The 45,438-nt window shown below is 70.1% G+C and carries 46 protein-coding genes; 13 read left to right on the forward strand and 33 right to left on the reverse strand.

The genetic code is table 11. From position 1 onward, the window contains the following. Positions 1 to 67 precede the first annotated feature (67 nt). Both GAS53_RS44700 and GAS53_RS44705 read right to left on the reverse strand, forming a co-directional pair. Positions 68 to 1,318: a sensor histidine kinase gene (locus GAS53_RS44700; RefSeq protein ID WP_225859488.1), complete on the reverse strand. Its 1,251-nt coding sequence runs from the start codon at positions 1,316 to 1,318 to the stop codon at positions 68 to 70. A 2-nt stretch (positions 1,319 to 1,320) separates the two neighbouring features. Next, positions 1,321 to 1,974, reverse strand: coding sequence for a response regulator transcription factor (locus GAS53_RS44705; RefSeq protein ID WP_151483525.1), 654 nt, complete (start codon positions 1,972 to 1,974; stop codon positions 1,321 to 1,323). Positions 1,975 to 2,133: 159 nt separating this feature from the next. Between GAS53_RS44705 and GAS53_RS44710 the strand changes: the two genes are divergently transcribed. After that, a complete protein-coding gene (locus tag GAS53_RS44710; protein WP_151483526.1) occupies positions 2,134 to 2,655 on the forward strand; it encodes a hypothetical protein in 522 nt (173 codons plus the stop codon). 121 nt (positions 2,656 to 2,776) lie between these two features. Here the strand turns inward: GAS53_RS44710 and GAS53_RS44715 are convergent, their stop codons facing one another. Then, positions 2,777 to 4,216, reverse strand: a complete 1,440-nt coding sequence (locus GAS53_RS44715; RefSeq protein WP_151483527.1) for a gamma-aminobutyraldehyde dehydrogenase — start codon at positions 4,214 to 4,216, stop codon at positions 2,777 to 2,779. 163 nt (positions 4,217 to 4,379) lie between these two features. Between GAS53_RS44715 and GAS53_RS44720 the strand changes: the two genes are divergently transcribed. The 7 genes from GAS53_RS44720 (at position 4,380) to GAS53_RS44755 (ending at position 11,500) form a co-directional block, all read left to right on the forward strand. After that, positions 4,380 to 4,901, forward strand: coding sequence for an Lrp/AsnC family transcriptional regulator (locus tag GAS53_RS44720; protein ID WP_151483528.1), 522 nt, complete (start codon positions 4,380 to 4,382; stop codon positions 4,899 to 4,901). Continuing rightward, positions 4,886 to 6,274 (forward strand): aspartate aminotransferase family protein, encoded by a 1,389-nt coding sequence (locus tag GAS53_RS44725; RefSeq protein WP_151483529.1) that lies wholly within the window; start codon positions 4,886 to 4,888, stop codon positions 6,272 to 6,274. The genes GAS53_RS44720 and GAS53_RS44725 overlap by 16 nt, the downstream gene beginning before the upstream one ends. Before the next feature lie 225 nt (positions 6,275 to 6,499). Further along, positions 6,500 to 7,237, forward strand: coding sequence for an ABC transporter ATP-binding protein (locus GAS53_RS44730; RefSeq protein ID WP_151483530.1), 738 nt, complete (start codon positions 6,500 to 6,502; stop codon positions 7,235 to 7,237). After that, positions 7,219 to 8,982 carry a hypothetical protein gene (locus tag GAS53_RS57150; RefSeq protein ID WP_225859489.1) on the forward strand — a complete coding sequence of 588 codons (1,764 nt, stop codon included), beginning with the start codon at positions 7,219 to 7,221 and terminating at the stop codon, positions 8,980 to 8,982. The genes GAS53_RS44730 and GAS53_RS57150 overlap by 19 nt, the downstream gene beginning before the upstream one ends. 132 nt (positions 8,983 to 9,114) lie before the next feature. Continuing rightward, positions 9,115 to 9,522, forward strand: a complete 408-nt coding sequence (locus GAS53_RS44745) for a VOC family protein (RefSeq protein ID WP_151483531.1) — start codon at positions 9,115 to 9,117, stop codon at positions 9,520 to 9,522. A 23-nt stretch (positions 9,523 to 9,545) separates the two neighbouring features. Next, positions 9,546 to 10,679, forward strand: coding sequence for an LOG family protein (locus tag GAS53_RS44750; RefSeq protein ID WP_151483532.1), 1,134 nt, complete (start codon positions 9,546 to 9,548; stop codon positions 10,677 to 10,679). A 167-nt stretch (positions 10,680 to 10,846) separates the two neighbouring features. Then, entirely contained in the window at positions 10,847 to 11,500 is a 654-nt protein-coding gene (locus tag GAS53_RS44755; RefSeq protein ID WP_225859490.1) for an LAETG motif-containing sortase-dependent surface protein, read from the forward strand. A 157-nt stretch (positions 11,501 to 11,657) separates the two neighbouring features. Here the strand turns inward: GAS53_RS44755 and GAS53_RS44760 are convergent, their stop codons facing one another. The 5 genes from GAS53_RS44760 to rlmN form a co-directional block, all read right to left on the reverse strand. Further along, the gene (locus tag GAS53_RS44760; RefSeq protein ID WP_151483534.1) at positions 11,658 to 12,449 is read right to left on the reverse strand and encodes a maleylpyruvate isomerase family mycothiol-dependent enzyme; all 792 of its coding nucleotides are present in this window, start codon (positions 12,447 to 12,449) and stop codon (positions 11,658 to 11,660) included. Between the two features lie 10 nt (positions 12,450 to 12,459). After that, the gene (locus GAS53_RS44765; protein WP_151483561.1) at positions 12,460 to 13,491 is read right to left on the reverse strand and encodes an ABC transporter ATP-binding protein; all 1,032 of its coding nucleotides are present in this window, start codon (positions 13,489 to 13,491) and stop codon (positions 12,460 to 12,462) included. Positions 13,492 to 13,571: 80 nt separating this feature from the next. Then, complete coding sequence (locus tag GAS53_RS44770; RefSeq protein ID WP_151483562.1) at positions 13,572 to 15,173, reverse strand: ABC transporter permease; 1,602 nt, start codon at positions 15,171 to 15,173, stop codon at positions 13,572 to 13,574. A gap of 95 nt (positions 15,174 to 15,268) precedes the next feature. After that, complete coding sequence (locus GAS53_RS44775) at positions 15,269 to 16,354, reverse strand: thiamine ABC transporter substrate-binding protein (protein ID WP_151483535.1); 1,086 nt, start codon at positions 16,352 to 16,354, stop codon at positions 15,269 to 15,271. A 207-nt stretch (positions 16,355 to 16,561) separates the two neighbouring features. Continuing rightward, on the reverse strand, positions 16,562 to 17,668 hold the full coding sequence (gene rlmN / locus GAS53_RS44780) for a 23S rRNA (adenine(2503)-C(2))-methyltransferase RlmN (protein WP_151483536.1): 1,107 nt from the start codon (positions 17,666 to 17,668) through the stop codon (positions 16,562 to 16,564). A 251-nt stretch (positions 17,669 to 17,919) separates the two neighbouring features. On the opposite strand from rlmN, the gene GAS53_RS44785 reads away from it, so the two are divergent. The 3 genes from GAS53_RS44785 (at position 17,920) to GAS53_RS44795 (ending at position 18,948) form a co-directional block, all read left to right on the forward strand. After that, a complete protein-coding gene (locus GAS53_RS44785) occupies positions 17,920 to 18,150 on the forward strand; it encodes a hypothetical protein (protein WP_151483537.1) in 231 nt (76 codons plus the stop codon). A 217-nt stretch (positions 18,151 to 18,367) separates the two neighbouring features. Next, on the forward strand, positions 18,368 to 18,709 hold the full coding sequence (locus GAS53_RS44790) for a DUF6233 domain-containing protein (protein ID WP_151483538.1): 342 nt from the start codon (positions 18,368 to 18,370) through the stop codon (positions 18,707 to 18,709). Continuing rightward, positions 18,706 to 18,948: a hypothetical protein gene (locus GAS53_RS44795; protein ID WP_151483539.1), complete on the forward strand. Its 243-nt coding sequence runs from the start codon at positions 18,706 to 18,708 to the stop codon at positions 18,946 to 18,948. Before GAS53_RS44790 ends, GAS53_RS44795 begins: the two co-directional genes overlap by 4 nt. Positions 18,949 to 19,217: 269 nt before the next feature. Here the strand turns inward: GAS53_RS44795 and GAS53_RS44800 are convergent, their stop codons facing one another. From GAS53_RS44800 to rpsB, 5 genes are all read right to left on the reverse strand, one after another. Continuing rightward, the gene (locus GAS53_RS44800; RefSeq protein WP_151483540.1) at positions 19,218 to 20,360 is read right to left on the reverse strand and encodes a phosphatidate cytidylyltransferase; all 1,143 of its coding nucleotides are present in this window, start codon (positions 20,358 to 20,360) and stop codon (positions 19,218 to 19,220) included. Then, complete coding sequence (frr, locus tag GAS53_RS44805; RefSeq protein ID WP_030824850.1) at positions 20,360 to 20,917, reverse strand: ribosome recycling factor; 558 nt, start codon at positions 20,915 to 20,917, stop codon at positions 20,360 to 20,362. Before frr ends, GAS53_RS44800 begins: the two co-directional genes overlap by 1 nt. Positions 20,918 to 21,037: 120 nt before the next feature. Next, entirely contained in the window at positions 21,038 to 21,808 is a 771-nt protein-coding gene (gene pyrH / locus GAS53_RS44810) for a UMP kinase (RefSeq protein WP_151483541.1), read from the reverse strand. A gap of 189 nt (positions 21,809 to 21,997) precedes the next feature. Then, positions 21,998 to 22,834, reverse strand: a complete 837-nt coding sequence (gene tsf, locus GAS53_RS44815; RefSeq protein WP_151483542.1) for a translation elongation factor Ts — start codon at positions 22,832 to 22,834, stop codon at positions 21,998 to 22,000. Between the two features lie 151 nt (positions 22,835 to 22,985). Further along, the gene (gene rpsB / locus GAS53_RS44820) at positions 22,986 to 23,936 is read right to left on the reverse strand and encodes a 30S ribosomal protein S2 (protein WP_151483543.1); all 951 of its coding nucleotides are present in this window, start codon (positions 23,934 to 23,936) and stop codon (positions 22,986 to 22,988) included. A gap of 281 nt (positions 23,937 to 24,217) precedes the next feature. Between rpsB and GAS53_RS44825 the strand changes: the two genes are divergently transcribed. Next, a complete protein-coding gene (locus tag GAS53_RS44825; RefSeq protein WP_151483544.1) occupies positions 24,218 to 24,820 on the forward strand; it encodes a murein hydrolase activator EnvC family protein in 603 nt (200 codons plus the stop codon). 285 nt (positions 24,821 to 25,105) lie between these two features. Here GAS53_RS44825 and GAS53_RS44830 read toward each other — a convergent pair whose 3' ends face one another. The 18 genes from GAS53_RS44830 to proS form a co-directional block, all read right to left on the reverse strand. Next, positions 25,106 to 25,663 (reverse strand): TetR/AcrR family transcriptional regulator, encoded by a 558-nt coding sequence (locus GAS53_RS44830; RefSeq protein WP_151483563.1) that lies wholly within the window; start codon positions 25,661 to 25,663, stop codon positions 25,106 to 25,108. 206 nt (positions 25,664 to 25,869) lie between these two features. Then, on the reverse strand, positions 25,870 to 26,706 hold the full coding sequence (gene whiG, locus GAS53_RS44835; RefSeq protein ID WP_151483545.1) for an RNA polymerase sigma factor WhiG: 837 nt from the start codon (positions 26,704 to 26,706) through the stop codon (positions 25,870 to 25,872). A gap of 272 nt (positions 26,707 to 26,978) precedes the next feature. Further along, complete coding sequence (gene dprA, locus GAS53_RS44840; RefSeq protein WP_151483546.1) at positions 26,979 to 28,127, reverse strand: DNA-processing protein DprA; 1,149 nt, start codon at positions 28,125 to 28,127, stop codon at positions 26,979 to 26,981. Further along, positions 28,124 to 29,749: a YifB family Mg chelatase-like AAA ATPase gene (locus GAS53_RS44845; RefSeq protein WP_151483547.1), complete on the reverse strand. Its 1,626-nt coding sequence runs from the start codon at positions 29,747 to 29,749 to the stop codon at positions 28,124 to 28,126. Before GAS53_RS44845 ends, dprA begins: the two co-directional genes overlap by 4 nt. Next, on the reverse strand, positions 29,749 to 30,120 hold the full coding sequence (locus GAS53_RS44850) for a YraN family protein (protein ID WP_151483548.1): 372 nt from the start codon (positions 30,118 to 30,120) through the stop codon (positions 29,749 to 29,751). The genes GAS53_RS44845 and GAS53_RS44850 overlap by 1 nt, the downstream gene beginning before the upstream one ends. A 118-nt stretch (positions 30,121 to 30,238) precedes the next feature. Next, positions 30,239 to 30,547: a DUF2469 domain-containing protein gene (locus GAS53_RS44855; protein WP_055510545.1), complete on the reverse strand. Its 309-nt coding sequence runs from the start codon at positions 30,545 to 30,547 to the stop codon at positions 30,239 to 30,241. Positions 30,548 to 30,602: 55 nt separating this feature from the next. Continuing rightward, the gene (locus GAS53_RS44860) at positions 30,603 to 31,079 is read right to left on the reverse strand and encodes an NUDIX hydrolase (protein ID WP_151483564.1); all 477 of its coding nucleotides are present in this window, start codon (positions 31,077 to 31,079) and stop codon (positions 30,603 to 30,605) included. A 76-nt stretch (positions 31,080 to 31,155) separates the two neighbouring features. Further along, the gene (gene lepB / locus GAS53_RS44865; RefSeq protein WP_151483549.1) at positions 31,156 to 31,902 is read right to left on the reverse strand and encodes a signal peptidase I; all 747 of its coding nucleotides are present in this window, start codon (positions 31,900 to 31,902) and stop codon (positions 31,156 to 31,158) included. A gap of 79 nt (positions 31,903 to 31,981) precedes the next feature. Further along, positions 31,982 to 32,935: a signal peptidase I gene (gene lepB / locus GAS53_RS44870; protein ID WP_225859492.1), complete on the reverse strand. Its 954-nt coding sequence runs from the start codon at positions 32,933 to 32,935 to the stop codon at positions 31,982 to 31,984. After that, positions 32,817 to 33,917, reverse strand: coding sequence for a signal peptidase I (gene lepB, locus GAS53_RS44875; RefSeq protein ID WP_225859491.1), 1,101 nt, complete (start codon positions 33,915 to 33,917; stop codon positions 32,817 to 32,819). Before lepB (GAS53_RS44875) ends, lepB (GAS53_RS44870) begins: the two co-directional genes overlap by 119 nt. After that, a complete protein-coding gene (gene lepB / locus GAS53_RS44880; RefSeq protein ID WP_151483551.1) occupies positions 33,910 to 34,680 on the reverse strand; it encodes a signal peptidase I in 771 nt (256 codons plus the stop codon). Before lepB (GAS53_RS44880) ends, lepB (GAS53_RS44875) begins: the two co-directional genes overlap by 8 nt. 44 nt (positions 34,681 to 34,724) lie before the next feature. Next, positions 34,725 to 35,075 carry a 50S ribosomal protein L19 gene (rplS, locus tag GAS53_RS44885; protein ID WP_151483552.1) on the reverse strand — a complete coding sequence of 117 codons (351 nt, stop codon included), beginning with the start codon at positions 35,073 to 35,075 and terminating at the stop codon, positions 34,725 to 34,727. Between the two features lie 135 nt (positions 35,076 to 35,210). Beyond that, positions 35,211 to 36,032: a tRNA (guanosine(37)-N1)-methyltransferase TrmD gene (gene trmD, locus GAS53_RS44890; protein WP_151483553.1), complete on the reverse strand. Its 822-nt coding sequence runs from the start codon at positions 36,030 to 36,032 to the stop codon at positions 35,211 to 35,213. After that, the gene (rimM, locus tag GAS53_RS44895) at positions 36,032 to 36,604 is read right to left on the reverse strand and encodes a ribosome maturation factor RimM (protein WP_151483554.1); all 573 of its coding nucleotides are present in this window, start codon (positions 36,602 to 36,604) and stop codon (positions 36,032 to 36,034) included. Before rimM ends, trmD begins: the two co-directional genes overlap by 1 nt. A gap of 81 nt (positions 36,605 to 36,685) precedes the next feature. Then, complete coding sequence (locus tag GAS53_RS44900; protein ID WP_003973401.1) at positions 36,686 to 36,925, reverse strand: RNA-binding protein; 240 nt, start codon at positions 36,923 to 36,925, stop codon at positions 36,686 to 36,688. 2 nt (positions 36,926 to 36,927) lie between these two features. Next, on the reverse strand, positions 36,928 to 37,347 hold the full coding sequence (rpsP, locus tag GAS53_RS44905) for a 30S ribosomal protein S16 (protein ID WP_151483555.1): 420 nt from the start codon (positions 37,345 to 37,347) through the stop codon (positions 36,928 to 36,930). A 344-nt stretch (positions 37,348 to 37,691) separates the two neighbouring features. Then, a complete protein-coding gene (locus tag GAS53_RS44910; RefSeq protein ID WP_107021810.1) occupies positions 37,692 to 38,288 on the reverse strand; it encodes a hypothetical protein in 597 nt (198 codons plus the stop codon). Positions 38,289 to 38,548: 260 nt separating this feature from the next. Next, positions 38,549 to 39,964 (reverse strand): proline--tRNA ligase, encoded by a 1,416-nt coding sequence (proS, locus tag GAS53_RS44915; protein ID WP_151483556.1) that lies wholly within the window; start codon positions 39,962 to 39,964, stop codon positions 38,549 to 38,551. Between the two features lie 198 nt (positions 39,965 to 40,162). Between proS and GAS53_RS44920 the strand changes: the two genes are divergently transcribed. Further along, positions 40,163 to 41,020, forward strand: coding sequence for a type 1 periplasmic-binding domain-containing protein (locus GAS53_RS44920; protein ID WP_151483557.1), 858 nt, complete (start codon positions 40,163 to 40,165; stop codon positions 41,018 to 41,020). A gap of 252 nt (positions 41,021 to 41,272) precedes the next feature. On the opposite strand, the gene ffh is transcribed toward GAS53_RS44920, so the two are convergent. Together ffh and GAS53_RS44930 are read right to left on the reverse strand one after the other, a co-directional pair. After that, positions 41,273 to 42,826 carry a signal recognition particle protein gene (gene ffh, locus GAS53_RS44925; protein ID WP_151483558.1) on the reverse strand — a complete coding sequence of 518 codons (1,554 nt, stop codon included), beginning with the start codon at positions 42,824 to 42,826 and terminating at the stop codon, positions 41,273 to 41,275. A 275-nt stretch (positions 42,827 to 43,101) separates the two neighbouring features. Next, positions 43,102 to 45,438, reverse strand: a 2,337-nt coding sequence (locus GAS53_RS44930; RefSeq protein ID WP_151483559.1) for a [protein-PII] uridylyltransferase, incomplete at its 5' end; no start/stop codon positions are given.

Here is a 45,438-nt window from a genome sequence, read left to right on the forward strand (position 1 = left end):
ACCCGTCCCATCCTTCTGGGGCTCCGCCCCAGACCCCGTCGGGGGCCAGCCCCCGAACCCCCGCTCCTCAAACGCCGGAGGGGCTGATTTTCAGCGGGGGCGCAGCCCCCAGGGATGGGACGGGTAGGGGCGGCGGGGGCGGAAACACCACCTCCACCCACAGCCCGCCCTCCACCCGGGCCCGAGCCTCCACCACTCCCCCATGCGCCGCGGCGATCGCGGCCACGATCGAGAGACCCAACCCCGCCCCCTCCCGAGACCGCACCCGCTCGGCCCCCAACCGCCGGAAGGGCTCGAACAGGGCCCCGATCTGATCCCCCGGCACCACAGGCCCGCTGTTCGCGACCCGCAAGGAGGCCCGCCCCTCGACGACCCCGGTCCAGACGGTGACCCAACCCCCCTCCCCCTCGGGCAAGTTGTGCCGCACGGCATTCTCGGCGAGGTTGCTCACCAGCCGCCCGATCAGCTGAGGATCCCCGAGCAGCGGCGCGGGCATGAGCTCGGCGGACACCCGGGGCCCGGACCCGCCGTCGGGCAACAGCTCACGCACGAGAGCGGCGAGATCCACGCACTCCCGCTCCCGCACCCCCCGCTGACTACGCGCCAGCGTCAACAACGCCTCGATCAACCGCTCCTGCTCCTGCCCCGCGGCCCGCACCCGCAGACAGGCCGACCGCAGAGCGGCGACATCGGCGTCGGGATCGGCGAGCGCGACATCGACGATGGCCTGCTGAAGGGTGAGCGGCGTACGCAACTCGTGCGACGCGTTCGCGACGAACCGCCGCTGCGCCTCGAAGGCACCCTCGAGCCGAGCGAGCAGATCGTCGAACGTATCGGCGAGATCCTTGAGTTCGTCGTCCGGCCCGGCCACGGCGAGCCGCCGGTGGAGATCGTCCGCGGAGATCCGCCGAGCCGTGGCGGTCATCGTGCGCAACGGCGCGAGCACCCGCCCGGCGACCAGCCACCCGAGCGCGAGCGAGGCAACCGCCATGACGCCGAGCGCGACCCCCGACTCGACGAAGAGCTGATGCAACTGGTCGCTGCGCTGGACGGCCAGCTGCTCGCGTACGTATCCCTCGACGGCGGGCGCCCCCGCCCCCAAATCCCCGGAAGGCACATCGGGCCTGCTCACCGCGATCTGGTCGCCCCGATCGGCCACGAGCGCGTACGTGAGCGCCAGCAGCACCGCTCCCGCCGCCACGAAGAGCCCGCTGTACAACAAGGTCAGCCGCCACCGGATGCTCTGCGGCCCACGCAACCGCAGGTTCTGCGGCCCACGCAGCCGTATGTTCCGCGGTCCGCGCATCGCGAGGCGCATGGTCACACCCGGTATCCGGCCTGCGCCACCGTCTCGATCAACGGCGGCTCCCCGAGCTTGCGCCGCAACCGGCTGACCGTGACCTTCACGGTCTGGGTGAACGGATCGGCCGCCTCGTCCCAGGCCCGCTCCAACAGTTCCTCGGCGGACACGACGGCACCGCGAGCACCCATCAGCAACTCCAGAACGGCGAACTCCTTTGGGCTGAGCGGCAGTTGGCGGCCATCGCGCGACGCCACCCGCCGAGCGGGGTCGAGCCGCAGATCGCCGTGGACCAGAACCGGCGGCAACGCGGGCTGCGCACGCCGCCCCAACGCCCGTATCCGCGCGACCAGTTCGGTGAACGCGAACGGCTTCGGCAGATAGTCGTCGGCGCCCATCCCGAGCCCCGCGACCCGGTCGGCGACCGTGCCGGACGCGGTCAGCATCAGTACCCGCGCCCGGCTGCCCCCCTCGGCCAGGGCCCGGCAGACCCGGTCTCCGTGCAGCCCGGGCAGATCACGGTCGAGTACGACGACGTCGTAGCCGTTGACCGTGGCCCGCTCCAGCGCCGCATGGCCGTCCAGCGCGGTGTCGACGGCCATCCCCTCTCTGCGCAGTCCCGCCGCGACCGTCTCGGCGAGCTCCTCGTGGTCCTCGACCACCAATACGCGCATCGGCATCTCCGGCTGCGTCTCCGGCTGCTGCGAACCCTGCGGCCAGACTGCCCGCCCGGCGGTAACAGGGTGGTAAGGGCGCCCGTTCCCGTGCCGTAACCGCCTGAGAGATGAGGTGGCTTGAGGACTCGTATCCGAAGCACACCCAGGAGGAACCTCATGCCAAGTACGACGAAACGGCACCGTCGGCTGACCGTGGCCTGCGCCCTGATCTCGGCCCTCACGCTCGGCGGGGTGTACGCGGGGCAGTCCATCGCGGCGGACTCGCCCTCGGGCGGCGAGTCGTCGACGAACCCCCCGAAGGACGACTCGACCGACTCGACCGACTGGGAACGCCAGGACGACGCGTCCCGCGAGTACGCGGAGTGCATGCGCGACAACGGTCTGGAGGACTTCCCCGACATCGTCATCTACACGGCGAAGGACGGCCGCGGCGTGAAAGTGAAGATGGACGGGGGCAAGGGCAAGCACCCCGCCCCGATCTCGAAGGAGTACCGGAAGGCCGCGCAGGCCTGCCGTCACGTCCTGGAGGACATCGGCGTGGATCTTCCGGTGCCGCCCGACGAGCCGCCCAACTGGAAGGACCGCCCCTCGCCGCCGGACTGCGGCCAGCGCGAAGGCTCCGACGAGCGGAGCGCCGGACTCGTCCAGAGCAGTTCCGGACTCGTCCACAACAGCTGACGCACCGCGGCCCCGGACGGATCAACTCCCGTCCGGGACCGCGCCGTTCACACCGTCAGCCGCACACCGCCGCACATCGTCGGCGGCACGCCATCAGCAGCACGCCGTCGGCCGCACGCGATCAGCCCTCGATGGACGTCATCACATGCTTGATCCGCGTGTAGTCGTCGAACCCGTACGACGACAGGTCCTTGCCGTAGCCCGACTTCTTGAAGCCGCCGTGCGGCATCTCCGCGACCAGCGGGATGTGCGTGTTGATCCACACGCAGCCGAAGTCGAGGACCTTGGACATGCGCATCGCGCGCGCGTGGTCCTTCGTCCAGACGGAGGAGGCGAGGGCGTACTCGACGCCGTTCGCGTACTCGACGGCCTGGGCCTCGTCCGAGAAGGACTGCACGGTGATGACCGGGCCGAAGACCTCGTTCTGGATGATCTCGTCGTCCTGCTTGACGCCGGAGACGACGGTCGGGGCGTAGAAGAAGCCCTTCTCGCCGACCCGGTGGCCGCCGGCCTCGACCTTGGCGTGGGCGGGCAGGCGCTCGATGAAGCCGGTGACCTGCTTGAGCTGGTTCGGGTTGTTGAGCGGCCCGTACAGCACGTCCTCGTCGTCCGGCTGCCCGGTCTTCGTATCGGCGGCGGCCTTGGCGAGCGCGGCCACGAACTCGTCGTGGATCGACTCCTGGACGAGGACGCGGGTGGCGGCCGTACAGTCCTGCCCGGCGTTGAAGTAGCCGGCCACCGAGATGTCCTCGACGGCCTTGGCGATGTCGGTGTCCTCGAAGACGACGACAGGTGCCTTGCCGCCCAGCTCCAGGTGGACCCGCTTGACGTCCTTCGCGGCGGACTCGGCGACGGACATGCCCGCGCGTACGGAACCGGTGATGGAGGCCATCGCCGGCGTCGGGTGCTCGACCATCAGCCGGCCGGTGTCGCGGTCGCCGCAGATGACGTTGAAGACGCCCTTGGGGACGATCGAGCCGATGATTTCGGCGATCAGGACCGTGGAGGCGGGAGTCGTGTCCGACGGCTTGAGGACGACCGTGTTCCCGGCCGCGAGCGCCGGGGCGAACTTCCACACGGCCATCATCATCGGGTAGTTCCACGGCGCGACCTGCGCGCAGACGCCGACCGGCTCACGGCGGACGATCGAGGTCAGGCCCTCCATGTACTCGCCGGCCGCGCGGCCCTCCAGCATGCGCGCCGCGCCCGCGAAGAAGCGGATCTGGTCGACCATGGGCGGGATTTCCTCGGACCGGGTGAGGCCCGTGGGCTTGCCCGTGTTCTCCACCTCGGCCGCGATCAGCTCCTCGGCCCGCTCCTCGAAAGCGTCGGCGATCTTGAGGAGGGCCTTCTGCCGCTCGGCGGGGGTCTGGTCGCGCCAGGCCGGGAAGGCCGCGGCCGCGGCCGCCATCGCGGCGTCGACGTCGGCCTGGCCGGACAGCGGCGCGGTGGCATAGGCCTCGCCCGTCGCGGGGTTGACCACGTCCGTGGTCCGTCCATCGGCGGCATCGCGGAACTCTCCGTCGATGTAGTTGCGCAGACGACGCAGCTCGGTGCTCACTGCCGGCCCTCCTGTCAGGTGTCCAATGGCTGAGACATCCACCCTAGTCCGACGCTCCACGTTTTCAACACCCCCGAATGGCCCAGAACTGCGAAATCCGCACATGGCGGCGGCGTAAACAACGAATTTCATCAATCGACCCTTGCGGAACTGCTGAGGCCTCATGCACAGTGAGCACGTGTCCAGTCGTAGCGCAGAGCCGAAGGGCTCCCGAGAGACCCGGTCGGGGAACCACACTCCCCCGCTGGACAGCGTCTCCCTCGCCATCATCGAGCAGCTCCAGGAAGACGGCCGCAGGCCCTACGCCGCGATCGGCAAGGCCGTCGGCCTCTCCGAGGCGGCCGTGCGCCAGCGCGTCCAGAAGCTGCTCGACCAGGGCGTGATGCAGATCGTCGCCGTCACGGACCCCCTCACCGTGGGCTTCCGCAGGCAGGCGATGGTGGGCATCAACGTCGAGGGCGACCTCGACCCGGTGGCGGACGCGCTGACGGACATGTCGGAAGTCGAGTACGTGGTGATGACCGCGGGCTCGTTCGACATCCTCGCCGAGATCGTCTGCGAGGACGACGACCACCTGCTGGACGTCATCAACAAACGCATCAGGGCCCTGCCCGGCGTGCGCTCCACCGAGAGCTTCGTCTACCTGAAACTCAAGAAGCAGACCTACATGTGGGGAACCCGATAGCCGTGAGCACCCAGCCGAAGGACCTCAGCCGGACCGCGTACGACCACCTGTGGATGCACTTCACCCGCATGTCCTCGTACGAGAACGCGCCCGTCCCCACGATCGTCCGGGGCGAGGGCACCTACATCTACGACGACAAGGGCAAGCGCTACCTCGACGGTCTCTCGGGTCTGTTCGTGGTCCAGGCGGGCCACGGCCGCACCGAGCTGGCCGAGACGGCGTTCAAGCAGGCGCAGGAGCTGGCCTTCTTCCCGGTGTGGTCCTACGCCCACCCGAAGGCCGTCGAGCTGGCCGAGCGCCTCGCGAACTACGCTCCGGGCGACCTGAACAAGGTCTTCTTCACCACGGGTGGCGGCGAGGCGGTCGAGACGGCCTGGAAGCTCGCCAAGCAGTACTTCAAGCTGGTGGGCAAGCCGACCAAGTACAAGGTCATCTCGCGCGCGGTCGCCTACCACGGCACCCCGCAGGGCGCCCTGTCCATCACCGGCCTGCCCGCCCTGAAGGCCCCGTTCGAGCCGCTGGTCCCCGGCGCCCACAAGGTCCCGAACACCAACATCTACCGTGCCCCGCTCTTCGGCGACGACCCGGAGGCCTTCGGCCGCTGGGCCGCCGACCAGATCGAGCAGCAGATCCTCTTCGAGGGCCCGGAGACGGTCGCGGCGGTCTTCCTGGAGCCGGTGCAGAACGCCGGCGGCTGCTTCCCGCCGCCGCCCGGCTACTTCCAGCGCGTACGCGAGATCTGCGACCAGTACGACGTCCTGCTGGTCTCCGACGAGGTCATCTGCGCCTTCGGCCGGCTCGGCACGATGTTCGCCTGCGACAAGTTCGGCTACGTACCGGACATGATCACCTGCGCCAAGGGCATGACCTCGGGCTACTCCCCGATCGGTGCGTGCATCGTCTCGGACCGCCTCGCCGAGCCGTTCTACAAGGGCGACAACACCTTCCTGCACGGCTACACCTTCGGCGGCCACCCCGTGTCGGCCGCGGTCGGTATCGCCAACCTCGACCTGTTCGAGCGCGAGGGCCTCAACCAGCACGTGCTGGACAACGAGAGCGCGTTCCTGACCACCCTCCAGAAGCTGCACGACCTGCCGATCGTCGGCGACGTCCGGGGGAATGGTTTCTTCTACGGCATCGAGCTGGTGAAGGACAAGGCCACCAAGGAGACCTTCACGGACGAGGAGTCGGAGCGTGTGCTCTACGGCTTCGTCTCCAAGAAGCTCTTCGAGTACGGCCTCTACTGCCGCGCCGACGACCGCGGTGACCCGGTGATCCAGCTGTCCCCGCCGCTGATCTCCGACCAGTCGACCTTCGACGAGATCGAGGGGATCGTCCGCCAGGTGCTGACGGAGGCCTGGGCGAAGCTCTGATCTTCCATCTGGATGGATCTTCCGTCTGGATGATCAACACCGGCCCCGGTGGCGCCCGTTCGAGTGAGAATGGGCGCCCCGGGGCCGCGTGCTGTCCGGCCTCCCGGCCCCGACTCCCTAGCGTGCCCAGTGACCGATCGGCCCTGCCTTCGTTCCCCCGGACGGGGGACCGAGCGACCTCTCCGCTTAGGCACGGCACATCAGATCTGAACCGAGGTGTACGCGATGGTGGCTCCGCCGGACAACGACGTGCTGTGGGCACGCGCCCTGCACGTCAAGCACAACGGCTCGCCCGCGCTCACCGGCGTCTCGCTCGGCGTGCGCGAGGGCGAGATCCTCGCCGTCGGCGGCCCGCGCGGCAGCGGCAAGACGACCCTGCTCCAATGCCTGTCGGGGCAGGTCATGGCCCAACAGGGCGAGGTCTGGTTCAACAGCACGCCCGTGCACACCATGGGCCCGCTGACCCGCGAACGGCTGCGCCGCGACCGCTTCACCTGGATCGACCCGACGCCTGTCCTCGTCCCCGAGCTGAACGCCTGGGAGAACGCGGCCCTGCCCCTGATGCTGCGCGGCGTCAGCCGCCGGCGGGCGAAGACCACCGCCCTGGAGTGGCTGGAGCGCCTCGACATCGGCGGCTGCGCCCGCAAACGCCCGTACGCCCTGCTGCAGGCCGAGCGCCAGCGCGTGGCCATCGCCCGCGCGCTGGCCCCGACGCCGACCGTGCTCTTCGCCGACGAGCCGACCGCCCCGCTGCACCGCGCCGACCGCGCGCACGTGCTGCGTACGCTCACCACGGCGGCCCGTTCGCACGGCATCACCGTTGTCCTGGCCACGCACGACGCGGACGCCGCGGCGCTCGCCGACCGCACGGTGTCGCTGCTCGACGGGCGGCGGGTGAACACCGTCCATCTGCCGCCGGTGGCCGAGACGGAAGGCCGGGCCGCGTGCTCGCTCTCCGCCTAGCCCGCAGCGCCCGCCCTGCCGTCCAGTTCCGCAGACTCCTGGTCGCGGCGGCTTCGGCGGGCACGGGCTTCCTGCTCCTGTGCACCCTCGGGTACGCGATGGGGCACCCGGACGCGTCCGCCGCGGCCGCGCTCCGGCTCGCCTGGTGTCTCGTTCCGCTCGCCGCGACCGTGCAGTTCGCGGTCGCGGTCGCCCGGACCGACCCGGCCACCCGTCCCCGGCAAGGACTGTCGGCGATCGGTCTCGGCCCCGGCCGCCTGATGGTCCTCGCGGCGATCTCGACCGCCGTGTCCTGCACGCTCGGTTCGATGGTCGCCCTGCTCTTCTTCCTGCACCTGCGCGGCGACCTGACCGGCCTCCCCTTCGACGGCGACGCCGCCGACCTCCTCGCGGCGAACGAGCCGCTGCCCCTCCCGGCCGCGCTCACGCTGCTGGCGCTCGTACCGATCACCGCGTCGGTGGCCAGTGCGGTGGTGCTGCGCCCGCGCGGCGTAACGCTCCGTGGCTCCACAACAGGCGGGCGCCCGAGGCGACTTGGCGGCTTCGTCGCGTACGGGCACGGGCACGGGCGCTCCGGCGAGCGCACGGGGTTCGGCGCGTACGGACGCTTCGGGGCACACGGCCGGACCGGGGGCCGGGGCGGCGACGGACAGGACGCGCCCGGACGCTCCGGGCGGGGCGGTGCTGTCGGCGCGCAGAGCACGCCGAGCACGCCGAGCACATCGAGCGCTCTTGCCGAACACACCGGGCACAGCGAGTACGGCGAGTACGGCGAGTACGGCAGCCCGGGGGCCTCCGGCAGCGCTGCCGCGCACGACGAGCCCGGCCGCCTCGGCGCCCGCGACAGGGCCGACGCAAGGGCCGACGGCCGCTCCGACGGGCAGGGCTTCTCCGACGGCCCAGGTCTCTCCAGCTCCCGCGCTGCTTCCGGCTCCCCCTCGTATGACCGGCTCGACGCACCCGTCGGCGTCGGAGGGCGCGACCGCCGCGACAACCCCGTTCACCCTGCCGTCGCCGACAGCCCCGGGCTCCCGAGCTTCCCCGGCCACACCGGTCAGCCCGGTCAGCCCGATCAGCCCGATCAGCCGAGCCATCCCAGCCACCCCCTCGACCCCCAGCACCCCCCGGCCCCCCTCCCCACCCCCGGCGGCCTCCCCTGGGGCGCCGCCGTCCTCGCGGCCGGCCTCGCCGTGGAGACGTACGCCGGCCGTACCGCCCCCGCGCCCGGAGGTCCCGCGCTGCCCGGCGGCCTCTCGGGCGGGCCACTCGGGGTGCTCGTCGGCTGGGCGCTCACGGCGGTCGGGCTGGCGCTGGCCGGGCCCGCGATCACCCATCTCTGCGGCAGGCTGCTCCAGACGGTGCGGCCGGGCGCGCTGCGGCTGCTCGCCGGACGGGTGCTCATGGAGGAGGCGGCCCGTATCGGACGCCCGCTCGGCGTGGTGTGCGCGGTGGCGTCGGGCGCGTACGCCATGGCCGTGCTCTACACCGGCACGCGCCCCGACGTCGGGCCGCTCACCACGCTGGGCGCGCTGCTCGTGGCGGGGTGCGCCGTCGCGACGCTGCTGACCGCCGCGGTGGAGGCCAGGAACGCGCGCGCCGCCACCACGGCGGCCCTGCTGCAGCTCGGGGCGCCCGCCGCGACGCTGCGCAGCGCCGCCGCACTCCGCGCGGGCGCCCTGCTCGCCCTCTTCGGCCCGCTGACCTGGGCGGTCGCGGAGCTCGCGGCGCTGCCGCTGGCCCACTGACCCGCGTACGCGAGACGACTGAACCCGCGTGTGAAACCTCGTGCGAAAAAAGCTCGCGGACGCCGATGATTTTCCGGCAGCCTCCCGGTCTACCCCTCCGAACAGCACATCACCCGACGGGAGAGACCCCACATGTACCAGCAGATGATCTTCGTGAACCTGGCCGTGAACGACCTCGACACCTCGAAGAAGTTCTTCACGGAGCTCGGCTACGCGATCAACCCGCAGTTCTCCGACGAGAACTGCGCGAGCGTCGTGATCAGCGACACGATCGTCGCGATGATCATGACGAAGCAGCGCTACGCGGACTTCACGAAGAAGGAGATCGCGGACTCGACGAAGACCAGCGAGGTGCTGCTGTGTCTGAGCGCCGAGAGCCGCGAGAAGGTGGACGAGCTGGTCGACAAGGCGATCGCGGCGGGCGGTTCGGCGAGCGGCGAGACCCAGGACTACGGCCAGATGTACGGCCGCGGCTTCGACGACCCGGACGGCCACACCTGGGAGGTCATGTGGATGGACCCGGCGGCGGTCCAGGGCTGAACCGGCCGTGCTTACATGGGCGGGTGCAGACGAGCCCCGCCCATGCGGCCCACCACGACGACCGTGAGATCGAGACGCTCGAGGAGTTCGACGCGACCGTCTCGGCCCGCAGGACACTCGCCGGCTTCCGCGTCCAGGCCGTCGATCTGACGGACCGTACGAGGGAGTTGCTGGCCACCGACACCGCGGGCGCCGTCTTCCTCGGCTGCCCGATGCGGAAGAACGCGGCGGCGAAGGTCCGCGCCGACGGCGCGCTTGTCTTCCCGCCCCTCCCCGGTCTGCCCTTCGACCCGTACCGCGGTCACCTCTACGGGCCCGACGAGCTGTTCGCGTCGCTCGAGAAGGGGTACGAGGAGACGCCGGACGCCCTCGCGTATGCCTGGTTCCAGCGGACCAAGGCAGACGGCGACATATACGCGTCCATGCTGCGCTCCGTCCACGACGACGCCATCTCCGACGCCCTCGACGAACTCCTGCGCGGGGCACGGGTGGTGGGCGTGATGGGCGGCCACGCCATCGCGCGCGGCACGGACGCGTACGGCGACGCGGCACGGCTCGGCCGCACACTCTCCCGCGCCGGGTACGCGGTGGCGACGGGCGGCGGCCCCGGTGCGATGGAGGCGGCGAACCTCGGCGCGTACGCGGCCCCGTACCGCGACGCCATGCTGGAAGAGGCGTGCGAACTCCTCTCGAAGGCACCGTCGTTCACCCCGTCGATCACCGACTGGGTGCGCGCCGCCTTCGAGGTGCGCACCCGCTGGCCGAAGGGCAACACCTCCGTCGGCATCCCCACCTGGTTCTACGGCCACGAGCCGCCGAACGCCTTCGCCTCCCACATCGCCAAGTACTTCGCCAACGCGACCCGCGAGGACGGTCTGCTGGCCCGCTCGAACGCGGGCGTCGTCTTCCTGCCCGGCGCCGCAGGCACGGTCCAGGAGATCTTCGACAACGCGACCCCCAACTACTACGAGTCCCGTGGCGAGCCCACCCCGATGGTCCTCGTGAACCGCGCCCACTGGACGAACCGTCTCCCCGCCTGGCCGCTCCTCCAGGCCCTCGCCCGCGAGCGCCCGATGGAGTCCCGGATCGCGCTGGTGGACCGGATCGAGGAGGCACCGGAAGCGCTTACCCGGCTTGCGCGGGCAAACGAAGGCTAAAGCCAACGGTCAAGACGGACAGACGGATTGACAACCGGAGACGGAGCCCAATAAACCTGTGAGGCATCTGGGGCCGCTGTTGTTCGCGGCGCTCCCACACCCCCCCTCGTTTGTTGTGCATCCCGTGAAGGGCAATCGTGTCCATATCTCGCCGTACCGCACGTTCCGTGCGCATTCTCGGCGTTGCCTCCGCCTCGGCCGCGCTCACGCTCGGCCTCGCTGGCAACGCGCTCGCCTGCGACATCAGTGAGTTCTCGGCCGTCGCCAAGTGCGACGGCGCCAAGGGCGTCATCAGCGTCACCGACAAAGACCCCACGGGCGTCCCTGCCACGGTCACCGTCTACCTCGAGTCGAACGGCGCGGACGAGAGGATCGTCGGCAGCCAGAAGGTCAAGGGCAGCCGCGAGGGCGTGACCATCGACTTCGAAGAGAACTGGAAGCCGGAGGCGACGTACCGCATCCACGTCAAGGCCGGCAACCAGGTCGACGAGGACATCAAGCCGAACCTGGTCACCCCGTCCGAGGCGTGCAAGTCCTCGGACACGTCGACACCTCCGGCAACCCCGACGCCGTCCCCCTCGGACGAGGCCTCCTCACCCGCGACGCCCGCGGACACCCCGACGCCGTCGGAACCGGAGAGCACCTCGCCCGCACCGGCCGGGGAGGGCACCCCGTCTCCCGCTGGTGGCGGCTCCAACCTCGCCGAGACCGGCTCGAGCTCCAACACCGGCGCGATCGCCGGGATAGCGGTCGCGCTCGTCGCGGCCGGCGGCGCCGTGATGTTCGCACTGCGCCGCCGCGGCGCGTCGAACGCCCGCTGAGTACTGCCCAGTTGTGGCCCGTCCCCTCACGAAGGGGCGGGCCACCGCTGTCTCCGGGTCCTGTCCGACTCCCGGTCCTGTCCGACTCCCAGTCCTGTCCAGCTCCCGGTCCTGTCCAGCTCCCGGTCCTGTCCGGCTCCCGAAGGCCTCCAGGCGGTCAGCCGAAGGTGGCCCGCTCCAGCCAGAAGTCCAGCAGCTCCCGCTCCCCCAGGACCTCCAACTGCCCGCCGTCCAGCGGCAGTCGGCGGTAGAAGGCGAGCAGCACCTCGGTGAGCGGCCCGCGCAGCGCGACGGTCGCCTTCTCGTGGCCGCGCCGCCAGTCGATGCCCTTGTCGTCGAACTCGATGAGCCATTCGGCGTCCAGGCCCGGCTCGGCGTCGGTGGCGTGGAGGTGGATGCTGCGACCCGCCCCGCGCAGTTCCCGCGCGGCGTCGTCGGGGTACTTCTCCTGCGCGAACCGTACGATCTGCAGCCACTCGTCGATCGCGTCGGCCGCCAGCTCCGGCGCGACCTCGTACGTCACGCCTGCGGCGATAGCCGCGTCGGCCCGGTGGATCACCGTCTCCTGCGTCATACGCCGCGCCCAGAACCCGGCGCTGTGCTCCCAGGCCCAGGACCAGGCCGCGGCCTTGGCCCCGGCGGCGCGAAAGGCCTCGGCGGCCTTCTCGGCGCCCTCCGCGAGCCAGGTGTCGAGCGCGGCGGGGTCGTCGTCCTCCGGCCCGTCGAAGTCGGCCACCTGCTCGACCGGCACGTTCTTCGTCGCTCTCGTCCGCACGATGTGCTCGGACCAGCGGTGCGCTTCGCCCACATGTACGGCAAGCTGCCGCAGCGTCCAGTCCGGGCAGGTCGGCACGGTCGCGGAGAGATCGGCTCCGGCGAGGTGCGACCTCAACATCGCGGTCTGGCCGACGATTTCGTCGCAGTAGCGGTCATGTCCGAGTAGCGTCATGAGCCGCACCTTAAGCGGCCCGGGCTCCCCCGAGCACGACAATTTCCGCTGCGTCGAAGGTCACCCCGACCTCGCCCCCGGTCTCCGGCGCGTCCCGCAGCGCGCACGCCGCCTCGAGGCGCGGCGCGTCCTCGGGCTGCAGATGTACGGCCACATGGGTGCCCCGGAAGGTCCGCGCGGCCACCGTGCAGCGCAGCCCCTCCGCGGCCGGTACGAGCCGTACGCCCGCGGGCCTGACGAGCAGCGTGACCTCGCCCTGCGGGGCGTCCGAGGGCACCGGCACCTTGCCCCACGGCGTGTCCGCGGCCTCCCCGCTGACGGTCGCCCCGACCACGTTCTCGAAGCCGAGGAAGCGGGCCACGAACTCGTCGGCCGGCCGCTGCCACACCTCAAGTGGCGTACCGGACTGGGCGATCCGCCCGTCGCGCATCACCACGACCCGGTCCGCGAGCGCGAAGGCCTCGCCCTGGTCGTGGGTGACCGCGAGCACGGTGGTGCCCAACTCGCCGAAGAGTTCCCGGAGTTCGACCACCAGTCGTTCCCTCAGCGAGCGGTCCAGCTGGCCGAGCGGTTCGTCGAGCATGAGCAGCCGGGGGCGGGGCGCGAGGGCGCGGGCGAGTGCGACGCGCTGCTGTTCCCCTCCGGAGAGGGAGGCGACGGCACGCGTGTGGGAGCCGGGCAGCCCGACGAGCTCCAGCAACTCCTGTACGCGTACGGCCTGTTGGGCCTTCGAATCCCCGTGCATCCGCAACCCGAAGGCCACGTTGCCGCCCACGTCGCGCTGCGGGAACAGCTGGTGGTCCTGGAACATCAGACCGACGCCCCGTTTGTGCGCGGGCACACCGTCGAGGTCCCGGCCGTCCAGGAACACCCGCCCGTCGTCCAGGGGTTGGAGCCCCGCGACCGCCCGCAGCAGCGTCGACTTGCCACTGCCGCTCGGCCCGAGCACACACACGATCTCGTGCTCGGTGACATCGAGACCGACGGCGTCGAGCACGGCCCGCCCACCGAACCGCACGGTCGCCCCGTCGAGCCTGAGCATGGGATCGGGCCTCGGCGTGGACTCGGGCCTCGGCGTGAGCTCGGGCGCCCGCTTGGGCTTGGGCGTGGTGTCGCGCATGGTCAGAACTCCCCTGTCCGGTCGGTGCGGAGGCGTTCGAGGACGAGCAGCGCCACCGCGCACACCACCATCAAGATCGTCGAAAGGGCCATGGCCTGCCCGTAGTTGAGCTCGCCGGCCCGGCCGAGCAGCCGGGCCACGGCGACCGGCAGCGTCGGATTGTCGGGCCGCGCGATGAAGACGGTCGCGCCGAACTCGCCCAGCGACACGGCGAAGGCGAACCCGGCCGCGATCAGCAGCGCCCGGCGCACCATCGGCAGATCGACCTCGCGCCACACCCGCCATGGCGAGGCCCCGAGGACCGCCGCCGCCTCGCGCAGCCGTCCGTCCACCGCTCGCAGCACGGGCAGCATGGTCCGTACGACGAACGGGACGCCGACCAGCGCCTGCGCCAGCGGCACCAGAATCCAGGTGCTTCTGAGGTCCAGCGGCGGCTCGTCGAGCGCGATGAGGAATCCGAAGCCGACGGTCACGGCGGAGACGCCGAGCGGCAGCATGAGCAGCGCGTCGAAGCCCCGTACGAAACGGCCGGCGTCCCTGCGGGTGAGCGCGGCGGCCGCGAGTCCGCCGATCAGCAGGGCAATGGCCGTGGCGGCGAGGGCGTACTGGAGTGAGTTGCCGATGGCGTCGATCGGCGGGACGAGGAAGATACCGCTGTCGTCGCTGGTCAGCGCCTTGTAGTAGCCGAATCCGGGGGCGTCGAACGATCGCTCGACCAGCACGGCCAGTGGCAGCACCAGCAGAACGGCGATGGTGCCGAGGACGGCGGCGAGCAGCGCCCACTGCCCGGCCCCGCGCGGCCGTCGCGCCGTCCCGGAGGCGTCGACCAGGCGCAGGGCCGTCTCCCGCCGCCGTACGGTCCAGGCGTGGACCGCGAGGATCGCGCCCACCGCCACGAACTGGACGAGCGTCAGCACGGCGGCCGTCGACAGGTCGAAGATCTCCGAGGTCTGCCGGTAGATCTCGACTTCGAGCGTCGAGAAGGTGGGGCCGCCGAGGATCTGCACCACCCCGAACGACGTGAAGGTGAAGAGGAAGACCATGAGCGCGGCGGCGGCGACCGCGGGGCCGAGCGCCGGGAGCGTGACCTTGCGCCAGGCCGCGAACCGCGAGGCACCGAGCACCCGCGCGGCCTCCTCCTGACGCGGGTCGAGCTGCGACCAGAGGCCGCCGACCGTGCGGACGACGACCGCGTAGTTGAAGAAGACGTGCGCGAGCAGGATCGCCCACACGGTCGTGTCGAGCCGCACGCCCCACAGCTCGTCCAGAAGCCCGCCCCGGCCGACGAGGGCCAGGAACGCCGTGCCGACGACCACGGTCGGCAGCACGAACGGGACGGTCACGACGGCCCGGAGGATCTGCTTGCCCCTGAAATCGAAGCGCGCGAAGACGTACGCGCCGGGGAGCGCGATGAGCAGCGTGAGCGCGGTCGAGGCGAGCGCCTGCCAGGTCGTGAACCACAGGACGTGCCGGATGTCGGACTGGGCGAGCACGTCGCCGATCCGCCCGAACCGCCAGACCCCGTCGGCCTTCAGCCCGCGGGCCGTGATCGCGGCGACCGGGTAGGCGAAGAACACCGCGAAGAACGCGACGGGCACGGCCATGAGACCGAGCCGCGCCGCGCTCCCCGTACGGGCGCGGCGCCTCACCTCGGCGCGGCGCTTCACCTCGGCACGAGGCTCTACTTCAGCGGGGGGCTCTACTTCAGTACGAGGGAGGTCCACGACTTGACCCAGTCGTCACGGTTGTCGGCGATCTTGGCGGGGTCCAGGGTCTCGGGGTCCTCGGCCGCCGGACCGTACTTCGTGAACTCTGGGGGCACCTGGGCGGCCTCACGGACCGGGTACACGAACATGTTGAGCGGCATGTCGTCCTGGAACTTCTTCGTGATCAGGAAGTCGATGAGCGCCTTGCCGCCCTTCGTGTTCTTCGCGTTGCTCAGGAGTCCCGCGTACTCGACCTGCCGGAAGCAGGTGCCGCTCGCGACACCGGTCGGCGCGGTCTTCGGCTTCGGGTCGGCGTAGATGACCTCGGCGGGCGGCGAGGAGGCGTACGAGACGACGAGCGGCCGGTCCGCCTTGGCCTTCTTGCCGCCGGCGGAACCTGAGAACTCCTCGTTGTAGGCCTGCTCCCAGCCGTCGACGACCTTCACGCCGTTGGCCTTGAGCTTCTTCCAGTAGTCCTGCCAGCCGTCGTCGCCGTACTTCGCGGCCGTCCCGAGCAGGAAGCCGAGGCCGGGCGACGACGTGGACGCGTTCTCGGTGACGAGGAGGTTCTTGTACTCGGGCTTGATCAGGTCGTCGAAGGACGTCGGCGGTGCCAGCTTGCGCTTGCTGAAGTAGGCCTTGTCGTAGTTGACGCAGATGTCACCGGAGTCGATGGGCGTGACCCGGTGCTTGTCCTGGTCGACGCGGTACTCCGGCAGGATCAGGTCCGACCCCTTGGCCTCGTACGACTGGAACAGCCCGTTGTCGAGCGCCCGCGACAGCAGCGTGTTGTCGACTCCGAAGAAGACATCGCCCTGCGGGTTGTCCTTGGTGAGGATCGCCTTGTTGACGGCCTGCCCGGCGTCGCCGTCCTTGAGGACCCTGACCTTGTACCCGGACTCCTTCTCGAATGCCTTCAGCACTTCCTTGGTATAGGCGAAGGAGTCATGACTGACGAGCGTCACGGTCTTGGACCCCGAGCCCTCGTCGCCGGAGTCGGACGAACCGCACGCGGCGAGTGCGGCAAGGCCGAGACCGGTGGCCGCGACCACGGCCGTGATCTTCTTTGTGGTGCTCACTGAATTCCTCCTGGCTGACCAGGAAGAGACGCGGCCCTGCCCGGGACCTCGGTCGGGTCCCGGGCAGGGCGCAACAGCTTGAGTAGTGACCGAACTTCCTACCCAGAATGACCTGGGCAAGGTTCAGAGGGTCTGCGGGCTCTCCCGCACTCTCAGCGCTGTGGCGCTCCCCTGTCGGAATATGAAGATGTACGTACGCCCGTCAGACTACCGCTCGGTCGCCGCGAGCTGCCCGCAGGCCCCGTCGATCTCCTGGCCGCGGGTGTCCCGGACGGTCACCGGCACGCCGTGCGCCGCTATCGCCTCGACGAACGCCTTCTCGTCCTCGGGCCGCGAGGCGGTCCACTTGGAGCCGGGCGTCGGGTTCAGCGGAATCAGGTTCACATGCACCGGCTTGCCCTTGAGCAGCCGGCCGAGCCGGTCACCGCGCCACGCCTGGTCGTTTATGTCCCGGATGAGCGCGTACTCGATGGAGAGCCGGCGTCCCGACCTCGCCGCGTACTCCCAGCCGGCATCCAGCACCTCGCGCACCTTCCACCGCGTGTTCACGGGGACGAGGGTGTCGCGCAGCTCGTCGTCCGGTGCGTGCAGGGAGATGGCGAGGCGGCACTTGAAGCCCTCGTCGGCGAACCGGTGGATGGCAGGGACGAGACCGACCGTGGAGACGGTGATGCCGCGCTGGGACAGCCCGAGCCCGTCCGGCTCCGGGTCGGTGAGAGCCCGGATGGACTGGACGACCCGCTTGTAGTTGGCGAGAGGCTCGCCCATGCCCATGAACACGATGTTGCTGAGCCGCGCCGGACCCCCGGGGATCTCCCCGTCCCGCAGAGCCCGCATCCCGTCCACGATCTGGTGCACGATCTCACCGGTCGACAGGTTCCGGTCGAGGCCGGCCTGCCCGGTGGCGCAGAACGGGCAGTTCATCCCGCACCCGGCCTGCGAGCTGATGCACATGGTGACCCGGTCGGGATACCGCATCAGCACGGACTCGACGAGAGTGCCGTCGAAGAGCCGCCAGAGGGTCTTGCGGGTGGTGTTCTCATCGGTGGAGAGATGCCGCACGACCGTCATCAGCTCGGGCAGCAGCGCCTCCTGGAGCTTGGCGCGCGACCCCGCGGGGATGTCGGTCCACTGCTCCGGATCGTGCGCGTACCGCGCGAAGTAGTGCTGCGAGAGCTGCTTGGCGCGAAACGGCTTCTCACCGATCGCGGCAACCGCCTCTTTCCGCTCGGCAGGCGTGAGATCGGCAAGGTGCCGCGGCGGCTTCTTGGCTCCGCGCGGGGCGACGAAAGTGAGTTCTCCGGGCTTAGGCATGGCTGTACCAGTGTCGCAGATCGATTCGTGTGACCTGAGCCCCGAGCCGTGCGCTGTGGTCGTCAGTGGTCGTCCCTGGTCTCCCTGGTCGTCGTCGGCTCTCCTCCGACGGCCCACACACGGCCCGACGCGACAGGCGTTCTCACTGGCCGGCGCGCTTACGAGAGTACCCGCGTCCTGGTCCGACAAGTCCCCGCTCCACCATCGGCGCAGTTCGCGACACCAGAAGTCGGGATTGTCGTTGACGGAGCATGAAGATCATCGCTTCCGTCGCGCTCATCGCCGCGACTCTGCTCCTGACCGCTGCTGTCCCAGCCTCGGCAGACGGGGACTACGGGACTCGCCAGGCCGGCCAGCAGGACTCGCCCAGCTCTGTGGCCGACTCCGTAGACAACAACCCCATGACGATCAACATGGAAGGGGATTCGGACAGCGACCTCACGCAAGGGCTCCTTCCGCGCGTCGTGGGACGGGTGCTCTAGCGGTACCTGAGTGACGTGACACGAAGCCGGGCCAAGGCGGGGACTTCCGCGTCCCCGCCGACGGCCGCTCGTCGTCGCGTCAAGGCTCGATGATCTGAGTCGGGGCGAATACGGCCGCCGGCTCTACGGTTCGATGACAGGGGCTCAAGGTCCGGCGTCACCGGACATTGGGCAGGGCGTTGCCACAAGGGCCACACCAGGACCTAGAATCGAACTTGTGTCCGAAAAAGTGTCTCGCCTGGATCGCCTGCGCAGCGTCCGCGAATGGCTGGCCTGGCAGCTGCGCCGCACTGACGACACCATCGCTGAGCTGGAGCGGCAGGAGGTTGCCGCTGCCCGTACAGCGCGCACGCTGCCCCCACCCACGCCTGGGTGGAAGCTCGCCATGCGACGAACGGGCGGCAGGCCCACCCCCGACGCCGTCCACACAAGCGACTGCGGCATGGCCGGTGAGAACACGAAGCCACTGGCACGCGAGCAAGCCCTGCGATCGATTACGGAAGACGGCGTCGCTGCGTGCCCCTACTGCCGGCCCGACACCGACCTCGGTGTGCTGTGAACCGCGAACAGTCGCAGCCTGAAGGAAAGGGCACCGCACCCATCGTCGTGCATCGCGTGGCGGGCACCGGCGGGCGCCGGGTCACGATCCGCGCCCAGATGGCCGGCCTCGCCCACAGTGACGCCGACCTGGTCGAGTTTCTGCGCCGCGCGGGCCTGCCGGACGCGTGGGAGCTGCTGGACGATCCGCACTGGGTGGAATGGCAGGGCGGCCAGCCGCACCAATACGGCGCGGGCTGACAGCGCCACGGGCCGCGTCTCTGTCGGTACCTCTGGTTGCGGATTGTTGCGGAGGAAGGGCCCGGAGGCCGAGGTGCAGCTTCCTGCTCCCGCCCCCATGGCCGTCCGTGTTGAGCAGGCAGGAACGATTACCAGAGCGGGCGGCTCAGCAGCGTCATCGCCGCAGACAGCAGCGTCATCGTCGCAGACATACGAAGAGGGGCCCGCCACCCTGTGGACAACGAGCCCCTCACGTACACCTGTGCAGGTCAGGCCGGCTTCTGAGAGCCTCAGCCGGACCCGACGAAGATCACCATCAGCAGCCACACCACCGGCGCCGTCGGCAGCAGCGAATCCAAGCGATCCATGATCCCGCCGTGCCCCGGCAGCAGCGTGCCCATGTCCTTGATGCCCAGGTCCCGCTTGATCATGGACTCGCCGAGGTCGCCGAGCGTGGCGCTGGCCGCGACCGCGAGGCCGAGGAGCAGGCCCTGCCACCAGGTGCCGTCGTCGATCAGGAACTCCATGCACAGCGCGCCCGCCGCCATGGCGAAGGTGACCGCACCGAGCAGGCCCTCGCGGGTCTTGCCTGGACTGATGCGCGGGGCGAGCTTGTGCTTGCCGAAGCGCCAGCCGACGGCGTACGCGCCGGTGTCGCTGACCACGGCCAGCAGCAGGAACGTGAGGACCCGCCGCGCACCGTCGTCCGCGGTGAGCATCATCGCCACGAACGTGGCGAGGAACGGGATGTAGAAGGCCGCGAAGACCCCCGCGGTGACGTCCTTGAGATAGCCCTCGGGCGAGTCCGTCATCCGCCAGACCAGGACCGCGAGCGCGGTGAGCGCCATCGCCACCCAGGCACCCTCGGCGCCCCGGACGTATCCGGCGACGACCATCGCCGCACCGCCCAGGGCCAGCGGCACGAGCGGCGCCTTGATGCCCTTCTGCTCCGCGAGCCGCGACGTCAGTTCCCACAGGCCCACCACGACGGCGACCGCTATCACGCCGACGAAGACGGCCTTGACGACGAACAACGACGCGACGATCACCGCGCCGAGCCCGACCCCGACCCCTATGGCAGCGCCCAGGTCGCGGCCCGCGCTCTTCTTCTGCGGCGCGGGTGCGGGTTGTGCGGCGCTGGACATGGGCTCCTGCGGATTCTGCGCCTTGTGTGACGGAGCCTGGTGCTGCGACGGCGACGGCGGCGGTGTCGCGTCGCGGAACAGGGGGCCGCCCGTCCGAGCAGCCCCCCGGTCGTCATCCTGGTCTCCGCCATGCGCGGGTACGTCGGGCACGATGGGCATGGGGCGAGTGTGCTGCGCGTCATGCGCATCGTACGCGGGACCCGCCGGGGCAGCCCCCTGGACAGGCCCCTGGTCGGAAGGCCCCCAGTACCCGGCTTGTGGCGGTGCCCCCCAGGAAGAGTCGTTCATCAGACCTCGAGCAGCTCTGCTTCCTTGTGCTTGAGCAGCTCGTCCACCTGGGCGACGTACTTCGCGGTGGTGTCGTCGAGCTCCTTCTCCGCACGGCGGCCCTCGTCCTCGCCGACCTCGCCGTCCTTGATCATCTTGTCGATGGCGTCCTTCGCCTTGCGGCGGACGGAGCGGATCGAGACCTTGGCGTCCTCGCCCTTGGTCTTGGCGACCTTGATGTAGTCCCTGCGGCGCTCCTCGGTCAGCTCGGGGAACACCACCCGGATGATATTGCCGTCGTTGCTCGGGTTGACGCCGAGGTCGGAGTCACGGATCGCCTGCTCGATGTTGCGCAGCGCGCTCTTGTCGAACGGGGTCACCACGGCCATGCGCGGCTCGGGCACCGAGAACGAGGCCAGCTGGTTGATCGGCGTCAGCGCGCCGTAGTAGTCCGCCACGATCTTGTTGAACATCGCCGGGTGCGCACGACCGGTGCGGATCGCGGCGAAGTCCTCCTTGGCGACCACGACGGCCTTCTCCATCTTCTCCTCGGCCTCGAGGAGGGTCTCTTCGATCACCACTTGCTCCTGCGTGTCTTGAGTAGGCCCGGCTGCGATTCCTTGTCGGGTCGGCGGCCGGCTGCGTCGCGTCTTATTCCTGCACGGTTCCCGACCGGCAGGACATTGTCCATCCCCCGGTCAGGCCCGACTGCCCTGGTCACCCACAAGCGTGCCGATCTTCTCACCCTTGACGGCTCGGGCGATATTGCCCTCCGCCAGAAGCTCGAAGACGAGGATCGGGAGCTTGTTGTCGCGGCACAGGGTGATCGCGGTCATGTCGGCGACCTTCAGGTCGCGGGTGATGACCTCGCCGTAGCTGAGTGAGTCGAACTTGACCGCTTCGGGGTTGGTCTTGGGGTCGGAGTCGTAGACCCCGTCCACGCCGTTCTTGCCCATCAGCAGCGCCTCGGCGTCGATCTCCAGGGCACGCTGTGCGGCGGTGGTGTCGGTGGAGAAGTACGGCATGCCCATACCGGCGCCGAAGATGACCACACGGCCCTTCTCCAGGTGGCGTACGGCCCGCAGCGGGATGTACGGCTCCGCGACCTGCCCCATGGTGATGGCGGTCTGCACGCGGGAGTCGATGCCCTCCTTCTCCAGGAAGTCCTGGAGGGCGAGGCAGTTCATGACCGTGCCGAGCATGCCCATGTAGTCGGAGCGGGCCCGGTCCATGCCGCGCTGCTGGAGCTCGGCCCCGCGGAAGAAGTTGCCGCCGCCGATGACCACGGCGATCTGGGCACCACCGCGGACGACCGCGGAGATCTCCCGGGCGATGGCGTGCACCACGTCGGGGTCGACGCCGAGTGCCCCGCCACCGGCGAACGCCTCACCGGAAAGCTTCAGCAGGAAGCGCCCGGCTCCCTTGCCGTGATCGCTCTTTTCGTCCTTGTCGGCCTTGGTGGTGGTCATGGAGATCTCGCCTCTTTTACGTGTCGCACATACGAAGAAGGCCATTGCCGGTGGGGTGTTGGTGGCAACCCATGCGCGGCAATGGCCTCCTCGTCAGATCTGCTGTCGACCGTCACGCACGCGCGTGACGGCGTACGCGGACGACTGCTGTCGACCCTATAGGGGTCGCGCGCCGATCGCGGTACGGACTCAGATGCCGACCTTGATGCGTACGAAACGCTTCAGGGTGACACCGGCCTCGTCCAGGACCTTCTGGACGGACTTCTTGTTGTCGAGCGCGTACGGCTGACCGAGGAGGGTGGCCTCCTTGAAGAAGCCGTTGACGCGACCCTCGACGATCTTCGGGAGCGCGGCCTCGGGCTTGCCCTCGGCGCGCGTGGTCTCCTCGGCGACGCGGCGCTCGGACTCGACGACCTCGGCCGGAACGTCCTCACGGGAGAGGTACTTCGGCGCGAAGGCGGCGATGTGCTGCGCGATGCCCTTGGCGAGGTCGGCGTCGGCCTTGTCCAGCTCGACCAGGACACCGATCTGCGGGGGCAGGTCGGGCATGGTGCGGTGCATGTACGCGGTGACGTAGGCGCCGGAGAACTGCGCGAAGCGGTCCAGGACGATCTTCTCGCCCAGGTTGGCGTTGGCCTCGTCGACGAACGCCTGGACCGTCTTGCCGGCCTCGATCTCGGAGGCGAGCAGCGCCTCGAGGTCGGCCGGGGAGGTCTTGGTGACGTGCTCGGCGATCGTGTTCGCGACAACCTGGAACTTCTCGCCCTTGGCGACGAAGTCCGTCTCGCACTTCAGCTCGACCAGGACACCGGAGGTGTTGTCGTCGGCGATGATGGAGACCACGGCGCCGTTCTCGGCGGAGCGGCCCTCGCGCTTGGCGACGCCCTTCTGGCCCTTGATGCGCAGCGCCTCGACGGCCTTGTCGACGTTGCCGTCGGCCTCGTCCAGGGCCTTCTTGCAGTCCATCATGCCGGCGCCGGTGAGCTCGCGGAGCTTCTTGACGTCAGCGGCGGTGTAGTTCGCCATGATCTGTGAATCTCTTCTCGGAGTTCGAAGTCTCGAAGTCGGCGTCCGCCGCTGATCGGGCGGGCGTCCACCGAAGATCTACGGTCTGCGGGTGAACGGCGGGCGGCGCGCTGGGCGCCGCCCGCCGTCACTCAACCGTGACGCTGGTTCGTCAGGCCTGCTCGGCGTCGGCCGGCTTCTCGGCCTCGGCGTCGGCCGGAGCCACAGCAGCCGGAGCCTCGGCAGCGGGGGCCTCAGCAGCAGGGGCCTCGGCAGCGGCCGGAGCCTCGGCCTCGGCGGCGGGGGCCTCAGCGGCGGGAGCCTCGACGGCAGCCTCGTCGGCCTTCTTCTCGCCACCCTCGAGCAGGTCACGCTCCCACTCGGCGAGCGGCTCGCCCGCGGCCTTCTCGCCCTTCGCCTCGGCGGCGGCACCGGAGCGGGCGATGAGGCCCTCGGCGACGGCGTCGGCGATCACGCGGGTGAGCAGGGTGACGGAGCGGATCGCGTCGTCGTTGCCCGGGATCTTGTAGTCGACCTCGTCGGGGTCGCAGTTGGTGTCCAGGATGGCGACGACCGGGATGTTGAGCTTCCGGGCCTCGCCGACCGCGATGTGCTCCTTCTTGGTGTCCACGATCCAGACGGCGCTGGGCACCTTCTGCATCTCGCGGATACCACCGAGGGTCTTCTCCAGCTTGGCCTTCTCGCGCGAGAGCACGAGAAGCTCCTTCTTGGTGAGACCGGAAGCGGCGACGTCCTCGAAGTCGATCTGCTCGAGCTCCTTGAGGCGCTGCAGACGCTTGTAGACGGTCGAGAAGTTGGTGAGCATGCCGCCCAGCCAGCGCTGGTTGACGTAAGGCATGCCGACGCGGGTGGCCTGCTCGGCGATGGCCTCCTGCGCCTGCTTCTTGGTGCCGACGAACATGACCGTGCCGCCGTGGGCGACGGTCTCCTTGACGAACTCGTAGGCGCGGTCGATGTACGACAGCGACTGGAGCAGGTCGATGATGTAGATGCCGTTGCGCTCCGTGAAGATGAATCGCTTCATCTTCGGGTTCCAACGACGGGTCTGGTGACCGAAGTGGACGCCGCTTTCCAGCAGCTCCCGCATCGTGACGACGGCCATGGCCGTACTCCTTGGTGTTCTCGGTTGTGCCGCGCGTGCCGGACGGCACTCGCGCCTGACGCCCGCGATGCGCCTTGCCGCTAGGGACCGAGAGGCGCTGACACCGACTGTTTGATGGCCTGGTGTCGGGGCGTGCGAAGTCGACCCGGTGACCCGGATCGCCACAAGAAGTGTACGGGACCCGCGAGGCGCCGGGTGACGCCGCTGTCCACAACCGGCGGTTACTCCACAGATCCCGGCCATGATCCACTTTTCTCCGCCGTTCACGGGACCGTTCTCGCATGCGAGCAGAACGATCTCTTCGTACGTGGCTGACGCTGCTGTTGGCCCTGACGGTGGCCGCCCTGGGCGCCGTCCTGCCCTCGGCTACGGCACGCGACGGCGACTTCGGCGGCGCGGCGCCCCCGCCGCCCGCCGACATCTCGGTCCCTGCCGTGGGCCGTACCTGGCCCGTGGGGTCGCGTCCCCCGGTGATACGGGGCTGGGAACCCCCGGCGACCGCCTACGGGCGGGGTCACCGCGGCGTCGACCTCACCGCGGCCCCGGGCAGCCCGGTCCGGGCCGTCGCCCCGGGACGCGTCTCCTTCGCGGGCCGGGTCGCGGGCCGCGGAGTCGTCTCGGTAGAACTGAACGGCACGGGAGACCCACCCCTGCGCACGACGTACGAGCCGGTGCGGGCCACGGTCAAGAAGGGAGCGGAGGTGGCGGCGGGCGAGGTGGTCGGCGTCCTCGAACCGCTGGGCCCTCACTGCCCGACGTCATGCCTGCACTGGGGACTGCGCCGGGCGGACGCGTACCTGGACCCCCTGTCCTTGCTGCCACCGTGGCTGCTCAGCCGGGGTCCTTCGCGGTTGCTGCCGGTGATCGGGGTGCCGGGCCGGTGAGGGGGGCGCCAGGCCGGCCGATGATCGGGGTGTCGGAAGATACGGCGCCGCCCACCCGGGCGAGCGGCTGTGACCGCATGTAGGCGATCTCTTCGTCGGTGAACGCCATGACATCCTCCGGGCCCACGTATGAGGGGACTTCCGTGTGAGGGGGACTTCCACCTTCCATACGAACGGCGTCCCTTCGCCGCGACACGGCCCGACACGTCCGGATGTGCCCCCGACGGCCGACGCCGACCCTGGCGCGGCAGAACGAGACCCCACCCCGACCAGCTCCGGGAAGGCTCAGCCCCGTACGCCTCGCAACGCCATCGAAACGGCTGCGTCAGTAATCACGACGGGATCCTCGGCCGCGCCGATCTCGATCCTCCGCACCGCCGCGTCCACGATTCCCTGAAGGAGCATCGCGGCCATACGAGGCTGCTCATGCCCCATGTCCCGCAGCGCCTCCACGATCATCGCGACGAGCCCCCCGTGAGCCGCGCGGATCTTCTCGCGCGCACCCGCGTCGAGCTCACTCGCGGAGATCGCCACGACAGCCCGGTGCCGCCGGTCCCCGACCAGGGCGAGTTGTCGGCGGACATACGCCTCGACCTTGCCCTCGGGTGTCCCGGCCAGCGACATCGCCGCCTCGACCTCGGCGGCCCAGACCGGGAAGTCGACCTCGCAGAGCTCTTCGACGACGGCCGCCCGCGACCGGAAGTACTCGTACACGGAGGACCGCGCGAGACCCGTCCGCTCGGCGAGCGCCGGGAACGTCAGCGCCTCCGTCCCGCCCTCGGACAGCAGTGACCGTGCCGCGTCCAGCAGGGCGGCTCGCTGCATCGACCGGTGCTCGGCCACGGAGGCCGCTCGAATCCTTGGCACGCCCCCACTTTACGGACGCCCCGCGCAAGACGGGAGACTCTCGCCCGTCAGGGCCTGATCCATGGCTCCCCGGCCGGAAAGGGTCCCACCATGAACGCACCCTGCCGACGGGGCACGGCCGCACGACACGTGCACCGCCGAGACCACCGCCGCGCGCCTGAGGCAGGGACGATTCAGCGAGGTCAGCGTCCAAAACTGGCAAGCTTCGCCCGAAGCTGGAGCACGGACTTGGTGTGGATCTGGCTGACCCGGCTCTCCGTCACCCCGAGCACGTTGCCGATCTCAGCGAGCGTGAGCCCCTCGTAGTAGTAGAGCGTGACGACGGTCTTCTCGCGCTCGGGCAGTGTGTTGATGGCCCGTGCCAGAAACCTGCGCAGCTCCCGGTCCTCGGCGACTTCCACCGGATTGTCGGCCGCGGTGTCCTCGAGCGTGTCCATCAGGCTCAGCCGGTCACCGCCCTCGCCGCCGACGTGCAGCAGCTCCTCCAGGGCCACCACGTTCGCCAGCGACAACTGGCTGAACACCGCATGCAGATCGTCCACCGCGATGCCCATCTCAGCGGCCACCTCGCACTCCGACGGTGTGCGCCGAAGCCGCGCCTCCAGCGTCGCGTAGGCCCGCTCCACATTGCGGGCCTTCTGGCGCACGGACCGCGGGATCCAGTCCAGCGCCCGCAGTTCGTCGATCATCGCGCCTCTGATCCGCGTGATCGCGTACGTCTCGAACTTGATCTCCCGCTCGATGTCGAACTTCTCGATGGCGTCGATCAGCCCGAACACTCCCGACGAGACGAAGTCCGCCTGCTCCACATTGGGCGGCAGCCCCACACTCACCCGGCCCGCGACGTACTTCACCAGCGGCGAGTAGTGCAGGATCAGCTGCTCGCGCAGCCGCTCGTCGCCCGTGGTCTTGTACGACCTCCACAGCTCGTCGAGCGTCGAGGGGGCGGGCGGCCGCACGCCGCCTCGGGCAGCGGGGGGAACAGCCGCCCGGTCAGACCCGGAGGTGTGCTGGGGCATTCGTCGCCTTGTGCCGTTCTGCCGTGAACTGGGGGTGCCTGAGTGAGCTGTCGGTCTGATGTCGAGTTGCCTGTCTGAGTCGGAATCCCCGTGAGCGTAGCGTGACTGGAGAGTCGCAGTGTGCGAACAGCGGGGGATGAACCGTGCGCAGATACGTTCCGCTGGGCGCCCCTCAGGGTCACGATCGTTGCCGTGCGTAACCACCGTGAGGCGCCAACTACGGGAACTACCAAGGGTTTCTGAGGTTCGCCCGGACGGCCGAACACTCTCGGTCAACATCGCCCCCGATCCATGCCGACGGAGATCGTGGCCTGGCGTGTCAACTTCCAGCCGTCGCCGTGTCGTTCGACGAACCCAAGTGAGCGGAGTTCGTACAGCCTCGCGATCGCGTCGTCCACCGTCGTCCCGGCGCCCCTGGCGATCTCCTCCGGCGACGCGGTCTCCTGAGCCGGCAACGCGGCCAGCACACGGGCGGCAGGCGGGTCCAGGAGGTCGCGCGGCAGCACCGGCCCACGCCGGTCCGGGGCCAGCTCGCCCATGTCACCGACCATCTCGGCGACTTCCGCGGCATCGGTGACCAGCACCGCGTCCCCGCGCAGGAGTTCGTGCACGCCCGCCGAGAGCGCGCTGGTGGCCGGCCCCGGTACTCCTATCGCGTACCGGCCCAACCGCTGGGCCGCGCGGGCGGTCACCAAGGCGCCGCTTCGGTACGCCGCCTCGACGACCACCGTGCCGCGGGTCAACGCCGCGATGACCCTGTTGCGGAGGATGAATCTGCTCGGCGTCGGATGGTCGCCGGGCGGCAACTCACCCACGACCAGCCCCTGTTCGGCGATCCTGTTGATCAACTGGGTGTGCCCGCGCGGGTAGGGCCGGTCGACCCCGCAGGCGAGCACGGCGACGGTGGCCCCGCCCGCGCCGAGCGCACCACGGTGCGTCGCGCCGTCCACCCCGTAGGCGCCTCCCGACACCACGACCCACCCTCTCTCGGCGAGCCCCGAGCCGAGCGTGGTCGCCATGTGGGCGCCGTACTCGGTGCAGGCCCGCGCGCCCACGACCGCGACGGAACGCAGCGCCCATATCCGCAGGCTGGGCCGTCCCCGCACCCAGAGCCCGGTGGGCCGGGCGTCCCCGAGGTCGTCCAGCTGTGCGGGCCACTCGGAGTCCCCGGGGCAGACGAACCGGGTCCCGGCGTCCCGTGCCGCCGCGAGGTCCCGCTCCGGGTCGGCCCGCTCGGCCCGGGCCCGCAGCCCCTCCCATCTCTTGTCGGTCACGCCCGGTAACTGCGGTCCGCCTCCGACGAGCCGCCGGACCACCTCCGCCGCCCCGATCTCGCGGAGCCAGCGCCCGCAGACCTCGTCCCCCGGTTCGATGAGGCGGGCGAGGAAGGCCCGGTGGAGCCGCTCGTCGTCCTCGCTCACGACAACGCCCCGATCGCCATCGGCACCCCCCGTGGGACCCCGGTGCGCAGTTGCAGGGCGAGGGCGACGTCCGTCGCCCTGGGACGGTCGTGCCCCACCAGGTCCGCGACGGTCCAGGCGACGCGCAGGACACGGTCGAGACCGCGGGCGGTGAGCACGCCGCGCTCCAGACTGCGCTCCGCCTCGTCCATGGCGCCCACGGACGCGTACCACTGACTGCGCAGCTCCCGTCCCGGCACTTCGCTGTTCGTCCGCCAGGGGGTGCCCGTCAGACGCGCGGCGGCCCGCTCCCTGGCCGCTCGGACCCGGTCGGCGACCGTCTCGGTGGATTCGCCCCGCGCGCCCCGCTCCGTGAGTTCGGAGCGGGTGACGCGATCCACCTCGACCCTCAGGTCGACCCTGTCCAGCAGCGGCCCGGAGAGCCGGGCCTGGTAGCGGCGGATCGCTGAGGGAGGGCACTCACACAGGGTGTCCCGCTGCGAGAAGCGTCCGCAGGGGCAGGGATTCGCCGCCAGCACCATCAGGAACCGCGCCGGGAACCGCACGACACCCGCGCTGCGCGCGATCACCACATGCCCCGATTCCAGGGGCTGGCGCAGCGCGTCCAGCGCCTGGCTGCTGAATTCAGGAGTTTCGTCCAAAAAGAGAATTCCCCGGTGAGCAAGCGACACCGCGCCCGGCCGTGCGATTCCCTGGCCGCCTCCGACGAGTGCCTGCATGGTCGCCGAGTGGTGCGGGGCGCAGTAGGGAGCGACGTCGACCATGGGTTTCCCCGGTGGCAGCAGGCCCGCGACCGAATGGACGGCCGTGACCTCCAAGGACTCGCCCTGGCTGAGGCGCGGCAGGATGGCCGGCAGCCGCTCGGCGAGCATCGTCTTGCCCGCCCCCGGAGGGCCTTCCAAGAACAGGTGGTGCCCGCCGGCCGCGGCGACTTCCACGGCGGTCCGTGCCGAGTGCTGGCCGACGACGTCGGCGAGGTCGTGTCCGTGCTCGTGTTGCGCGGCTCCCATGCTGTGTATGCCCGTGGCCGCGCCCGTGCCCGGCATCCGCAGGCCGGCGAGCAGCGGATCCGGCCTGCCCTGCTCGTCCGGGTCCTCGTCGGGCACGGGTTCGTCCGTGAGGACGGCGATCAGCTGCCGGAGGCTGCGGACGCCGAGCACGGAAACGCCGGGTACCAGTGAGGCCTCGGCGGCCGCGCACTCGGGCACCACCACCTGCTCGTATCCCGCGTCCGCCGCGGCCAGCACGGCCGGCAGCACGCCCCGTACGGGCCGGACCCGCCCGTCCAGGCCGAGCTCACCGATCATCACGATGTCGGAGAGCACCCGCGGGTCGATCCGCTCGGAAGCGCCCAGCGCCGCGCAGGCGATGGCGAGATCGAATCCGCTGCCGCCCTTCGGCACCGAGGCCGGGCTGAGTCCCACCGTGAGCTTCTTCTGGGGCCACTCGCCGCCGGAGTTGAGCACGGCCGCCCTCACCCGGTCCTTGCTCTCCGTCAGGCTCTTGTCGGGCAGCCCGACCAGGGTGAACGCCGCGACCCCGGGCTCCAGGTCCGCCTGGACCTCGACGACGACGCCCTCCACACCGACGAGGGCCACCGAACACGTACGCGCGAATCCCATCAGGCCACCCCCCGCACGTGCTCCACGACGGGGGCGCCGCGGTCGGGCAGGAGGACTCCGACGATGTCGATGCGGACGCCGCCTGGTGGGGAACCTCCATGTTCCTGCAGCCAGCGCTCGGCGAGACCGCGCAGCCGCTGCGCCTTCACGGGCGTGACGGCGGCCATCGGATGCTCGAAGGTCCCCGTACGGCGGGTCTTGACCTCGCAGACGACCAGCGCGTCGCCGTCCCTGGCCACGATGTCGATCTCGCCGGTCCTGCCCGAGCGCCAGTTGCGCTGCAGGACCGTCATTCCGGCCTCGGTCAGCCGCCGCGCGGCCAGATCCTCGCCGTACTTGCCGAGTGCGTTGCGCGCCTTGGACGTATTCATGTCGGCACCACCTCCGGCGCCAACATTGAGGCCGCAGCCGCTCGCTAGTGGATCTTGGTGGACAGCCGCTCGGTTGTGGACAACTCAGTCACCCACACGGGCGGCCACTCCCGACCCGTCAGCTGCTGGGCAGCTCGAGATCGCTCTTGTTGAGCTCCTCGATATTCACGTCCTTGAACGTGAGGACCCGGACCTGCTTCACGAACCGAGCAGGCCGGTACATGTCCCACACCCAGGCGTCCGCCATGGACACCTCGAAAAACACCTCGCCCTGGACCGAGTGCACCTGCATCTCGTAGTCGTTGGTGAGGTAGAAGCGCCGTTCGGTCTCGATCACATATTTGAACAGACCGACGACATCGCGGTACTCCCGGTAGAGCTTCAGCTCCATCTCGGTCTCGTACTTCTCGAGGTCCTCGGCGCTCATGGCATGTTCCCCTTCAGCCGTGCGTCCCCCTATTGTGCGCCAGCCCCGCGAGCCCCTAGACGATTTCCGTGTCGAGGGTCTCGGGCCTGGCCGGGGGCCCTTCGTCGAGCAGCCTGCGCAGCAGCTCGGCGAGTCTGGTCGGATACACCGTCTCATGTGCCTGGTTAAGTTCCTGGCACGTCCACCAACGCGCTCCGGCGACACTGCGCCGTTCCAGCTCGGTCAGCCCCATGGCCTCGGTCGCCGTCTGCGTCGTACGGGCCAGGTAGTACCACTCGTCCTGGTCCCAGCGTCGCCCCGCGAAGGGGAACGAACAGGTCCGCCGCCACAGCACCGGACCCAGTTCGACCTCGGTGATACCGGTCTCCTCCGCGAGTTCCCTCAGGGCGGCCTCCTCGCGCGTCTCGTCCCCCTCCACGCCGCCGCCCGGGGTGAACCACCAGTTGTCCGACGGATCGTCGGGTTCATGGCCGTACAGCAGCAGGATGCGCTCCTGGGGATCGAGCAGCACCACCCGGGCGACCCTTCGCAGCTCACCGAGCCCACCGGGCCCCGGGACCGACCGCTCGGACCCTGCCGCCGGCCGCTCGCCCGCTCCTTCAGGCGCCTCAGCCGGCAAGGGCCTGCTCCCTCGCCCCTGAACCGCTCCGCCGGCGCCTCGAACGCTTGGCGATCGGCTCGTACGCCGCCCCGCCGAGGACGAGAACCGCGCCCGCCACGACCGCCGTGAGGACCAGCCGCAGGGGCCCCGGCTCGGAGATGTCGCCGAGCGCCTCGAAGCCGCTGGGGCGGCCCAGCATGCCGTTCATGGGCCACGCCACCGCGTCGACGCGGGCACTCACCGCGCCGCGCGACACCGTGCCGCTGCCGGCCTCCGTGAGGTGGGCCGTGGAGTCGAGGGAGCCGCTGCGCTCGTCGCCGAGCAGGAAGAGCCGGCCCTCGGGGACCTTGACCTCCGGGATCGCGGTCGACTCGGCCTCGCTGCCCTTGGGGAGATACGGTTCCTCGATCTTCTTGCCGTTGACGGTCAGCTTGCCGTCCGTGCAGCAGGCGACCGTGTCACCGCCCACCGCGACGACCCGCTTGACCATGGGGAGGTTGCCCCAGCTGGCCTGCTTGAAGACGACGACGTCACCGCGCTCGACCTCGGAGCCGTCGATCCGCTCGGCGAGTACCCGGTCGCCGCTCGCGATGGTCGGTGACATCGAGTCGGTCGGCACGGTGTAGGGCTGGTAGACGACCGCGCCCCAGGCGAATCCGCCGAGGAAGAGCACACAGCCGAGGGCCACGGCCAGCCCCGACAGCTTGCTGCCGAGCCGCCCGCGGCCCTCGTCCGTACGACTTGTCCCGCTCATCCCAGTGCTCCCCAACTCGGAGAATCGACCCCGTGGCCCAGGTCCGGGCCCCGAAAGATCGGCGATCTGGGACGGCACCCTACCCGGCGGTACCCGGCCCAGAAACCCTGGTGTTCCCGACGGTAAGACGGCGCCTGCGCCACAGCACCAGGGGCACCGCGCCCGCGAGACCGAGCGCACCCGGCGCGGCGGCGCTGAGGTCCTGGTCGAAGGTGTCCGGCACCGGCAGCGTGGACCAGCGGGTGGGCGGCCAGGCGACCACGATGGCGCGGCCCACGACATTGTTCACCGGCACGAAGCCCTTGTGCTTGTCCTGCTGGTGGTAGCGGGAGTCCAGCGAGTTCTGCCGGTGGTCACCCATGACCCAGATTTTATCTTCGGGGACCTTCAGCTTGAACTGGCCGCCGCCGTCGTCCATCGTGCACGGCGTGTTCCCGGGGTACACGTAAGGCTCGTTCAGCGCCTTGCCGTTGACCCTCAGGGGACCGGTGCCCTTGCACTCGATGGTGTCGCCGCCGACGCCGATGACGCGCTTGATGAGGTCCTTCTCCTCGGCGGAGGGCATCAGACCGATCCAACTGAGGGCCTTCTGGATCGCGTTCGGATTCGGGGTCGGCTCGCCCGCCAGCCAGTTGTCGGGGTCGTGGAAGACGACGACCTCGCCGCGCTCCGGCTCCGAGCCGAACCACGGGGTCAGCTTGTCGACAAGGACCCGGTCGCCCTGCTGGAGGGTGTTCTGCATCGAGTCCGAGGGGATCGAGAACGCCTGTACCAGGAAGGTCTTGATCAGCAGCGCGAGGACCAGCGCGATGCCGATGAGCAGCGGGAGTTCCTTCCAGAAGGACCGCGGCTTCTTCGGCTTCGAAGCGGCGTCGTCGCCGTCCACCTCGGTCTTGCCGTCGTCGTCACCGGAGTCACCTCCGGCCGTCCCGGTGTCCTCGACGGCGTCCTGTGCGGCCGGGGGGACCGTCTCTTCCGGTCGTTCCGGTCGCTCCTCTGGGCCCTCGTGTCCGGACCGTGCGCCGACCGCCAAATCCCCCACATCCACTCCTCACTCCGTGCCGCCGCCTGCGACGGATGCGACGCAGGCCCACCACTCCCATAACGAGCGGGAGTTCCGCAGGGGTCGGGAGCGGGATCAATCCGTATCGATCCGCGGTGGCCACCCTATGCGACTCGCCAATGGCGGTGGTCGACCCGCCGGGCGCGTCGGGCACAGAGGCAAATGTGTCCGGTTCCTTGAGACGGCTCCAGTGGCCGATGGGCCAGGCGATGAGCATGGCGCGGCCCACGATCTCGTCCTCGGAGACGGTGCCGTTGTACTTCTCGGTGCGGTGGAAGCGGGAGTCGGCGGAGTTGGACCGGTGGTCGCCCATGACCCAGAAGCGCCCGGCGGGCACCGTCACCTCGAAGGGGATCGTCGAGGGTTTGTCACCGGGGTTGATGTACTGCTCGTTGAGCGGCATGCCGTTGACGGTCACGCGGCCCTGGGTGTCACAGCACTTGACGGTGTCGCCGCCGACCGCGACGACCCGCTTGATCAGGTCCCGTTCGTTGTCGGAGGGCAGCAGGCCGATGAAGGTGAGCACCTCCTTGACCTGCTTGACGACGATGGGGTCGTCCTTCTTCACCGCCGGCTGCTCGTCCTCCAGCCATCCGCCGGGGTCCTTGAACACGACGACGTCACCGCGCCCGGGCTTCGAGCCGAACCACGGCGTGAGCTTGTCGACCAGGACGCGGTCGCCGATCCGGATCGTCTGCTCCATGGAGCCCGACGGGATCACGAAGGCCTGGACGAGGAACGTCTTCAGGACGAGCGCTATGAGCAGGGCGACCCCTATCAGGAGGGGTATCTCCTTGATCGCCGAGCGCTGCCTGCGCCGCTTGACCTTGCGGGCGAGCTTGCGCCGCTCGGCCCGGCCGGGCAGTACGGGGCCGCCGGTGCGCCGGGTGCCGGTGGGCAGGAGGTTCTCGGCGGCGCTGTGGGCGCCGCGGGGCTTACCGCGGTTACCCATGGACACCGTCCGCTTTTTTCGACGCGCCTTCGTTCGACGCGCCTTCGTTCGACGCGTCCGCCTTCGCGGCAGGCACGCGCGCGTAGTCGTCGGCGCGCTCCAGACGGGTCCAGTGGCCGATGGGCCAGGCGATCCAGTCGGCTCTGCCGATCACGTCGCCGACGGGGATCATGCCGCCGCCCGGGGAGCCCAGGTGGTCGCGGGAGTCGCTGGAGTCGCCGCGGTGGTCGCCGAGGACGAAGAGGGTGCCGTCGGGCACGACGAGGTCGAAAGACACCTCGGACGGCTTGTCCCCCGGGTACAGAAACGTCGACTCGTCGACCGACCGGCCGTTCACCTCGATCCTCCCCTGCCTGTCGCAGCAGACCACATGGTCTCCCCCCACACCGACGACACGCTTGATGTAGTCGGCGTCCCCGAAGTAGCCGGTGCCGTCGAACACGACGACGTCACCGCGCCTCGGCTCAGCACCGAAACGGTACGCCAACTTATTTACGAGAACGCGGTCTCCGATCCTCAATCCAGGCTCCATCGAGCCACTGGGAATTTGGAACGGCTGCATCACGAAACGACTCAAAAGCAGCAGAAACAGCAGGAAGAACAGCAGGGTCAGGCTGACCCGTCCGCCGGGCAGCCAGTCGGCGGCCCGGCTCACCAACGCGAAACGCGACCGCCCCTCCGACTCCTCCGTGTCCGAGGTCTCCTCGGATGCGGCGGGGTGGGAGGAGCGGTCGCGCTCCGTCTGCTGTGCTTCGGCGTCCATCGAGGCCAGATGCTATCCGGCCCTCATATGGACCCGGCGCGAGCTCAGCTCTCGCGCTTCTCCTTGATCTTCGCGGCCTTGCCGCGCAGGTCGCGCAGGTAGTACAGCTTCGCGCGACGCACGTCACCGCGGGTGACGAGCTCGATCTTCTCGACGATCGGGGTGTGCACCGGGAAGGTGCGCTCGACGCCGACGGAGAACGAGACCTTGCGGACCGTGAAGCTCTCACGGACACCGGCGCCCTGGCGACGGATGACTACGCCCTTGAACTGCTGCACACGGGAGCGGTTGCCCTCGATGACGCGGACGTGGACGTTGACGGTGTCACCCGGGCGGAAGGCCGGGACGTCGCTGCGCAGCGACGCGGCGTCGACGGAGTCGAGCAGGTGAGACATGATCGTCTGCTTTCTGCGCTGATGCCACAGGTCATCAACGGAAGTAGGTGTTCCATAAGGGAGGCTGTCCGAGTCGGGGCGGGCGTCGTGTCCCCCTGTGGCAGGGGCGCACGCCGGACGACGTACAGCAGCGGCCTATTCTTCCACGGCCTCTGGTCTGCGCCAAAATCGGCCGTCGGGCCCGGGCTCCCAGCCGAGGATGGAGAGCATTTCGCGGTCCTTCTTGTCGAAGGCGGCGGGGTCGCAGCGCTCGATGAGGTCCGGCCGGTTGGCGGTCGTGCGCTTCAGAGCCTCGTCCCGGCGCCAGCGGGCGATCTTCCCGTGGTGGCCGCTGAGCAGCACGTCCGGGATCTCGCGGCCGCGCCACTGGGGCGGTTTCGTGTACACGGGCCCCTCCAGGAGGTTGGCCATGGCTCCCGGCGCGAAGGAGTCGTCCCGGTGCGACTCGGCGTTGCCGAGGACCCCGGGCAGCAGCCGGGCCACGGCCTCCGTGACGACCAGTACGGCCGCCTCGCCGCCGGCCAGCACGTAGTCCCCGATGGACACCTCGTAGACGGGCATGCGGGTCGCGTACTCGTCGATGACACGGCGGTCGATGCCTTCGTAGCGGGCGGGCGCGAAGACCAGCCAGGGCCGCTCGGAGAGCTCGACGGCGAGTTCCTGGGTGAAGGGGCGCCCGCTGGGTGTGGGGACGACCAGGACGGGTCCGTGGGATCCGGTCTCGTAGCCGTCCGCCAGTACGGAGTCCAGGGCGTCGCCCCAGGGATCGGTCTTCATGACCATGCCGGGGCCGCCGCCGTAGGGGGTGTCGTCGACCGTGTTGTGCCGGTCGTAGGCCCACTCCCGCAGATCATGCACGTGCACATTCAGCTGTCCACGCGCGCGTGCCTTGCCGACCAGGGAGACGTTCAGGGGTTCCAGGTACTCGGGGAAGATCGTGACGACGTCGAGCCGCATCAGGCGTCGGCCCCCGAGCCGTCCGAAGCGTTTTCCGCATCCCTGGAAGACGCGATTTCGGCCCTGTCGTCGATCAGTCCGGGCGGCGGGTCGATGACCGCCCGCTGCTCCTCCAGGTCGATCTCGACGACGATCTCCTCGACGAACGGGATCAGCACCTCGCTGCCGTCGGCCCGCTCCACCACGAAGAGGTCCTGCGAGGGCAGGTGCGAGATCTCGGTGATCCGTCCGACCTCGTCACCGCCCTTGGTGACGACGTCCAGGTCCATGAGCTGGTGGTCGTAGTACTCGTCCGGGTCCTCGGGCACCTCGTCCGGGTCGACCTCGGCGATCAGCAGGGTGTTGCGCAGTGCCTCGGCGGCGTTGCGGTCCCGTACGCCCTCGAAGCGCAGCAGGAGGCGGCCGCTGTGCACCCGCCCCGTCTCGATGGTCAGCGGACCGGCCGAGGCGGGGTCCGTGGCCAGGACGGCGCCGGGCGCGAGCCGCAGCTCCGGCTCGTCGGTGCGTACCTCGACGGTGACCTCGCCCTTGATGCCATGGGCGCGGCCCACCCGCGCGACTACCAGCTGCACTTGCTCGCTCTCCTGTCGTACGACTACGGGCCGGGGACGGCCCAATGGCCCTCCCCGGCCCGAGCCGGTGTTGCGTTTACGTCAGCGGACGTGATCCACGTCGACCAGGTCGACGCGAACGCCGCGACCGCCGATGGCGCCCACGACGGTGCGCAGAGCGCGTGCGGTGCGACCATTGCGGCCGATCACCTTACCGAGGTCGTCGGGGTGCACCCGGACCTCGAGAACGCGCCCGCGGCGCAGGTTGCGCGAGGCGACCTGCACATCGTCCGGGTTGTCGACGATGCCCTTCACGAGGTGCTCGAGAGCCTCCTCGAGCATGCTCAGGCCTCGGTCGACGCGGACTCGGCGGGGGCCTCGTCCTTCTTCTCAGTCTTCTTCTTCTGGGTGATGGCCTCACCCTTGCCCTCGTCCTCGCCGCCCAGGGCGTCGAACACCGGGCGCGTGGCCTTCGGCTCGGCCACGAGCAGCGGAGCCGGGGCGGGCTCGCCCTTGTACTTCTGCCAGTCGCCGGTCAGCTTGAGAATGGCGAGAACCGGCTCGGTCGGCTGCGCGCCGACACCCAGCCAGTACTGCGCACGCTCGGAGTCGACCTCGATGCGCGAGGGGTTCTGCACCGGGTGGTACAGACCGATCTCCTCGATGGCCCGGCCGTCACGGCGGGTACGGGAGTCGGCGACGACGATGCGGTAGTGAGGCGAACGGATCTTGCCCAGACGCTTCAGCTTGATCTTGACTGCCACGGAAGTGGTGTCTCCTGGTCTTGACGTGGTTGGGCACGGCGAAGTTGCCGCGTGGGGTTGCGGTACCCGAGTGCCCGATGGACGCGTCAGCCGGAGGAGAGAGGGGTCCTGTGCGGCTGTCGAGTACAGCTGGCCATTCTGCCACACCCTGACGGGCGCCTCGACCCGGGCAGCGCTCGGTCGGCCCGCGGCACAGTCGGGCCCGGTGCGGGTGTCGCCGTCGCCCGGCGCGGGTGTCGCCGTCGAGGTGGGGCCGTTGCGCAACCCGGCACCCACGAGATGCCACTGCGCCCTCCTGCACCACCCCGGCGGCACGACGGCCCGCCGCTACGGCTGCTGTCCGCTCAGCCCGCTGCCGCGCCGACCACCTCCGGGATACGGAACGGCTTCCCGCACCCTCCGCACACGATCGGCGCCTGGGCGAGGACCGAAGGAACGACGCGGACATTGCGCCCGCAGTCGCAGACGGCCTTCACGCGCACGCCTCCTCCGGAGGAGCCGTGCCGTGCGGCCGGGCCCCGGAAGCTGCGAGCGGTGTCCGCGGCGGTCGCGACCGTGTGCGCCTTGAGGGCGCGCTGCAGTCGCTCGATCGTCGGGCGGTAGCGCCGCTTCGCCTCGGGGTTGAGCGTGACCAACGAGAAGCCGCTGCTGGGGTGCGGCTCCTCGGGGTGGTCAAGGCCCAGCTCCTCGGCGATCGCGAGGAATCTGCGGTTGTGGTACCGGCCGGCGCGGGAGGTGTCGCGGACTCCTCGGGCGGCGGCGATGCCGTGGACTGCCTCGTGAAGCAGTCGTTCGAAGGAGAGCTCGTGCCCGCAGGCGGACGACGATTCTCCGATCAGGGACTCTGGCGCGGCAAGATCGGGCAGCTCGGGGTGGTGCCGCTGAATGTCGGCCCACGCCCCTGCCAGCTCTGCGGCGAGAACAGGTGGTGTCGTGCTCACGTAATGACAACGAGCCTGGGTGCCTCTGTGTTCCTATTCCGGGGCATCCCAAATAATTTGCACGTACCCGTCAGTTGCCGCTGATGCGTCCTGACGAGGGCGGGTGCGCTGATCTGCGGAGAAGCCTCACAGTTCGCACCTAGCCGGTACGTAGTGACGCGTACGCCCCGGCACGTAGACGGTGTCCGCACGCCGCGTCACCTGTGGCCGTCAGATGCGCAAGAGGCGTTTCGGTCCTTCTCGCGCCGGAACGCCGGGGCTCAGTAGGCGCGGGCCACGACGGCGACGTTACCGGGTGCGTCGTCGGTCGCGGGCACCGACCCGTCCTCGGCAACCAGACACCGTACGGTCACCGCGTGCGCCGCGAGCTTGGCCTCGCCCTCTTCGCCGAGGGCGGCCCACGGGATGCGCGCCCAGCCGCCGGCGACGGCGGCCTCGACGGCCTCCTCGATCGTCGACACCTCCGACGTCCGGGACTCCCGCCGCGCGCGTGACTGGGTCAGAAGCAGCGCCTGGTCCTCTTCGAGGACAGTGGGCAGCAGTCGCACGAGTGAGTCGATCGCCACCGGCTCCTTGCCACCAGGGATGCGGCGGGCCAGCATCGCGGTGCCGTTCTCCAGGTCACGGGGGCCGACCTCGATGCGTACGGGGACGCCCTTGAGCTCCCAGTCGACGGCGCGGCGGCCGAACGGGGTGTCCGTACGATCGTCGACCTGGACCCGTACGCCCGCCGCCTTCAGCTGATCGCCGAGCTCGCGGACCTTGGCCAGAACCGCATCGTCGCCCTTGATGGCGAGGACGACGGCCTGTACGGGGGCGAGGCGCGGCGGCACCCGCAACCCGTTGTCATCGCCGTGCGACATGATCAGGCCACCCACCATGCGGGTCGACGACCCCCAGGAGGTCTGCCAGACGAGTTCCTGCCTGCCGTCCTTGGACAGGTACTGGGTGTTGAAGGCCTTCGCGAAGTTCTGGCCCAACTCGTGGCTGGTGCCCATCTGGAGGGCCTTGCCGTCGCCCATCATGGCTTCCAGCGTGAGGGTGTTGATGGCACCGGCGAACCGCTCGCTCGGTGTCTTGCGCCCCAGCACGACATCGATCCCGAGGACGTTGACCATGAAGTCCGCGTACACCTTCTCGTGGATGTGCGCGGCGTAGTCCCGGGCGTCCTCGTACGTGGCGTGGGCCGTGTGCCCCTCCTGCCACAGGAATTCCGTCGTACGGAGGAACACGCGCGGGCGCATCTCCCAACGGACCACGTTCGCCCACTGGTTGATCAGCAGCGGCAGGTCGCGGTAGCTCTGCACCCACTTGGAGAAGTAGTCGTTGATGATCGTCTCGGAGGTGGGGCGGACGACGACCGGCTCCTCCAGCTCCTTGCCTCCGCCGTGCGTGACGACCGCGAGCTCCGGCGCGAACCCCTCGACGTGGTCGGCCTCCTTCGTCAGGTACGACTGCGGGATGAAGAGCGGGAAGTACGCGTTCTGGGCGCCCGCCTCCTTGATGCGGGCGTCCATCTCCTGCTGCATCCGCTCCCACAGACCGTATCCGTACGGCCGGATCACCATGGTGCCGCGCACCGGACCGTTGTCGGCCAGCTCGGCCTTGTTGACGAGGTCCTGGTACCAGCGCGGGAAATCGACCGCCCGGGGGGTGAGAACGGGTGCTTTTGCCATGGCGCGATGGTACGGGCCCAGGTTGCCGGAATGTGAAATCTCGCGGCGTACGCCCGTAGCGCACAAGCCGGGCCCCATAACCCCTGGACGCCACGACGAGCGCGGAGTTTCCTGGCATACGGGGGGAGTGCGAGCGCACTGTACGGGGGCGGAGAAACGGGGCACAGAAGCAACTCTCGGCTGATTGGGGCGCTTTCGATGACACCTACGCTCGTGCGGCATCACCTACCTCACACGGGGGCGGCGCCCCGGGTGGATCCGTGGGCACGCGCGCGTGACTGGGCCGAGATTCAGGAGCGGATGCTCGTGCCGCTCTACGAGGCCGTCTACGAGCGACTAGAAGTGGGCTCTTCCACCCGGCTGCTGGGCCTCGAGTGCGGGTCCGGTCTCGCTCTGCTGATGGCTGCGTCGCGCGGCGCCGCGGTCACCGGTGTCGATGCCCGCGCGCCGGAGCGACTGGCTCTCGCGCGGGAGCGTTTACTGCCGGAGGCGTGGGGCACGCGTGCGCGTGCCGGTACGCGGCTGGTGGACGGAGGCCCGGCGGACGCCGGGGACGCCGGGGCGGCCGGGTACAACCTGGTGACCGCCTTCGAGCCGATCGGATGTGTCGCCGGGGACTCCGAAGGGCTGGGTGAGTCGCTGGCGGCGGCTACTCCGCTCGTCGGGCGCGGCGTTCCCGTGGTGCTCGTCGGCTGGGGGCCGCCGGAGCGGTGTGCCACGTCCTCCGTTCTGCGGGTTGGCGCCAAGCTGGCGGATCCGCTGCGCAGTACGGGTAGTTGGCGACCCGCCCTCCGGGACGACCTGGAGGAGGTCGCCCAGCGTGCCGGTCTCCGGCCCGACGGGTCCGGGCGGGTCGCCTGTCCCTTCGGGTACGCCGACGTCGACAACGCCGTGCGTGGTCTGCTCTCCACGGGTCTCTTCGACCCCGCCGTCGCGGCCACGGACCAGGCCCAGGTCGACAAGGAGCTTCGCGAGGCCCTGCATCCGCATCGGCGGCGGGACGGGACGGTGTGGATGCCGAACGTTTTCCGGTATCTGATCGCGCGTACGGGTTGAGGCAGGGGGGTAGCAGGGGGTTCTTCGCCCCCGCCGCCCCTACCCGTCCCATCCTTCTGGGGCTCCGCCCCAGACCCCGCTCCTCAAACGCCGGAGGGGCTGAAATTTTCGCGGCCCGGGCCGACACCTCCAGCCCGTCCGGCGTTTGTTCATACGTCGCTGGGGGCGCCCTTCGAACGAAGGGCGCCCCCAGCGACGTATGAAAGGCACGCGCGAAAGGAACCGCGCGAAAGGAACGTACGGGACGAACCGTCAGCCCATGAACTTCTTGAACTCGTCCGGCAGCTCGAAGTCCTGCGGCTGCTGGCCGCCCGGCAGGCCGAAGGCGCCGCCGGCCTGCCCCGCGGCCTCGCGGCGCGCGGCGGCCTCCTCCTCCTGCTGCTTGCGCTTCATCGGGTTGCCGGAACGCTGCTTGCCCTTGGCCTTCTTGGGCTGCTTCTTCGTCCGGCCGGCGCCGCCCCCCGTGCCCGGCATCCCGGGCATACCCGGCATCCCGCCGCCCTGAGCCATGCGGGACATCATCTTGCGGGCCTCGAAGAACCGCTCGACGAGCCCCTTGACCGCGCTGACCTCGACACCGGAACCCTTGGCGATACGGGCACGCCGCGAGCCGTTGATGATCGTCGGCTCCTGGCGCTCGGCCGGGGTCATCGACTTGATGATCGCGGCCGTGCGGTCGACGTCGCGCTCGTCGAGGTTGTTGATCTGGTCCTTGATCTGGCCCATGCCGGGGAGCATGCCGAGCAGCTTGGAGATGGAGCCCATCTTCCTGACCTGCTCCATCTGGGCCAGGAAGTCGTCGAGCGTGAAGTCCTGGCCCTTCTTGGAGGCCAGCTTCTCGGCCATCTTCTCGGCCTCTTGCTGCGAGAAGGTCTGCTCGGCCTTCTCGATCAGCGTGAGCATGTCGCCCATGCCGAGGATGCGGGACGCCATGCGGTCCGGGTGGAACGCGTCGAAGTCGTCCAGCTTCTCGCCGTTCGAGGCGAACATGACCTGGCGGCCGGTGACGTGCGCGATGGACAGCGCCGCACCACCGCGTGCGTCGCCGTCGAGCTTCGAGAGGACCACGCCGTCGAAGCCGACGCCGTCGCGGAAGGCCTCGGCGGTGTTGACCGCGTCCTGACCGACCATCGCGTCGACGACGAAGAGGATCTCGTCCGGCGAGACCGCGTCACGGATGTCCGCCGCCTGCTGCATCAGCTCCTGGTCGATACCGAGGCGGCCCGCGGTGTCGACGATGACGACGTCGTGCAGCTTCTGCTTGGCGTACTCGATGGAGTCCTTGGCGACCTGGACCGGGTCGCCGACGCCGTTGCCCGGCTGCGGTGCGTAGATGCCGACGCCGGCGCGCTCGGCGACGACGCTCAGCTGGTTCACCGCGTTCGGGCGCTGGAGGTCGCAGGCGACCAGCAGCGGGGCGTGTCCCTGGCCCTGGAGCCACTTGCCGAGCTTTCCGGCGAGCGTGGTCTTACCGGCACCCTGCAGACCCGCGAGCATGATCACGGTCGGCGGCTGCTTCGCGAAGCGCAGCCGCCGGGTCTCGCCGCCGAGGATGCCGATGAGCTCCTCGTTGACGATCTTGATGACCTGCTGCGCGGGGTTCAGCGCCTGCGATACCTCGACCCCGAGGGCCCTCTCCTTGACCTGTTTGATGAAGGCCCGTACGACCGGCAGCGCGACATCCGCTTCCAGCAGGGCGATACGGATTTCGCGCGCGGTGGCGTCGATGTCCGCCTCGGACAGGCGCCCCTTGCCGCGAAGGTTCTTGAATGTCGCTGCGAGGCGATCGGAGAGAGTGTCGAACACGGCGGTCGCGAATCCTCAAGTCGGGGGCAGGGGGGCAGGTCCGCCCTCCAGGGTATCTGGCCGCGCCAGAAAGGGTCTCCACCCCGTCGCGGGGTTCCAGTCGAGATCGGCGAAGTCGGGCGTCGCGCAAGGGGCGCGGGGCTCTTACAACGTGCGGCTCCGCCGCGATGGGGTCCCCCGCTCGATCGGAGCCGAGAGTGGCTCGAGCGAATCCGAGAGTGGGGGAGCGACCAGCCACAGCCGACCCGCAGACAAAGAAACGACCCGAGCGGAGCTCACTCGCGCAACGTGTCCTCCAGTGAACGAGCCACCGAAGCCGCCTGCTCCCCCGGCAACGGCGCCGCGTCCGGACCCGTCACGTAGAAGGCGTCCACCGCGTTCGCGCCCAGCGTGGAGACGTGTGCGCTGCGCACCCCTACGTTCGCCTCCTCCAGCGCGCGCCCGATCCGGTGCAGCAGCCCGGGGGCGTCGTGGGCGCGCACCTCGATGACGGTGGCGAGCCTGGATCCGGCGGAGGCCACGGTCACACGGGCCGGCGGCGCCACGATGCCCCGCCTGCGCGGGTAGGCGGCGTCCCGCTCGGCAAGCTTCGCGGCGATGTCGAGGGAGCCGTCGAGGGCCCGTACGAGATCGGCGCGCAAGCGGGCGGCCTGCGGCAGCGATCCGTATTCGGCGGCCACCCGCCAGTCGAGGAGCAGGACGGTGCCCTGGACGCTGTCGGGCAGGTCCAGGGCCCGGAGCTCCGCCGTCCGCACGGTGAGCCGGTGCATGGCGAGGACACCCGCCACCGCGGGCAGTACGCCCTTCTGGTCCGGCACCGCGATGAGCAGTTCCACGCCGAGCGGTTCCGGGTCGCCGGAGGGCTCCTCGCTGGGCGGCTCGGTCTGCGCCCGCAGCGCGAGCACGGGACCGCCGGTGCGGAACGCCTCGATGGCGAGCCGCTCCTGTTCGGCGGTGGTCGCCGCGGCCTCGGGCTCCTCGGGGTCGTCCCCGGCGAGCGCGGCGGAGACCCGCTTCACCAGGTCGGCGACGAGGGATCCGCGCCATGAGGACCAGGCGGCGGGCCCGGTGGCCAGCGCGTCCGCCTCGGTGAGCGCGTGCAGCAGTTCCAGCGTGCCCTGCGAGCCGATCGCCTCGGCGACCGAGCGCACGGTCGCCGGGTCCTCCAGGTCGCGCCTGGTCGCCGTCTCGACGAGCAGCAGGTGATGGCGTACGAGTGTGGCGAGCACCGCCACGTCCGCGCGGTCGAAGCCGATCCGGGCCGCCACGTCCCGGGCGATGATCTCGCCGGCCACGGAGTGGTCGCCGGGCCAGCCCTTGCCGATGTCGTGCAGCAGGGCGGAGACGAGGAGGAGGTCGGGGCGGTGTACGCGGCGGGTGAACTCGGAGGCGCGTACCGCCGTCTCGATCAGGTGGCGGTCGACGGTCCAGATGTGCACGGCGTTGCGCTGCGGGCGGCAGCGGACGCGCTCCCAGTCGGGCAGCAGCCGGGTGATCAGGCCCTCCGCCTCCAGGGCCTCCCAGACCTCGATGGTCGAGGGGCCCGAGCCGAGCAGAGTGACGAGCTGTTCGCGGGCCTCGGCGGGCCAGGGCGTGGGCAGCGGGCGGACCGCGGCGGCCATGCGGCGTACCGCGTGCAGCGAGAGCGGCAGACCCGCCTGGGCGGCCGCCGCGGCGGCGCGCAGCGGCAGCACGGGGTCGCGCTCGGGGCGGGCGGCGCGGGCGAGGACGACCTCGCCGTCCTGCTCGACGACGCCCTCGGCCAGCGGGGAACGCTCGGGGGTCGGCTTGCCGCCGCCCAGCATGGCGCGCAGACGCGGACGTACAGCGCGCGACCGCAGCACGCGCCCCACCTCGCGCCAGGTGACATCACTGGCGTACGAGACGACGCGGGCGGCCTCGTACACCTGGCGGAGCAGGGTGTCGGCGTCCAGCAGGCCGAGTTCCGCGGCGACCTGGTCCTGCTCCTGGAGGGAGAGGCGGTCGGTGGCGCGGCCGGTGGCGAGGTGCAGTGCGTCGCGGACGTCCAGCAGCCGCTTGCGGGCGTCGGAGAGTCCCTCGCGCGGGGCGTCGGCGAGCCAGGAGGCGGCGACGGCGCGCAGCGCGGTGGCGTCCCGCAGGCCGCCGCGCGCCTCCTTGAGGTCGGGTTCGAGGAGGTACTGCAACTCGCCCTGGCGCTCGGCGCGTTCGGCGCACAGTTCCTGGAGTTCGGGGAGACGTTTCGGCGCCTGGTTGCGCCAGTCGGCGAGGACGGCCGTACGCAGGCCCGCGGTGAGGCCGAGGTCGCCCGCGATGTGCCGGGCGTCCAACAGCCCCAGCTGCACCTTGAGGTCCTCGCCCGAGGTCTTGCGTGCCTCGGCGGGCGTACGGACGGAGTGGTCGAGGGCGAGGCCGAGGTCCCAGATGGGGTACCAGATGCGGTCGGCCAGGGAGGCCACCGCGCCCGGGTCGGCGCTGCCGTCGTGCAGGAGCAGCAGGTCGAGGTCGCTGCGTGGGGAGAGTTCGCCGCGGCCGTAGCCACCGACGGCGACGAGCGAGATGCCGCGCAGTCCATCGGCGCCGGCGTCGAACAGGCCGGTCAGCCAGTCGTCGGTCAGTTCGGCTAGGGCCGC

It is taken from the genome of Streptomyces albicerus (assembly GCF_008905045.1).
Lineage (GTDB): Bacteria > Actinomycetota > Actinomycetes > Streptomycetales > Streptomycetaceae > Streptomyces > Streptomyces albicerus.

Bases quoted from the DNA above. Each gene is read 5' to 3' on its own strand.
- GAS53_RS44760 (WP_151483534.1), bottom strand. From the start codon at position 12,449: ATGACGCTACTCGGACATGACCGCTACTGCGACGAAATCGTCGGCCAG.
- GAS53_RS44800 (WP_151483540.1), bottom strand. From the start codon at position 20,360: ATGAACGACTCTTCCTGGGGGGCACCGCCACAAGCCGGGTACTGGGGG.
- GAS53_RS44825 (WP_151483544.1), top strand. From the start codon at position 24,218: ATGCGAGCAGAACGATCTCTTCGTACGTGGCTGACGCTGCTGTTGGCC.
- GAS53_RS44705 (WP_151483525.1), bottom strand. From the start codon at position 1,974: ATGCGCGTATTGGTGGTCGAGGACCACGAGGAGCTCGCCGAGACGGTC.
- lepB (WP_151483549.1), bottom strand. From the start codon at position 31,902: ATGAGCGGGACAAGTCGTACGGACGAGGGCCGCGGGCGGCTCGGCAGC.
- GAS53_RS44920 (WP_151483557.1), top strand. From the start codon at position 40,163: ATGACACCTACGCTCGTGCGGCATCACCTACCTCACACGGGGGCGGCG.
- GAS53_RS44730 (WP_151483530.1), top strand. From the start codon at position 6,500: ATGGTGGCTCCGCCGGACAACGACGTGCTGTGGGCACGCGCCCTGCAC.
- GAS53_RS44845 (WP_151483547.1), bottom strand. From the start codon at position 29,749: ATGGGATTCGCGCGTACGTGTTCGGTGGCCCTCGTCGGTGTGGAGGGC.
- GAS53_RS44700 (WP_225859488.1), bottom strand. From the start codon at position 1,318: ATGCGCCTCGCGATGCGCGGACCGCGGAACATACGGCTGCGTGGGCCG.
- rlmN (WP_151483536.1), bottom strand. From the start codon at position 17,668: ATGCCTAAGCCCGGAGAACTCACTTTCGTCGCCCCGCGCGGAGCCAAG.
- GAS53_RS44720 (WP_151483528.1), top strand. From the start codon at position 4,380: ATGCACAGTGAGCACGTGTCCAGTCGTAGCGCAGAGCCGAAGGGCTCC.
- GAS53_RS44850 (WP_151483548.1), bottom strand. From the start codon at position 30,120: ATGAATACGTCCAAGGCGCGCAACGCACTCGGCAAGTACGGCGAGGAT.
- lepB (WP_151483551.1), bottom strand. From the start codon at position 34,680: ATGGACGCCGAAGCACAGCAGACGGAGCGCGACCGCTCCTCCCACCCC.
- GAS53_RS44900 (WP_003973401.1), bottom strand. From the start codon at position 36,925: ATGCTCGAGGAGGCTCTCGAGCACCTCGTGAAGGGCATCGTCGACAAC.
- whiG (WP_151483545.1), bottom strand. From the start codon at position 26,706: ATGCCCCAGCACACCTCCGGGTCTGACCGGGCGGCTGTTCCCCCCGCT.
- tsf (WP_151483542.1), bottom strand. From the start codon at position 22,834: ATGGCGAACTACACCGCCGCTGACGTCAAGAAGCTCCGCGAGCTCACC.
- proS (WP_151483556.1), bottom strand. From the start codon at position 39,964: ATGGCAAAAGCACCCGTTCTCACCCCCCGGGCGGTCGATTTCCCGCGC.
- GAS53_RS44770 (WP_151483562.1), bottom strand. From the start codon at position 15,173: ATGGCCGTGCCCGTCGCGTTCTTCGCGGTGTTCTTCGCCTACCCGGTC.
- lepB (WP_225859491.1), bottom strand. From the start codon at position 33,917: ATGGGTAACCGCGGTAAGCCCCGCGGCGCCCACAGCGCCGCCGAGAAC.
- GAS53_RS44710 (WP_151483526.1), top strand. From the start codon at position 2,134: ATGCCAAGTACGACGAAACGGCACCGTCGGCTGACCGTGGCCTGCGCC.
- pyrH (WP_151483541.1), bottom strand. From the start codon at position 21,808: ATGACCACCACCAAGGCCGACAAGGACGAAAAGAGCGATCACGGCAAG.
- rplS (WP_151483552.1), bottom strand. From the start codon at position 35,075: ATGTCTCACCTGCTCGACTCCGTCGACGCCGCGTCGCTGCGCAGCGAC.
- GAS53_RS44745 (WP_151483531.1), top strand. From the start codon at position 9,115: ATGTACCAGCAGATGATCTTCGTGAACCTGGCCGTGAACGACCTCGAC.
- GAS53_RS44855 (WP_055510545.1), bottom strand. From the start codon at position 30,547: ATGAGCGCCGAGGACCTCGAGAAGTACGAGACCGAGATGGAGCTGAAG.
- GAS53_RS44785 (WP_151483537.1), top strand. From the start codon at position 17,920: ATGAAGATCATCGCTTCCGTCGCGCTCATCGCCGCGACTCTGCTCCTG.
- trmD (WP_151483553.1), bottom strand. From the start codon at position 36,032: ATGCGGCTCGACGTCGTCACGATCTTCCCCGAGTACCTGGAACCCCTG.
- GAS53_RS44765 (WP_151483561.1), bottom strand. From the start codon at position 13,491: ATGCTCAGGCTCGACGGGGCGACCGTGCGGTTCGGTGGGCGGGCCGTG.
- rpsB (WP_151483543.1), bottom strand. From the start codon at position 23,936: ATGGCCGTCGTCACGATGCGGGAGCTGCTGGAAAGCGGCGTCCACTTC.